Annotated in this window: 53 protein-coding genes and 1 riboswitch (1 of these 54 cut by a window edge); of the genes, 33 read left to right on the top strand and 20 right to left on the bottom strand. The window is 60.0% G+C overall.

All coding sequences use genetic code 11. From position 1 onward, the window contains the following. From ABJH13_RS07880 to ABJH13_RS07865, 4 genes are all read left to right on the top strand, one after another. A protein-coding gene (locus tag ABJH13_RS07880) for a DUF2065 domain-containing protein (protein WP_348405670.1) crosses the window boundary here: on the top strand, positions 1-170 show its 3' portion. The gene continues 34 nt to the left of window position 1, outside the view; the window shows 170 of its 204 coding nt (coding positions 35-204); its start codon lies off the left edge, out of view; its stop codon occupies positions 168-170. 186 nt (positions 171-356) lie between these two features. Then, positions 357-1,838 carry a Do family serine endopeptidase gene (locus ABJH13_RS07875; RefSeq protein ID WP_348405669.1) on the top strand — a complete coding sequence of 494 codons (1,482 nt, stop codon included), beginning with the start codon at positions 357-359 and terminating at the stop codon, positions 1,836-1,838. Between the two features lie 208 nt (positions 1,839-2,046). Continuing rightward, a complete protein-coding gene (locus ABJH13_RS07870; protein ID WP_348405682.1) occupies positions 2,047-2,370 on the top strand; it encodes a 2Fe-2S iron-sulfur cluster-binding protein in 324 nt (107 codons plus the stop codon). Between the two features lie 35 nt (positions 2,371-2,405). Further along, positions 2,406-3,116: a VCBS repeat-containing protein gene (locus ABJH13_RS07865; RefSeq protein WP_348405668.1), complete on the top strand. Its 711-nt coding sequence runs from the start codon at positions 2,406-2,408 to the stop codon at positions 3,114-3,116. A 3-nt stretch (positions 3,117-3,119) separates the two neighbouring features. Here the strand turns inward: ABJH13_RS07865 and purD are convergent, their stop codons facing one another. Next, positions 3,120-4,391: a phosphoribosylamine--glycine ligase gene (gene purD / locus ABJH13_RS07860; RefSeq protein WP_348405667.1), complete on the bottom strand. Its 1,272-nt coding sequence runs from the start codon at positions 4,389-4,391 to the stop codon at positions 3,120-3,122. An 81-nt stretch (positions 4,392-4,472) separates the two neighbouring features. On the opposite strand from purD, the gene xseA reads away from it, so the two are divergent. Next, positions 4,473-6,014 (top strand): exodeoxyribonuclease VII large subunit, encoded by a 1,542-nt coding sequence (gene xseA / locus ABJH13_RS07855; RefSeq protein ID WP_348405666.1) that lies wholly within the window; start codon positions 4,473-4,475, stop codon positions 6,012-6,014. Positions 6,015-6,029: 15 nt separating this feature from the next. On the opposite strand, the gene ABJH13_RS07850 is transcribed toward xseA, so the two are convergent. Beyond that, on the bottom strand, positions 6,030-6,362 hold the full coding sequence (locus ABJH13_RS07850; RefSeq protein WP_348405681.1) for a hypothetical protein: 333 nt from the start codon (positions 6,360-6,362) through the stop codon (positions 6,030-6,032). Positions 6,363-6,456: 94 nt separating this feature from the next. Next, positions 6,457-7,545, bottom strand: coding sequence for an alkane 1-monooxygenase (locus ABJH13_RS07845; RefSeq protein WP_348405665.1), 1,089 nt, complete (start codon positions 7,543-7,545; stop codon positions 6,457-6,459). A 208-nt stretch (positions 7,546-7,753) separates the two neighbouring features. Here ABJH13_RS07845 and ABJH13_RS07840 point away from each other — a divergent pair, with 208 nt between their 5' ends. The 4 genes from ABJH13_RS07840 (at position 7,754) to ABJH13_RS07825 (ending at position 12,331) form a co-directional block, all read left to right on the top strand. Continuing rightward, positions 7,754-9,454 (top strand): NAD(P)H-dependent oxidoreductase subunit E, encoded by a 1,701-nt coding sequence (locus ABJH13_RS07840; RefSeq protein WP_348405664.1) that lies wholly within the window; start codon positions 7,754-7,756, stop codon positions 9,452-9,454. Positions 9,455-9,531: 77 nt separating this feature from the next. Further along, entirely contained in the window at positions 9,532-10,755 is a 1,224-nt protein-coding gene (ftsY, locus tag ABJH13_RS07835) for a signal recognition particle-docking protein FtsY (RefSeq protein ID WP_348405663.1), read from the top strand. A 46-nt stretch (positions 10,756-10,801) separates the two neighbouring features. Continuing rightward, the gene (locus ABJH13_RS07830; RefSeq protein WP_348405662.1) at positions 10,802-11,704 is read left to right on the top strand and encodes an EamA family transporter; all 903 of its coding nucleotides are present in this window, start codon (positions 10,802-10,804) and stop codon (positions 11,702-11,704) included. Positions 11,705-11,713: 9 nt separating this feature from the next. Beyond that, positions 11,714-12,331, top strand: a complete 618-nt coding sequence (locus ABJH13_RS07825; RefSeq protein ID WP_348405661.1) for an inner membrane-spanning protein YciB — start codon at positions 11,714-11,716, stop codon at positions 12,329-12,331. Here the strand turns inward: ABJH13_RS07825 and ABJH13_RS07820 are convergent. Both ABJH13_RS07820 and ABJH13_RS07815 read right to left on the bottom strand, forming a co-directional pair. After that, on the bottom strand, positions 12,324-13,049 hold the full coding sequence (locus tag ABJH13_RS07820) for a cyclic nucleotide-binding domain-containing protein (RefSeq protein WP_348405660.1): 726 nt from the start codon (positions 13,047-13,049) through the stop codon (positions 12,324-12,326). The two genes, ABJH13_RS07825 and ABJH13_RS07820, sit on opposite strands and share 8 nt — an antisense overlap. A 64-nt stretch (positions 13,050-13,113) precedes the next feature. Further along, positions 13,114-14,160: an alpha/beta hydrolase gene (locus tag ABJH13_RS07815; protein ID WP_348405659.1), complete on the bottom strand. Its 1,047-nt coding sequence runs from the start codon at positions 14,158-14,160 to the stop codon at positions 13,114-13,116. 116 nt (positions 14,161-14,276) lie between these two features. Continuing rightward, positions 14,277-14,353: riboswitch (SAM riboswitch) on the top strand. A gap of 61 nt (positions 14,354-14,414) precedes the next feature. Here ABJH13_RS07815 and metZ point away from each other — a divergent pair. The 5 genes from metZ (at position 14,415) to ABJH13_RS07790 (ending at position 20,405) form a co-directional block, all read left to right on the top strand. Further along, a complete protein-coding gene (gene metZ / locus ABJH13_RS07810; protein WP_348405658.1) occupies positions 14,415-15,596 on the top strand; it encodes an O-succinylhomoserine sulfhydrylase in 1,182 nt (393 codons plus the stop codon). 157 nt (positions 15,597-15,753) lie between these two features. Then, on the top strand, positions 15,754-16,854 hold the full coding sequence (folE2, locus tag ABJH13_RS07805) for a GTP cyclohydrolase FolE2 (protein ID WP_348405657.1): 1,101 nt from the start codon (positions 15,754-15,756) through the stop codon (positions 16,852-16,854). Between the two features lie 167 nt (positions 16,855-17,021). Beyond that, complete coding sequence (locus ABJH13_RS07800) at positions 17,022-17,261, top strand: hypothetical protein (RefSeq protein ID WP_348405656.1); 240 nt, start codon at positions 17,022-17,024, stop codon at positions 17,259-17,261. A gap of 60 nt (positions 17,262-17,321) precedes the next feature. Beyond that, positions 17,322-18,770 carry a TrkH family potassium uptake protein gene (locus tag ABJH13_RS07795; RefSeq protein ID WP_348405680.1) on the top strand — a complete coding sequence of 483 codons (1,449 nt, stop codon included), beginning with the start codon at positions 17,322-17,324 and terminating at the stop codon, positions 18,768-18,770. 3 nt (positions 18,771-18,773) lie between these two features. After that, on the top strand, positions 18,774-20,405 hold the full coding sequence (locus tag ABJH13_RS07790) for a thiamine pyrophosphate-binding protein (protein WP_348405655.1): 1,632 nt from the start codon (positions 18,774-18,776) through the stop codon (positions 20,403-20,405). On the opposite strand, the gene ABJH13_RS07785 is transcribed toward ABJH13_RS07790, so the two are convergent. Together ABJH13_RS07785 and ABJH13_RS07780 are read right to left on the bottom strand one after the other, a co-directional pair. Then, the gene (locus ABJH13_RS07785; protein ID WP_348405654.1) at positions 20,399-20,686 is read right to left on the bottom strand and encodes a hypothetical protein; all 288 of its coding nucleotides are present in this window, start codon (positions 20,684-20,686) and stop codon (positions 20,399-20,401) included. The genes ABJH13_RS07790 and ABJH13_RS07785 overlap by 7 nt on opposite strands. A gap of 136 nt (positions 20,687-20,822) precedes the next feature. Next, entirely contained in the window at positions 20,823-22,634 is a 1,812-nt protein-coding gene (locus ABJH13_RS07780) for a trypsin-like peptidase domain-containing protein (RefSeq protein ID WP_348405653.1), read from the bottom strand. A gap of 163 nt (positions 22,635-22,797) precedes the next feature. Here ABJH13_RS07780 and ABJH13_RS07775 point away from each other — a divergent pair, with 163 nt between their 5' ends. From ABJH13_RS07775 to ABJH13_RS07735, 9 genes are all read left to right on the top strand, one after another. Beyond that, positions 22,798-23,739 carry a glycine--tRNA ligase subunit alpha gene (locus ABJH13_RS07775; RefSeq protein ID WP_348405652.1) on the top strand — a complete coding sequence of 314 codons (942 nt, stop codon included), beginning with the start codon at positions 22,798-22,800 and terminating at the stop codon, positions 23,737-23,739. Then, positions 23,736-24,257, top strand: a complete 522-nt coding sequence (locus ABJH13_RS07770; RefSeq protein ID WP_348405651.1) for a DUF6446 family protein — start codon at positions 23,736-23,738, stop codon at positions 24,255-24,257. Before ABJH13_RS07775 ends, ABJH13_RS07770 begins: the two co-directional genes overlap by 4 nt. Beyond that, on the top strand, positions 24,257-26,359 hold the full coding sequence (gene glyS / locus ABJH13_RS07765; protein ID WP_348405650.1) for a glycine--tRNA ligase subunit beta: 2,103 nt from the start codon (positions 24,257-24,259) through the stop codon (positions 26,357-26,359). The genes ABJH13_RS07770 and glyS overlap by 1 nt, the downstream gene beginning before the upstream one ends. A 42-nt stretch (positions 26,360-26,401) precedes the next feature. Continuing rightward, positions 26,402-28,969 (top strand): putative PEP-binding protein, encoded by a 2,568-nt coding sequence (locus ABJH13_RS07760; protein ID WP_348405649.1) that lies wholly within the window; start codon positions 26,402-26,404, stop codon positions 28,967-28,969. A 153-nt stretch (positions 28,970-29,122) separates the two neighbouring features. Next, positions 29,123-29,761, top strand: a complete 639-nt coding sequence (locus ABJH13_RS07755) for a cell wall hydrolase (RefSeq protein ID WP_348405648.1) — start codon at positions 29,123-29,125, stop codon at positions 29,759-29,761. Between the two features lie 89 nt (positions 29,762-29,850). Continuing rightward, positions 29,851-30,771 (top strand): dihydroneopterin aldolase, encoded by a 921-nt coding sequence (locus ABJH13_RS07750; RefSeq protein WP_348405647.1) that lies wholly within the window; start codon positions 29,851-29,853, stop codon positions 30,769-30,771. A 3-nt stretch (positions 30,772-30,774) separates the two neighbouring features. Further along, positions 30,775-31,788 carry a dihydropteroate synthase gene (gene folP, locus ABJH13_RS07745; RefSeq protein ID WP_348405646.1) on the top strand — a complete coding sequence of 338 codons (1,014 nt, stop codon included), beginning with the start codon at positions 30,775-30,777 and terminating at the stop codon, positions 31,786-31,788. Beyond that, entirely contained in the window at positions 31,781-33,127 is a 1,347-nt protein-coding gene (gene glmM / locus ABJH13_RS07740) for a phosphoglucosamine mutase (protein WP_348405645.1), read from the top strand. The genes folP and glmM overlap by 8 nt, the downstream gene beginning before the upstream one ends. A 186-nt stretch (positions 33,128-33,313) precedes the next feature. Beyond that, complete coding sequence (locus ABJH13_RS07735; RefSeq protein WP_348405644.1) at positions 33,314-33,607, top strand: Dabb family protein; 294 nt, start codon at positions 33,314-33,316, stop codon at positions 33,605-33,607. Between the two features lie 96 nt (positions 33,608-33,703). Here ABJH13_RS07735 and ilvC read toward each other — a convergent pair whose 3' ends face one another. Next, a complete protein-coding gene (gene ilvC, locus ABJH13_RS07730) occupies positions 33,704-34,726 on the bottom strand; it encodes a ketol-acid reductoisomerase (protein ID WP_348405643.1) in 1,023 nt (340 codons plus the stop codon). Positions 34,727-34,862: 136 nt separating this feature from the next. Here ilvC and ABJH13_RS07725 point away from each other — a divergent pair, with 136 nt between their 5' ends. The 3 genes from ABJH13_RS07725 to ABJH13_RS07715 all read left to right on the top strand — a co-directional run bounded on the left by ABJH13_RS07725 (position 34,863) and on the right by ABJH13_RS07715 (position 37,026). After that, positions 34,863-35,318 (top strand): Lrp/AsnC family transcriptional regulator, encoded by a 456-nt coding sequence (locus tag ABJH13_RS07725; RefSeq protein WP_348405642.1) that lies wholly within the window; start codon positions 34,863-34,865, stop codon positions 35,316-35,318. Beyond that, on the top strand, positions 35,315-35,773 hold the full coding sequence (locus ABJH13_RS07720) for an Lrp/AsnC family transcriptional regulator (protein WP_348405641.1): 459 nt from the start codon (positions 35,315-35,317) through the stop codon (positions 35,771-35,773). The genes ABJH13_RS07725 and ABJH13_RS07720 overlap by 4 nt, the downstream gene beginning before the upstream one ends. A 125-nt stretch (positions 35,774-35,898) precedes the next feature. Beyond that, a complete protein-coding gene (locus ABJH13_RS07715) occupies positions 35,899-37,026 on the top strand; it encodes an aminotransferase class V-fold PLP-dependent enzyme (RefSeq protein WP_348405640.1) in 1,128 nt (375 codons plus the stop codon). Here ABJH13_RS07715 and ABJH13_RS07710 read toward each other — a convergent pair. The 3 genes from ABJH13_RS07710 to ABJH13_RS07700 form a co-directional block, all read right to left on the bottom strand. Continuing rightward, positions 37,014-38,234 (bottom strand): UbiH/UbiF family hydroxylase, encoded by a 1,221-nt coding sequence (locus ABJH13_RS07710; protein WP_348405639.1) that lies wholly within the window; start codon positions 38,232-38,234, stop codon positions 37,014-37,016. The genes ABJH13_RS07715 and ABJH13_RS07710 overlap by 13 nt on opposite strands. A 60-nt stretch (positions 38,235-38,294) precedes the next feature. Next, positions 38,295-38,543: a hypothetical protein gene (locus ABJH13_RS07705; RefSeq protein ID WP_348405638.1), complete on the bottom strand. Its 249-nt coding sequence runs from the start codon at positions 38,541-38,543 to the stop codon at positions 38,295-38,297. A gap of 80 nt (positions 38,544-38,623) precedes the next feature. Beyond that, a complete protein-coding gene (locus tag ABJH13_RS07700) occupies positions 38,624-39,268 on the bottom strand; it encodes a pyrimidine 5'-nucleotidase (RefSeq protein ID WP_348405637.1) in 645 nt (214 codons plus the stop codon). 107 nt (positions 39,269-39,375) lie between these two features. Here ABJH13_RS07700 and ABJH13_RS07695 point away from each other — a divergent pair, with 107 nt between their 5' ends. Beyond that, positions 39,376-40,029, top strand: a complete 654-nt coding sequence (locus tag ABJH13_RS07695; protein WP_348405679.1) for a GntR family transcriptional regulator — start codon at positions 39,376-39,378, stop codon at positions 40,027-40,029. Here the strand turns inward: ABJH13_RS07695 and ABJH13_RS07690 are convergent. Then, entirely contained in the window at positions 40,026-41,921 is a 1,896-nt protein-coding gene (locus ABJH13_RS07690; RefSeq protein WP_348405636.1) for a glycosyltransferase family 2 protein, read from the bottom strand. The two genes, ABJH13_RS07695 and ABJH13_RS07690, sit on opposite strands and share 4 nt — an antisense overlap. A 99-nt stretch (positions 41,922-42,020) precedes the next feature. Further along, the gene (carA, locus tag ABJH13_RS07685; protein ID WP_348405635.1) at positions 42,021-43,181 is read right to left on the bottom strand and encodes a glutamine-hydrolyzing carbamoyl-phosphate synthase small subunit; all 1,161 of its coding nucleotides are present in this window, start codon (positions 43,179-43,181) and stop codon (positions 42,021-42,023) included. 220 nt (positions 43,182-43,401) lie between these two features. On the opposite strand from carA, the gene ABJH13_RS07680 reads away from it, so the two are divergent. Then, entirely contained in the window at positions 43,402-43,860 is a 459-nt protein-coding gene (locus ABJH13_RS07680) for a GatB/YqeY domain-containing protein (protein WP_348405634.1), read from the top strand. Here ABJH13_RS07680 and ABJH13_RS07675 read toward each other — a convergent pair. Beyond that, positions 43,841-44,005, bottom strand: coding sequence for a hypothetical protein (locus tag ABJH13_RS07675; protein ID WP_348405633.1), 165 nt, complete (start codon positions 44,003-44,005; stop codon positions 43,841-43,843). The genes ABJH13_RS07680 and ABJH13_RS07675 overlap by 20 nt on opposite strands. A 100-nt stretch (positions 44,006-44,105) precedes the next feature. On the opposite strand from ABJH13_RS07675, the gene ABJH13_RS07670 reads away from it, so the two are divergent. Then, positions 44,106-44,801: a YafY family protein gene (locus tag ABJH13_RS07670; protein WP_348405632.1), complete on the top strand. Its 696-nt coding sequence runs from the start codon at positions 44,106-44,108 to the stop codon at positions 44,799-44,801. Here ABJH13_RS07670 and ABJH13_RS07665 read toward each other — a convergent pair. Both ABJH13_RS07665 and ctaD read right to left on the bottom strand, forming a co-directional pair. Further along, positions 44,798-45,280, bottom strand: coding sequence for a DUF2244 domain-containing protein (locus ABJH13_RS07665; RefSeq protein WP_348405631.1), 483 nt, complete (start codon positions 45,278-45,280; stop codon positions 44,798-44,800). The genes ABJH13_RS07670 and ABJH13_RS07665 overlap by 4 nt on opposite strands. Positions 45,281-45,473: 193 nt before the next feature. After that, complete coding sequence (ctaD, locus tag ABJH13_RS07660; RefSeq protein WP_348405630.1) at positions 45,474-47,144, bottom strand: cytochrome c oxidase subunit I; 1,671 nt, start codon at positions 47,142-47,144, stop codon at positions 45,474-45,476. A 296-nt stretch (positions 47,145-47,440) separates the two neighbouring features. Between ctaD and ABJH13_RS07655 the strand changes: the two genes are divergently transcribed. Both ABJH13_RS07655 and ABJH13_RS07650 read left to right on the top strand, forming a co-directional pair. Further along, positions 47,441-48,691, top strand: a complete 1,251-nt coding sequence (locus ABJH13_RS07655) for a PAS domain-containing sensor histidine kinase (protein WP_348405629.1) — start codon at positions 47,441-47,443, stop codon at positions 48,689-48,691. Further along, positions 48,688-49,128 carry a response regulator gene (locus tag ABJH13_RS07650; RefSeq protein WP_348405628.1) on the top strand — a complete coding sequence of 147 codons (441 nt, stop codon included), beginning with the start codon at positions 48,688-48,690 and terminating at the stop codon, positions 49,126-49,128. The genes ABJH13_RS07655 and ABJH13_RS07650 overlap by 4 nt, the downstream gene beginning before the upstream one ends. On the opposite strand, the gene lipB is transcribed toward ABJH13_RS07650, so the two are convergent. Next, positions 49,125-49,811 carry a lipoyl(octanoyl) transferase LipB gene (gene lipB, locus ABJH13_RS07645; protein WP_348405627.1) on the bottom strand — a complete coding sequence of 229 codons (687 nt, stop codon included), beginning with the start codon at positions 49,809-49,811 and terminating at the stop codon, positions 49,125-49,127. The two genes, ABJH13_RS07650 and lipB, sit on opposite strands and share 4 nt — an antisense overlap. 163 nt (positions 49,812-49,974) lie before the next feature. Between lipB and ABJH13_RS07640 the strand changes: the two genes are divergently transcribed. Continuing rightward, positions 49,975-53,151 (top strand): 4Fe-4S double cluster binding domain-containing protein, encoded by a 3,177-nt coding sequence (locus tag ABJH13_RS07640; RefSeq protein WP_348405626.1) that lies wholly within the window; start codon positions 49,975-49,977, stop codon positions 53,149-53,151. A 38-nt stretch (positions 53,152-53,189) separates the two neighbouring features. On the opposite strand, the gene ABJH13_RS07635 is transcribed toward ABJH13_RS07640, so the two are convergent. Both ABJH13_RS07635 and ABJH13_RS07630 read right to left on the bottom strand, forming a co-directional pair. Beyond that, the gene (locus ABJH13_RS07635) at positions 53,190-53,702 is read right to left on the bottom strand and encodes a copper chaperone PCu(A)C (protein ID WP_348405625.1); all 513 of its coding nucleotides are present in this window, start codon (positions 53,700-53,702) and stop codon (positions 53,190-53,192) included. Between the two features lie 65 nt (positions 53,703-53,767). Then, positions 53,768-54,172 carry a hypothetical protein gene (locus ABJH13_RS07630; protein ID WP_348405624.1) on the bottom strand — a complete coding sequence of 135 codons (405 nt, stop codon included), beginning with the start codon at positions 54,170-54,172 and terminating at the stop codon, positions 53,768-53,770. An 86-nt stretch (positions 54,173-54,258) separates the two neighbouring features. Here ABJH13_RS07630 and ABJH13_RS07625 point away from each other — a divergent pair, with 86 nt between their 5' ends. Then, positions 54,259-55,713 (top strand): aldehyde dehydrogenase family protein, encoded by a 1,455-nt coding sequence (locus tag ABJH13_RS07625; RefSeq protein WP_348405623.1) that lies wholly within the window; start codon positions 54,259-54,261, stop codon positions 55,711-55,713. 7 nt (positions 55,714-55,720) lie between these two features. On the opposite strand, the gene ABJH13_RS07620 is transcribed toward ABJH13_RS07625, so the two are convergent. Continuing rightward, positions 55,721-56,656, bottom strand: a complete 936-nt coding sequence (locus ABJH13_RS07620; RefSeq protein ID WP_348405678.1) for an AEC family transporter — start codon at positions 56,654-56,656, stop codon at positions 55,721-55,723. Between the last annotated feature and the right edge of the window lie 18 nt (positions 56,657-56,674).

The following is a 56,674-nucleotide window of genomic DNA, read 5'->3' as shown; positions in this document are numbered from 1 at the left end:
TGATTATCGAGGGGCTGGCCTATGCGCTGGCCCCTTCGCTTATTGAACGTATGCTAGAAGCCCTGCGCGCATTGCCGCAAACTGCGGTGCGTCAATTGGGGTTGCTGATCGTGGTCAGCGGGTTGATTCTGGTCTGGTTGGCGTGGCAATTAGGTGCCCGTATCGGTTGAATTGTAAAAAACGTCGAAAATTGTACCCGGTCTTCACGGTTTGCTCACATAGTATTGAAACTGTGATAATGTGATACATCTTTGAAGTTGCGTGGCAGGCGCCCTAAATGCAGTCTGTGTAGACGCACACCCTCAGAGCACACCAAGGGCCACAGGGCCCAACATTAAGATTTCAGGAGACGACGCATGCAGCCCAAGGCCGTATTCATGTCCACCATCACTCAGACCCCGCTTCAGATGCGCTTGTTGCTATTGGCCGTTCTGACACTGGCGTTCACGCTGGTTCAGCCGCTCGGTGCTTTTGCACAGCAACAAAGCCTTGCGCCATTGGCCGAGAGGATCAGCCCGTCTGTCGTTAACATCACGACCACGACAGTTGTGGCGGGGCGCACCGGGCCACAGGGGATCGTGCCTGAAGGATCACCCTTCGAAGACTTCTTCCGCGAATTCCAGGACCGCAATGAAGGTCAGGGCGAGCGCCCGCGCCGGTCTTCCGCGCTGGGGTCTGGGTTTGTGATTTCCGAAGACGGGTATGTGGTGACGAACAATCACGTGATCGACGGCGCCGATGAAATCATGATCGAATTTTACCCCGGTGGTGGCGAATTGCTAAAGGCCGAAGTGATCGGAACCGACCCCAACACCGATATAGCACTGCTCAAGGTCGAGGCCGACGGCCCGCTGCCGTTTGTATCCTTTGGGGACAGCGATATCGCGCGTGTGGGCGACTGGGTGGTCGCAATGGGCAACCCACTTGGCCAAGGGTTTTCCGTCAGTGCGGGGATCGTTTCTGCACGCAACCGCGCATTGAGCGGCACGTATGATGATTATCTTCAGACCGACGCGGCGATCAACCGCGGCAACTCTGGCGGCCCGCTGTTCAATATGGACGGGGAAGTTGTCGGCGTGAACACGGCGATTTTGTCGCCCAACGGCGGATCAATCGGTATCGGGTTTTCGATGGCCTCGAATGTGGTCACTCGCGTGGTGGACCAGCTGAAAGAATTCGGCGAGACGCGCCGGGGCTGGTTGGGTGTGCGCATTCAGGACCTGACAGATGATCTGGCCGAATCGATGGACCTAGAGCTGACATCCGGCGCATTGGTTACCGACGTCCCTGAAGGGCCCGCGCGCGACGCAGGTATGGAAGCGGGCGATGTGATCATCAGTTTTGCGGGCAACCCTGTCGCTGATACGCGCGGGCTGGTGCGCGAAGTGGGCAACAGCCCCGTGGGTGAAACCGTACGCGTAACCGTGATGCGCGCTGGGGCCACCCAGACCTTGCGCGTGACATTGGGCCGCCGCGAAGAGGCCGAAGGTGCCGTGCCTGCCGTGGCCGCAGGGCCCGATGAAAGCGTAGGCCCGATCACCAAAGATGTTCTGGGCCTAAGCTTGACCACGATGACCGATGAGGTGCGGACCGAACTGGGCTTGGATGGTCAAATTCAGGGGTTGGCGGTGACCGCCGTCGCTGAGACCTCTGAGGCCTTTGAGAAAGGGTTGCGGGCCGGTGACATCATCACCGAAGCCGGACAACAAAGCGTTGTAAGCATCTCTGATCTCGAAGACCGTGTGACCGCCGCCAAAGACGCAGGGCGCAAGTCCCTGTTGTTGTTGGTCCGCCGCGCAGGCGATCCACGGTTTGTGGCACTGACCCTGTCAGAGTAACAGCCCCCACCCTAGATTTGCAGAAGGGCGCCATGTTTGAGCGCCCTTTTGTTTTGGGCGTAAGCGGCAGCGTGCCGCGCAGAATATCACATTTTGTGGCCTTTTTGGGGGTGAAAGCGGTTTGGCAACGCGCGGTCCTCGCAAAAGATGCTGGCGCACCTTATATGGCCTCGGTAGATAGGCACAAAGCATGAAGGGAACGACGGACGTGGCAAAGATCACCTACATTGAGCATGGCGGCAAAGAACACATTGTAGAGGTCGCCAATGGCCTGACGGTCATGGAGGGCGCGCGGGACAATAATATTCCCGGTATTGAAGCAGATTGCGGCGGGGCCTGCGCCTGTTCCACGTGCCATGTCTATGTGGATCCAACTTGGGCGGAAAAGCTGCCCGCTATGGACGACATGGAAGAAGATATGCTGGACTTCGCGTATCAACCTGACCCCGCGCGGTCGCGTTTGACCTGCCAGATCAAGGTGACAGATGATCTGGAAGGCCTTGTGGTGCAGATGCCCGAAAAACAGATTTAATGCGATCAAGGGCGCGGCGTCAGCCGGTGTGCTGGATGCACCGTGCCATTCGCCGCGCACTGCTGGCGGTGTGCGTGTTGCCGGCGGCGGTTGCGGCCGCGCCGCAGATTGTCGCCGCCCAGTATGAAGGACCGACGCTGCGCTATGCGCATGGTGTGTTGGGCGATACAATCGAGCATACCACATTGATGGTATCTTTGGACGATGGCGCGCAGGTGCGATTTACCCTGGAGGATGCATTGGTGTTTGAGGACACAGAACCGCGCGTATTAGACTTAGATCTGGACGGGCGGCCTGAGATTGTTGTGGTGGAAAGCAGCCAGACCAAAGGGGCGCGGCTGGCAGTTTATAACACCGATGGCCGGATTGCAGCGACGCCCTTCATTGGCGTGCGGTTTCGGTGGTTGGCGCCGGTGGGTGCTGGGGATCTGGACGGGGATGGCGCCGTAGAGATCGCGTATATCGACCGCCCTCATTTGGCCAAAACCCTTCGGATTGTGCGGTTTATCGACGGTGATCTTGTACCCGTGGCCAATATGGATGGCCTGACCAACCACCGCATTGGGGAACGCGATATCGCCGGTGGCCTGCGGATGTGCGCAGCTGTGCCCGAGATGATTTTGGCCAATGCGGATTGGTCAGCGCTGGTGGCTGTTGAATTCGGCGCAGATGGGGTGCTGGCACGCACCATCGGGCAAGACACCAGCCGGCGCGCATTTGAGCGGGCGCTGGAATGCGCCGACTAGCCTTTAGGTATCTGACAGAGCGCGCCAGCCGATATCGCGGCGGCAGAACCCTTCGGGCCATGTGATCTCATCGACCATACCGTAGGCTTTGTCGCGTGCGGCGCTCAGGCTATCTGCACGCGCAGTGACGGCCAAAACCCGGCCGCCGGTTGCTATGATGTGGCCCGCATCTTGCCCGGTGCCTGCGTGGAACACCATATGGTGGCTGTCTTCGGTTAGGTGATCTAATCCCCCGATAACGGATCCTTTTTCATAGGCCCCGGGATACCCCTTTGCGGCCAAAACGACCGTCATGGCATGGTCATCGGCCCAGTTGACACGGGCTTGCGCCAGCTGTCCTTGGGCGCAGGATTGCAATAGGTCCAACACTTGCGCGCCCAATCGCATCATCAACGCCTGACATTCAGGGTCGCCAAAGCGGACGTTATATTCCACCAAACGGGGCTGGCCGTTTTCGATCATCAGGCCGACAAACAACACACCTTGGTAGGGTGTGCCTTGACGCACCATTTCCGCCATGGTGGGGCGCACGATCTGGTCCAGCGTGGCCTGCATCACCGCGTCTGTCATCACGGGGGCGGGGGAATAGGCGCCCATGCCGCCGGTGTTGGGGCCGGTGTCGCCTTCGCCCACGCGCTTGTGGTCTTGGGCGGTGCCGATGGGCAAAACCGTTTCGCCATCGCATAGCACAAAGAACGAGGCTTCCTCGCCGGTCATGAATTCCTCAATCACGACCTCGGCGCCCGCAGACCCGAATGCGCCCGAAAACATATCATCCACGGCGGCCAAGGCTTGGTCTTGGGTTTCCGCGATGATCACGCCCTTGCCGGCGGCCAATCCATCGGCCTTGATCACAATCGGCGCGCCGTGATCGCGCACATAGGCGCGGGCGGCGGCGGCGTCAGTGAAATGACCGTAAGCGGCCGTTGGCGCACCTGCCGCATCGCATATCTTTTTGGTAAAGGCCTTTGAGGCCTCCAACTGTGCGGCGGCGGCGCTGGGGCCAAACACCAACACCCCGGCAGCGCGCAACCTGTCGGACACGCCCGCAGCCAGCGGTGATTCGGGCCCGATGATGACAAAATCAATGGCCATTTCTTCGGCAAACCGTACCACTGCGGCGCCATCGTTGATATCAAGGGCCGCGCATTCGGCGATCGCCGCGATGCCTGCGTTGCCCGGTGCCACAATCAACCGGTCGCATTTTGGGTTTTGTTTCACGGCCCATGCAAGGCTGTGTTCACGCCCGCCGCTGCCAAGGATAAGAATGTTCATTGCGGGTGCTCCTGATGTGCTTGGCCTTCGGTCTTGCGCGTTCTAAGCTGGGGCGAACCGCGATACAACACCAGAGGACGCATGGATCTGATTGATGCCCCCGAAGACGGGTTAAACAGCCCCGAATTCACCGTGACCGAGCTTTCAGGCGCGATAAAACGCGTGATCGAGGGCGAATTTGCCCATGTGCGGATCAAGGGCGAGGTGGGCCGCGTGTCGCGCCCGCGGTCGGGGCATATCTATCTGGATCTCAAAGACGACCGCGCGGTGATTTCCGGCGTGATCTGGAAGGGCGTGTCGGCGCGTCTGCAAACCCAACCCGAAGAGGGGATGGAGGTTGTCGCCACCGGGCGGATCACCACGTTTGGCGGGCAGTCCAAATATCAGATCGTGATCGAAGATATCAAACCGGCGGGCATGGGCGCGTTAATGGCGCTGCTGGAAAAACGCAAAAAGATGCTGGACAGCGAAGGGTTGTTTGACCCTGCGCGCAAACGTCCGTTGCCATATTTGCCCGAAGTGATCGGGGTGGTGACATCGCCGTCGGGGGCGGTGATCCGCGATATTTTGCACCGGCTGCGCGATCGCTTCCCGCGCAAGGTGTTGATGTGGCCGGTGGCCGTGCAGGGCGAAAAATGCGCCCCCGAAGTGACCCGCGCCATCGAAGGCTTCAACGCGATGACGCCGGGTGGCGCGTTGCCCCGCCCCGATTTGTTGATTGTGGCGCGCGGTGGCGGGTCGGTCGAAGACCTGTGGGGGTTCAACGAAGAAAGCGTGGCCCGTGCGGCGGCGGCGTCTGATATTCCGTTGATCTCGGCGGTGGGCCATGAAACCGACACGACATTGATCGACTATGTCTCGGACAAACGCGCGCCTACGCCAACGGCGGCGGCGGAATTGGCTGTGCCCGTGCGTCACGAGTTGATCGCGTGGCTCGAGGGCCAGGATGCCCGGATGCGTCAGGCTCTGAGCCAAGGACTGACCCGCCGTGATCAGCGGTTGCGCGATATGGCGCGTGCGTTGCCAAGGGCCGAAAGCCTGTTGGACACGCCGCGCCAACGGCTTGATATGCTGTCGGCGCGGTTGGGGCCTGCGTTGATTGCGGGTGTGCAGCGACGCAAAGTGCGTTTGGCAGACATCGGTGGCGTGCTGCGCCCGGCGGCGTTGCAACGCAGTGTCAACCTAGAACGGCGCAGGTTGCAGGAAACGGGCGCGCGGCTGGATCCGGCGTTGCAGCGCCGTTTGGATGTGGCGCGCGATCAGCTAACCAGCAAAACTCAACGCTTTCGCCCGGCGGTTCTGGTGCAAGATCACGCGCGCCAATCGCGGGCCTTTGCCAGCCTGATTTCGCGTCTTTCGGGGGCAGGGCAACGCAACATTGCCACGTGGCGTGGGCGGATCACAGCGGCAGAACGGTTGCGCAAAACCTTGGGCTACGAGGCGACGCTAGAGCGTGGGTTTGCCGTGGTACGCAGTGGCGGCACGTTGGTGACCGATACCAAAACGGCCAAAGCCGCCAGCACGTTGGACATCCAGTTTGCAGACGGGCGCGTCACGGTGGGGGGCAAAGCGCCTGCGCGCAAGACGGCCAGCAAACCGCCCGACCAGGGATCGTTGTTTTAACGCGATCCGGCCAGTTCAGACGCCCACATCGGGGCCCAGACACACCATGTCTTGGTCAACGTTTCCGGCCTCGTAAAGCTCGGTGGCGCCCGGTGCGTTTTCAAACAGTGCCGTCAACCGGCCGTTGTCGACGAAAAATGTCCAACATTGCGGGTTTGGGTTATCTTCGTAGATAAAACAGATCTGGTCGGCCTGTTCGTACCATTCGCCATATTTGCACTGACCATCCAAAAACGACCAAATAACGCGGCGATTTTCGAGGTATTCTTCGACGCCGTAGGACTGGCCCTCTTCGCCGTAAAACAGCGTTTTGCCGCGGGTGTAGTCGTCAAATTCCTGCGCTGACATTGGCGTTTGGGCCAACGCGGGCAGGACGGTGAGGGTGGTGAGGCAAAGCGCAGCAAGGGCGCGCAAGGCAGGGTGTGGCTGTGTCATCATGAGGTTACTCTGACAGAACAGCCGGATGGGAGCCAGTGGCGGCGGCCTGATTTGGCACGGTTTTGCCAGAATAGAGGGGCCGCGCGACGTGCACCGCTTGCACGCGCGGGTCCATTATGCGCCGCCACAGCGGCGGCAGTAGCGCAATGGCGCCCATCACCGGCACCGACCGGGGCAGGGTGGGCATGGTGGCGGCGTCATACCGCAGATTGGCAAAGGTGCGCGCGGGGTTCTGGTGGTGGTCCGAGTGCAACGGCGCGTTTAGCATCAGGGCGGATGACACGCTGGGCGGGGCGTTCCAACTGTGGTGCGAGCCCATGGGTTCGGTGCGGCCTTGCGCGTCGGTGCGGCGGCGCAATCCGTAGTGTTGCAGGTAGTCTGACAACATTAGCTGCAGGTGTGCGTGGGCCGCGAGGGCCACGACCACGGCGATGCCTGCCCAGCCCCCTAACCCGTAGGCCGCAAGACACGTTAACACATTGATCAGGCCGTAAATGGCATAGGGGTGTCGCCAGATCGCACCCCGACTGCGCCGGTTTTCGGCCCGCAACCCTGCGGTGAATTCACCGACAAACACCTGCACAAAAAACCGCCAAAAGCCGCGCCCTAAGGGGGCAGAATTGGGGTCGCGCGCGGTGCCTGCATGCACGTGATGTACCAACAAATGCGCCGACACATGTTGCCCGTTGAGGAGGGAACAATAGATAACGGCGCCCAGCCTGCGCAGGGGGCGGTTGCTGCGGTGGATCAGCTCGTGGGCGCAGGCGTTGCTGACCTGCCCGACGTAGAGACCGACCCCCAACATCAGCGCCAGCGCTTGCGCCGTGGACAGGTTTGTGCCCCCAGACACCGCCCAAATGCAGGCCGCCAGAAGTACGAAATGCAGCGCGCTGATGGCCACGGGCAACCAAATATCCTGCCGGGTGCTGGGGCTGCCCGCCAGCCGGGTCATGTCCAAGATCGCGACCGTTAGGGTGATGCTGAACAGCCCCACATAGGCCCACCCCCCGCCGACCAACGCACCGACCAGCAGGCAGGTCGCGGGGCCGAGGCTCGCCAGAGCAAAGCAAATGGAGGTCATGCGCGTGTTCATAATGAGCGCCATGTGTACCGCGCCGCCGGTCCGGCGCCAAGCGTCTTGGGGGCGGCGGTTCACGGCAGAAGTTTCTGATCAGACACAGAATGTCGTTTCTGGTCGAATACCGGCGCGGTTTTGGCGCTACCCTGTGCAAGTGCGGGCAGATATGTTCCGGCCAAGACATCAGCACCCGGCACCAAACGGGGAACGGAGACACGACTTCATGGCATTGGACAATGGCGATAAAGCCCCGCGCAAGGGCGTCTGGAAATCGGGCAAAGGCAAGGGGCGCCACCACACCAAGGGGCGTCAATTGCACGATGATGCTTGGGATGAGGTGCGCGCGGTTTTGGGTGATGCCCCCCGCCGCGCGGATCTGTTGATCGAACATCTGCACAAGATCCAGGACCAGTACGGCCATTTGTCAGCCGCCCATTTGCGGGCCCTGGCCGAAGAGGTGCGCATGTCGATGGCCGAGATCTACGAGGTTGCGACGTTTTATGCGCATTTTGATGTGGTCAAAGAGGAGGACACACCGCCGCCCGCGCTGACCATCAGGGTGTGCGATTCGCTCTCGTGCGAACTGGCGGGCGCGCAGGCGCTGAAAACGGCGCTGCAAGACGGGCTCGACCCGACAGAGGTGCGCGTGTTGCGTGCGCCTTGCATGGGGCGGTGCGATACCGCGCCGGTGTTGGAGCTGGGGCACGCGCATATTGACCACGCCACCCCCGAAAAGGTGCAGGCGGCCATCGCCGCAGGTGAGATCCACGCGCATATCCCGGCCTATCAAAACTACGCAGATTACACGGCTGACGGCGGCTATGCGCGGTTGCAGGATCTGCGCGCCAATGGCGATTGGGAAGCCGTGCAAGACACCGTGTTGGCGTCTGGTTTGCGGGGCCTTGGGGGGGCTGGGTTTCCGTCGGGCAAGAAATGGGGTTTTGTGCGGGCCAATCCGGGGCCGCGTTATCTGGCGGTGAATGGCGACGAGGGCGAGCCTGGCACCTTTAAGGACCGCCATTACCTTGAACGCACGCCGCATCTGTTTTTCGAAGGTATGTTGATCGCCGCTTGGGCGGTCGAGGCCGAGACCTGCTATATATACATGCGCGACGAATACCCCGCCGTCTTGCAGATTTTGCGCCGCGAGATCACCGCACTCGAAGACGCGGGCATTGTGGCACCGGGGTATATTGACCTGCGGCGCGGTGCGGGCGCCTATATTTGCGGCGAAGAAAGCGCGATGATCGAAAGCATCGAGGGCAAGCGCGGTATGCCCCGTCACCGTCCGCCCTTTGTGGCGCAGGTGGGTATTTTTGGCCGTCCAACGTTGGTGCATAACGTCGAAACATTGCATTGGGTGGCGCGCATTTGCCGCGAAGGGCCACAGGTGCAATCTGGCATCGAAAAGAACGGTCGTACTGGGGTGCGCAGCTATTCGGTGTCGGGGCGGGTGGCGCAGCCGGGTGTGTATGCGCTGCCTGCGGGCTCGACGATTGTGGATATCATTGAGGCCGCGGGGGGCATGGCGGCGGGCCATGTGTTTAAGGCGTACCAACCGGGCGGGCCGTCTTCGGGGCTGTTGCCTGCGCGGATCAACGATGTGCCGCTGGATTTCGACACGTTGCAACCGCTTGGGTCGTTCATCGGATCGGCGGCGGTGGTTGTGTTGTCGGAACACGATTCGGCCAAGGCCGCCGCGTTGAATATGCTGCGGTTTTTCGAAGACGAAAGCTGTGGGCAATGCACGCCCTGCCGTGTGGGCTGTGAAAAGGCCGTCAAGCTGATGCAGCAAGACACGTGGGATCAAAACCTACTGGAGGAATTGAGCACCGCCATGGTCGATGCATCGATCTGCGGGTTGGGGCAGGCCGCGCCCAACCCCATCCGTCTGGTGATCAAGCATTTCGCGGATGAAATCTGACAATCTGCGCGCCCCTTTCCCTTCGGGGCAATTGCCCTTAGACGGGACTGTGACAGATCACGGGGGCGCGCAGGGCGATGGCGTTTTTCAAGAAACTTAAAAACCGGTTGTTCAATTCGTCGTCAAAGATTGACGAAGGTCTTGAGGCGATTGTTGACGAGGGCGGAGCCGAAGAGGTCACCGCACCGCAGGGCGACCCCGCACCGGTGGCGGACTATGCCAGTACTGGTGTTGAAACTCCCCTTGATACGGACGACGCGGATGTCGCAGACACCCCGGTTGATCCGGCGCCTGCTGCCGAATTTGTTCAACCCGAACCCGAACCCGAACCCGAACCCACGGTTTTGCCGCGCAACCCTGCGCCTGTTGCCGCAGCGCTAACCGAAACAGCATCGCAGGCTACGCCTGAGAAATCGGGCATATTGGGGCGTCTGTTAGGGCGGTCCGACGGGCAAACGGTTGTGCGCCGCACTCTTGATGACGCGATGCTCGAACAGCTCGAAGAGCTATTGATCGCCGCCGATATGGGGGTTGATACGGCCCTGCGTGTGGTCGCCAACATGGCCGAAGGTAACATGGGGCGCAAACTGTCGGTGCAGGAAATCAAAACCCTGATGGCCAAGGAAATCGCACGTATCATGGACCCGGTGGCCAAACCGCTGCCGCTTTATCCGCGCACGCCGCAGGTGGTGTTGGTGGTGGGGGTCAATGGGTCGGGCAAAACCACGACCATCGGCAAATTGGCCAGCCAATTCCGGGCGGCTGGCAAAAAGGTGGTGATTGCGGCGGGCGATACGTTCCGTGCGGCGGCGGTCGAACAATTGCAGGTCTGGGGCGACCGCGCGGGCGTACCCGTGTTGACGGCCCCCGAAGGGTCCGACCCGGCCAGCCTTGCGTATGACGCTATGTCGCAGGCGCAGGCCGACGGCGCAGATCTGTTGTTGATCGACACCGCAGGGCGCTTGCAGAACCGCAGCGACCTGATGGAAGAGCTGGCCAAAATCGTACGTGTGATCCGCAAGAAAGACGACAGCGCACCGCACAATACGCTGTTGGTGCTGGATGCGACCACCGGACAAAACGCGCTGAACCAGGTCAAAGTGTTCCGCGATATTTCGGATGTGTCGGGCCTTGTGATGACCAAACTGGACGGCACCGCCAAGGGGGGCGTGCTGGTGGCTCTGGCGGATAAATTCGGCCTGCCGATCCATGCCATCGGGGTCGGTGAACAGATCGACGACCTTGATGCCTTTGACCCCGAAGAGTTCGCGGATGCCTTGATGGGTCTTGAACGGGAATGACCGCACCCGCCGCATGCGGCCCTAAGGGGGCGCCCGCCGCCGCGCCATGACCCAGTGGTTGATCTCTATCGAGGGCACCGACGCGGGCCACCACATGGCGCTGATTTTGGCGCTGACGGCGGCGGTTTTGCACGCGGTGTTCGGCGCATTGCAAAAGGGGCGGCATGACCCGTGGCTCACACGTGGGGCGATCGATTTTTGCTATTTTGTCATGGCCATTCCGTTTGTCGTCTTGGTGGTGCCCGCCCCCGAACCGCATATGTGGCCGATTTTCGCGGTCGTTTGGGTCATCCATGTGGGCTACAAACTGCTGCAGGCTTGGGCCTACACCAAGGGCGCCTATACGGTTGTCTACCCGGTGGTGCGTGGCACCGGACCGCTGTTTACGGTCATCGGGGCGTACCTGATTTTCGGCGAAACGTTTACGGGCACGCAGTGGGTCGGCATTGCGGTGCTGCTGGCGGGGATCTTTGGGCTGGCACTGTATAATATGGTGTTTTTGGTGTCAGAACGCGATACACTGCACGCGGCCCTTGGGTTGGCGGCGCTGACGGGGCTGTTTGTGGCGTTGTACACCACCTATGACGCGTATGGCATCCGCGCGACGGCCAATCCGTTTACGTTTTTGGCGTGGTTTTTCATGATCGACGGGGTGTTTATGCCCATCGTGGCCATCATCAAATGGCGGCGCATGGAGAACCGCCCCACGTTGGGCCCGCTTATGGCGCGCGGCATGGTGGGCGGGGTCGTTGCACCGTTTAGTTTTGGCGCCGTCATGTTAGCCACGCGCCTTGATAAGGTCGGCGAGGCGGCGGTACTGCGGGAAACATCCACCGTATTTGCCGCGATCATTGGGTGGGTGTTTCTGAAAGAAACGGTTGGCCCGCGCCGGATTGCCCTTATGGCATTGATTGCGCTTGGGGCTGTGATAGTTGAGATGGGTGGCTAGGAAGAGAACATGTCAGACGTAAAACCGATCAACCCGATTTTGAAACAGGTGCTCGAACTGGGCCCTACCGTATTGTTTTTCTTGATCTACCTGAAGATCAAGGAAGAGACCTATGTGATTGGCGGCACCGAATACACGGGCTTTATCGTGTCGGCGCTGGTGTTCGTGCCGATCTTGCTGGTGGCGATGGGCCTCTTGTGGCGCCTCACCGGACAGCTCAGCCGGATGCAGGTGTTTACGGCCTTTATGGTCATCTTTTTCGGTGGGCTGACGGCATGGTTCAACGACGAGCGGTTTTTCAAGATGAAAACCAGCATCGTTTACGGCCTGTTTTCGGTGTTGTTAGGCATTGGCCTGATGCGCGGGCAGTCATATCTGGCTTATGTCATGAACGAAATGATGCCCATGCGTGACGAAGGCTGGATGATCCTGACGCGCCGGTTGTGCGTGGTGTTTGCAGTGCTGGCCGTCGCAAACGAGATCATTTGGCGCACCATGTCGACGGACGCTTGGGTCAAAATCGAAACCTTCGGGTTTCCGGTGGCTTTGATGGCGTTCCTGATGTGGCAGATCACGGCGCTACAGCAATATTTGATCACCGACGACGACGAGACAGACCCTAGCTGACCAAGGCAGGGGCGCGGTTTTGCCCCGGTTCGGGCCGCCGTGCGGGGATGGTGTTGGGCCCAATGGCGCGGGCGACTTTATTGGCCAGATCCACGGAAATCGCCGCCTCCAACGCCAGTTTAAACCGGGTGCTGCGGGTGCATTTGTGTTTCAGATCGTCAAACCGCCATTCCAATACCTCGGCGCCGGGCGCCAACCATGTGGTGGCCGAACTGGGTTGATCGATCAAAAAAGCGACTTCGCCCAGAAAATAATTGGGCGGGATGATAAATTCATGATCGCCTTTTTGGAGCCGCGTCGCCCCAGAGATCACGAAAAACAGGCGCGTGCCTGGGTCGCCTTCTTGGGTGACCTTGCATTCGTCCTCTACTGTGTAGCGCCGGGCGAGTTTCATCAAGGCGCGAAAGTCGCCGGGGGGCAACGGCGGAAAATCTGCATAAAGATCAGCATGCGCGCGCGGGATAGCCCACCGTGATTTGCGCGCCAACAGGCTGGTCAGACCGATGACATTCGCGGTGCCTATCAAAACGCTGACATAAATTGCCTCCCACAGGGGGGTCGCGGCGACAGTGGCGTAGTAAAGGGTATAGACCCCGGTGCCCGACAACAGCAGCACCCGCAGGACGATCTGGTTGATCGTGATCAACCCCGCGATATAAAACGCGCCCGCCAGATACACCAAGATGCCGGGTGAATATATGTAGTCGGTTATCGTCATGGGCCGCGATTCTCGATGTGCATAGGTAAAGTCTGCGCGATACCGGCGGCGTTATGCAAAGATATTATGAGGGGGATGTGGTTTTGCCCGTCCAAGGACGACTGGGGTGCGAGCATGTTAATGTGGGGGCTTGGGGGGTGTCGGGCCGCTGTGCCGCCCACAAACGATAGGTTTTGGCGCAAAGATGGCGCGCGGCGGTGGCCCAGTTTGCCGCCATCGGAGGCCGGGTTTGGAGGTCTGGTAAGAACGTGCGCAACTGCGACCACCGAGGTTGGGCATGGCGTGGGAGCATGGCCGTCAACCTGCCCAACCGCAGATCTGACGGGCCGTGCAACAGCCGCGAATACAGCGCCATAACGCCGGGCCTCGTATAGCTGGACCAATGGCAAATACGACGTGCGGAGTGCGCAATGGGCAGATCAAGGTGGGCTAACGCATCCAGCGTTGCGGGGCAGTCGAGCTGCAGATTGACAACATTTGCCCCCACCAGCCCTTGCCCGATGGCACGGTCGCGTATGCGCGGGGCGGGGATAAGTGTCTCGAACATCAGATCAAACAGATCGTTTTCGCGGCTTGTGATGTTGAAAACCTCAGTCGTGCGCCCTGCCGCCGTCGCGATCATATCCTGCGCGCGGGTGGTGAAACTGGCGCCGGTCAGCAACACCATCCGTTGCACCGCGTAGGCGGGCAGGTATGCCAGTGCTGACAGCGCGATTTCGGAGCCCAAGGAATGCGCCATGATATGAACGGGGCGGTGCGGTGCCGCCTCGCGCAGCGTTTGCACCAGAATGGCCAGCGCGCGCCCCAAGGCGGCAGCGCGGCGATGTGTGTGTACCAATGCACCGCGCGCAGGCCAGCCAAATGCGACAATCAACCGGTCCTTGCCCGTGCCGTCGCGTTGCACCCCGTTTGGCCAGCCGTCGGGCCCATCGTTGAAGATTTTGTGGTGTGGGCAATGGCTTGGGTGTCCGGGTTCATATTTATACCCATGCACCAAAATGACCGCCGCCGACCCTTGCGCCATCATGTCTTGGGGGATCGCTGCAAGAGGTACCGCACTGCCGTGTTGCTGTAGCCCGTCGTCTGTTGCGTTGATCCTGAGCCGTGGCATGGCGCGTCCCTTATACAATATATTGTGGGTCAGCTATTCCATACGCATACGCGGGGCGGGTGAAATTAGTATTACACCACCGTGACGGTGTTGACGCGCAGCACGCTGTGTTTTAACGAACTGTTCGTGGCGATTTGTTACCGGATTGCGGGCCACTTAAAATATTCCGCTAAAAGGTCACCGATGAGGAACCCCCGTCGCGTTGGCCGCGTCTGGGGTTTTTTTGTGCCCGAAGGGGTTGGAGATAGTATAAAATGACACGTGATCTGAAACCACGCACCACCGCCGTTCACACCGGCACCCGCCGCAGCCAATACGGAGAGGTCTCCGAGGCGATTTTCCTCACGCAGGGGTTTGTCTACGACACCGCCGAAGCCGCCGAGGCGCGCTTTATTGAGGCGGGTCCGGACGAGTTCATCTACGCGCGGTATGGCAACCCAACGGTGGCCATGTTCGAAGAACGTATCGCAGCCCTCGAAGGGGCCGAAGACGCATTTGCCACCGCATCGGGGATGGCGGCCGTATCTGGCGCGCTGACGTCGATGTTGAAGACGGGCGATCACGTGGTATCGGCCAAGGCGCTGTTTGGGTCGTGTTTATATGTGCTCGAAGAGGTGCTAACGCGCTTTGGCGTTGAGGTCACATTCGTTGATGGCGCCGACCTGAGCGCATGGAAATCGGCTATTCGCGATGACACCGCAGCGGTGTTTTTCGAATCGATCTCTAACCCGACGCTGCAAGTCGTGGATATCGAAGGCGTTGCCGCATTGGCCCATGCAAAAGGCGCCAAAGTGGTCGTGGATAACGTGTTTGCCACACCTGTGTGGTCCAAAGCGTTGGATCAGGGCGCCGATGTGGTGATCTATTCGGCCACCAAACACATCGATGGGCAGGGGCGCGCGTTGGGTGGGGTGATCATGGGCACACGTGATTACATTCGCAAAACCGTCGAACCCTACATGAAACACACCGGCGGCTCCATGAGCCCGTTCACCGCGTGGATCATGCTAAAGGGGCTGGAAACCATGGACCTGCGCGTGCGGGCCCAAACGGCCAGCGCCACCGCTATTGCCGAAGCGCTACAGGGCCACGACGCCTTGGCGCAGGTGATCTATCCGGGGCACGCAACCCACCCGCAGGTTGCCGTGGTGAAACGCCAGATGGGGCAGGGGGGCACGGTGTTGTCCATTGACCTCAAGGGCGGAAAAGACGCGGCGTTCAAGTTTCTGAATGCGGCCCAGATCGCGGTGATTTCCAACAACTTGGGCGATGCCAAAACCATCCTGACCCATCCTGCGACCACCACCCACCAGCGTCTTCCCCAAGACCAAAAGGACGCGTTGGGCATCACTGACGGGTTGGTGCGTATCAGTATTGGCCTTGAAGACGTCGATGATCTGATCGCGGATATCATGGGCGCATTGGAGCAAGCCTAACATTTTTGACCTGCGTGCGCGCTCTTTCCCCCTTGTCAGGTGTTTTGGATAAAGATTGATCTCTTTACGGCGGTCTAACGTATCTGTGATGAACGTTGGTTGGAGCGCGCAAGTGCTCTATCTATAAATGACAGATACCGTCATGAGGGACATAGCGATGAACATCCACACACCCGTACTTGATGCCACACCAAACCGCGACGAGGCCGAAACCGCGCTCGCGACTTTGCGCAACTGGGCAAATGGCGCAACGCCGACCGAAATACTAGAGCTGGACCCATCGGTGGCCCGGCTTATTCCGGGGGCCGGGGGCGCGTACCCTGCATTTTCGCGCGACTATCCGCAGGATTTCGCCACCGACGCGGGCTATAAAGCCACGCTGCCCGACCTGCAAAACGGGCCATCCAGTCTGATCCGCGGTGCCAAACAAAACATTCAGCACGTGGGGATTTCGAATTTTCGCCTGCCGTTGCAGTTTCAAACCCGCGACAGCGGCGCGCTGACGCTGGAAACATCGGTGACCGGGTCGGTGAGCCTAGAGGCGGATAAGAAGGGCATCAACATGTCCCGGATCATGCGTTCTTTTTACAAACACGCCGAGGAAACGTTTAGTTTTGGCGTGATTGAGGCCGCGTTGGATGACTACATCACCGACCTAGAGAGCTTTGACGCCCGCATTCAGATGCGGTTCAGCTTTCCGATGAAAGTGGACAGTTTGCGGTCGGGCCTGTCGGGGTATCAATATTACGATATTGCGCTGGAACTGGTGCATCAGGCCGGCCAGCGCACAAAGATCATGCATCTGGATTACGTCTATTCATCGACCTGCCCGTGTTCGCTGGAACTGTCTGAACACGCACGCGCCACGCGGGGGCAATTGGCCACGCCGCATTCGCAGCGCTCTGTTGCGCGCATTTCGGTCGAGCTCGACGATGACGCCCAGTGCCTGTGGTTCGAAGATTTGATCGACGCGTGCCGCCGGGCTGTGCCCACCGAAACGCAGGTGATGGTCAAACGCGAAGACGAACAGGCCTTTGCAGAACTGAACGCGGCCAACCCGATTTTCGTAGAAGACGCGGCCCGGCTGTTTTGTGAGCAATTGCAGGCGGATGTGCGAATCGGTGATTTCAGAATTATCGCCAGCCACCAAGAAAGCCTGCACAGCCATGACGCGGTCAGTGTCTTGGTCGAAGGCGATACCTTTGCCGCGCAAAGCATGGACCCACGCCTGTTCAGCACGCTGTTTCACGTCGGTTGACCGGCACATCATAGCACCCTGACCAAGGGGCGTGGCGGTGTGCTGCGCCCCTTTTGCCTGCCCACTAACCCCATAGCGGGCATGCAGTATTTGCAATTCTCATTTAGGACAGGATGCCTTACATATAAAAGCGTGGGAGGGGATTGATAACGATTAAAGGATCTCCGATGGCTTATAATACAACAGAATTCGACAGTGGCTTTGGCCGCGTTACATTGAACATCTTGGGTTCGATCCGTGGTTTCTTTGCTGCAATTGGTTCGGCCCTCGTGCAATCCAGCGCCTACACAGGCCGTGTACGCCAAGTCGAAGCCCTACAGGCCAAAACAGACGAAGAACTGGCCGCGATGAAAATCAAACGCGAAGACATCGTACAGCACGTCTTTCATGATCTGTTCTACATCTGATCCACGTTCCGACGCGGCATCCGCTTGACACCGGCCAAGCGCGCAGCCAACCCTGCGCGCATGTTGGATCTACGCCCCGTTGGATATGTGATTGGCCTTTTGGTCTCTGTGTTGGGGGTTGCTATGTTGCTGCCCCTGCTTGTGGATGTCGCGGAAGGGCGGGGCCATTGGCCTATCTTTTTGCAGTCCTCTCTGATCACGGTTTTGACGGGCGGTCTGATCGCGTTGGCCTGCGCCAATGGGGTCAAACAAGGCCTCACCATCCAGCAGACGTTTTTGTTAACCACAGGCGTTTGGGTTGCGTTGCCGCTGTTTGGGGCGCTGCCGTTTATATTTGGCGCGACCGAGGCACGGGCCGTTGATGCCGTATTTGAGGCCATGTCAGGCCTGACCACCACCGGGTCAACGGTCTTTTCCGGATTGCAAGATTTGCCCAAAGGGCTGCTGCTGTGGCGCGGTATTCTGCAATGGCTGGGGGGCATTGGTATCATCGTGGTCGCGATGGTGTTTTTGCCGGAACTTCGCGTTGGCGGGATGCAGATCTTCAAATCCGAAGCCTTTGATACCATGGGTAAAATCTTGCCGCGCGCGGGTCAAATCGCCAGCCAGATTTCCAGCATATATTTGGGCCTGACGATGATGTGTGCCTTCACCTATCTGGTGTTGGGGATGGATGCGTTTGACGCCACGGTGCACGCGTTGACGACGGTTTCGACCGGCGGATTTTCCAACTATGATGCGTCATTCGGGATGTTTTCGGGCGTTATGGAATATGCCGCGGCGGTTTTCATGATCCTCGCGGCGCTGCCGTTTGTGCGCTACGTGCAGCTGATCAATGGGCAGGCAGAACCCTTGTGGCGCGACAGCCAAGTGCGTGTGTTTTTGTTGATTATCGCTATTTTGGTGGGGGTTATGACCGTCGTATTGACGCAGATCTTCCCGCACCATTGGGAAAAATCCATGCGCGAGGCGCTGTTTAACGTGGCCTCGATCATATCGGGGACAGGCTACGCATCGGTCGACTATATGATGTGGGGCCCGTTTTTGATTTCGCTGTTTTTCTTTATCGGTTTGATCGGCGGCTGTGCGGGCTCTACCGCCTGTTCCATCAAAATATTCCGCTATCAACTGCTGTTCGCGTCGATCAAAATGCAACTTCGGCGGATCAGATCGCCCAATGGTGTCTTTGTGGTCCGCTATGACCGCCGCCCTGTGAACGACGATGTGCTGAGCTCGGTCATTTCGTTTTTCATGTTTTTCGTGGTGACCTTGGGCCTGTTGGCCGTGGCACTAAGCCTGACGGGGCTTGATTTTATCACCGCGCTGTCGGGCGCTGCGACGGCGTTGTCGAATGTGGGCCCGGGGTTGGGGCCTGAAATCGGGCCTGCGGGTAATTTCGGCGGGTTGAATGACACCGCAAAATGGTTGCTAGTGGGGGGCATGTTGTTGGGCCGGCTAGAGCTGCTGGCTGTTTACGCAATGTTCACCGTTCATTTCTGGAGAGACTAAAATATGCCACGCGCGTTGGGTGTCGAGATTTCACATATGCTAAAAGATCGCGGGGTAGATGTGATCTTTGGCATTCCCGGTGTTCACAATCAGGAACTCTATCGCGGGATCGAAGAGGCAGGCATCACCCATGTGCTGGCGCGCCACGAACAGGGTGCGGGGTTCATGGCCGATGGCTATGCGCGCGCGACGGGAAAACCGGGGGTGGCCTATGTGATCACCGGGCCGGGGCTGTGCAACATAATGACGCCGATGGGGCAGGCCTATTCGGATTCGGTGCCCATGCTGGTGATCTCCAGTTGTCTGGATGAAACGGCGGCCACGCAGGGCCAATTGCACCAGATGAAAGACCAACGCGCGGCGGCTGAAACCGTCTGTGATTGGTCACATGAGGCGCGCACAGCGCAGGCGGCGTTTGCGTTGATTGACCGCGCCTTGGTCGAATTTCAAACAGAACGGAAGCGCCCCAAACATATTCAGGTGCCGATTGCGGCCTTGCAAGCGACAGCGCCCGTTGAATTCGAACCGCATCAAGCTGCGCGTGCGAAGGCCACGGCCCCCACAGGGTTAGATGCCCTCGACGATGTCGCGTTGCGATTGCTGCAATCCGAACGTCCCATGTTTGTTTTCGGCGGCGGCAGCGCGGCGCATGGTATCGAGCGCGATATCATCCCAACCGTGTTGCGGCAAACCAATGCAGCCACGTTCACGACCTACGCGGGGCGCGGCGTCGTGCCCGCCGATTGGCCGCTGTCGTTGGGGGCAAGTCTGGCGCGCCCGGACAGCGCCGCTTTGTTGGACACGGCGGATCTGGTTGTGTTTGTCGGCACCGATCTGGCCGAGGTCGATCTGTGGCGCCCAGAGGCTGGCCACCAGCGAGGCCGCGCCGTTCACATCAATATTGATCCGCAGGTGCTCGCACGCGCCCACCCCAAAGACGTGACGTTGCAATATGATGCGGTGACGGCGCTGGTGCACCTTGGGGCGGCGCTGGAAAAACACGGGGGCATCGTGAACCCGGCCACATCGGGCTGGACCCCTGACATTATCGCAACCCACCGCGACCGTTGGCGCGCCGAGGTCGATGCAGAACGACCCGGCATCGTGCCCATCTGTGACGCGCTGCGCGACGTGGTGCCCGCCGACACGATGATTTATTCTGACATGACGCAATTTGCCTATGTCGCCCAAGAGACATGGGACATGCCGCGACCGGGCCATTGGCACCATCCTTATGGGTTTGGCACGCTGGGCTATGCCACACCTGCGGCCATTGGCGGGGCCGTGGCACGGCGCGGGGCGCCGACGATGGCGATCATCGGGGATTATGGGTTTCACTATACGATGCAGGAACTTGGCGTCGCGGTCGAACTGGGCCTGTCGTTGCCGATTATCCTATGGGACAATGGCAAGCTCAAAGAAATCGAAGACAGCATGGTGCGCGCACAGATTGCACCCAATGCGGTGATCGCGCGGAACCCTGATTTTTGTAAGTTGGCAGAAGCATTTGGCGCCCGTGCGGCGGCTCCCAAAAGCTTGGATGCTCTTCGGAACGCCGTCACAGAAGCATTTGCGGCTGATGGACCGACGTTGATTTATATCACGCCTGATCTAACGGCAACGGACAGTTACTGATAGTCGGAATAGGCACGTTGGATCAGGCGCAATGCGCAGCCTTCGTGTGCCGTATTCACAATCAGATACCAAACCGTCTCGCCGGGGCGACCCGCGCGTGAATACTGACAGTTATCGGACGATGTCCACCATTGCCCGCGATATGTCGCAGGTGGCAGCATCGTCGATGTATAGTCCACCAACGTGGCTTTTGTTGTGCTGGTTGTCTGCGTCTGCGCTGTTGCAGCAACCGGCAGTGTAAACGCCACGCCTAGGGCCATTGCGATCAAGTGTCTTAACATTCCACACACTCCGTCTTTGTACCAAAGTACAATGTGCCCCCACACAGACAGATCATGGACGTAGCAAGTTAAGGCAATGCAAACAGCAGCGGTGTGCAGGGCCGATCTTTAGCGTCGATTTGAGACAGTTTTATCTTTACTCCCAGCAGCTCACCAAAACGGTCATATCAACCGCGCGGGCGGTGATGTCTTCTGGGGCTTGGCGTTGGGGTGCAACGGCCTGCGTTGGCGCCACGTCGGCCTGTGCCAACACATCCATGATGGCCGCCCCGGCTAAGGCAAAGGTCACATCTTTTGGCATTTGCCGCTGCCCGCCGTCGCGCGGCAGTACCATGCCCAAAAGGCCGCCCGCTGGGTCAAACACTGGCCCGCCGCTATCCCCGGGCAGGGATGTCAGATTGAGCCGGTTCAGCGTGCTCTCGCCGTTCAACCCACGCAGATCTGCCAAGGTGCCGAAGGTCATGCTGGCGGCATCCAACACGCCTTCGTAAGAATACCCCGCCACTGCGACGTCAGATTGCAGGCGCGGCGGCGTCGTGCTGAACTGCGCCACAGACGGCGGAGCGAGGGGCTGCGCCGGGGTCAGAACGGCGATGCCAAGATCCGCATCTACGACGCGCGCAGTTGCGTCTGTTTCGTCGTCAAGCGTGATGCGGCTACAGCTTTGCACCACATCGGATGTGGTCACCACGGTGCCGCGCGCATCGACGTAAAAGCCCGACCGCGACAGCCGTGGTTTGCGGATTTGCAGCCCCGCCACCAGATCAATCTGTTGGTCCGCAGCCGCGCCCGCCGCGGGGTCAAGCACGCCGGGCAGCCGGTTGAAACTGGCCTGCATCTGGCCGATCAACCGCGCGCGGCGATCTTCGTCGCCCGCGGGCCAAACAACGGTGAACCCTTTGATCTGGCCACCAGATAGTTGCACGCGGGTCTCGCTGATGATCTGGGCGTTGCGCCCAACCAGCTCAAACCCGTCGCGTCTTAGGGTGCGGGGGCCGTCCAGCGGAACGATCTCGAGGGTTTGCATCACCTCATAGAGCCCCGCCAGCGTGCCCGCGTCACCCGCCTGACTGATCAGCAGCACTTGCGGGCCGTCAGGGGCGGTGGCGGTAAATTGTGCAAACGGGGGATCGTAGCGATCAAACTGAACAACGGCGGTGGGCAGCGTGAGTTCGATACCGGTTTCGGTGTCCGAGACGCGGCGCAGGCCCAACCCTTCGAGCAGGGCGTTGTATTGTTGCAGCAAGGTCGCGCGTTGGCGGGTGGTCAACACGCCGGTGGGCGTCAAGCCATTGGCCGTCTGCCACGCGGCCATCGACGTGCGGGTACCCCGGCCAAAGGCGCCATCGATGGTGGATGTGTAAAAGCCCGCCCATTGCAGCGCAGTTTGCAGCGCGCGGCGGTCTTGCGGGGTTAGGGCGCGCTCGCTTTGGCGGGCTTGGGTGGTGGTTTCTTCTGGGCCTACGGGCGATGCCGCGACGGTTTGGGGCGTGTCGTCAAGGATCACCGGGGCGACCCTAGGCGCGACATCTTGCACCACGGGCACTGGTGGCTGTGGCACCACGGGCAAGGGCTGCGGGACAGGGACTGGGGCTGGGGCGGCGGGTTGCACAGCCGTTTGCGGCGGGAAGAACCGCTGCTGAAGCGCTGAACCAGCGACGATATAGCTGTCGCGGGGGATCGACCCGTTTGACCGGTATTGGCGCAAAACCTGTTCGGCTTGCTGAGGGTCGTAGGGGCCCAATAGCACAGCATACCAGCCACCGCCAAGCGCGAACCCGTTGATGTCGTCAAGGTCGCGCGCATAGGTCTGCGCCCGGCGTAGGCCGTTTTCCAGGTTCGGTTGTGCCTCGATTTGCACCCAGCTGGACGCCGCATCTGATTGGGCACGCGCACCCGGACCAACGATGGCCAATGTTGCCACACACACCATTAAAAACCGGATCATCTGATTGCTCACTTTTGGTCCCAAAATATCGCGCATACATAATCAGGAAACGCGGGGATTGGCCATAAGACAAAGACCTGACAAATATCACCCGTGGCGCGATTGACGCACCTCGCACACCCACGTAGGTAAGGCGCGCAAGATCACCCGAGGCCGTTCCCCCATGTCCAAAACTACAGACGCACCGAAATCGTTTCAGGAGATCATCCTGAGGTTGCAAAACTACTGGGCGGCCAAGGGCTGCGCGGTGCTGCAACCCTACGACATGGAGGTCGGCGCAGGCACATTTCACCCGGCCACAACGCTGCGGTCGCTGGGCACGCAACCCTGGGCCGCCGCCTACGTGCAACCCTCGCGCCGCCCGACCGATGGGCGCTATGGTGAAAACCCCAACCGGTTGCAGCACTACTACCAATATCAGGTGCTGATCAAACCCAGCCCACCGGACCTGCAAGACCTGTATCTGGGGTCGCTGCGGGCCATCGGGATCGATATGGACCTGCACGACATCCGCTTTGTCGAAGACGACTGGGAAAGCCCGACATTGGGCGCGTGGGGTCTGGGCTGGGAAGTGTGGTGCGACGGTATGGAAGTCAGCCAATTCACCTATTTCCAACAGGTCGGCGGTCATGATTGCCACCCCGTTTCGGGCGAATTGACCTATGGTTTAGAACGGCTGGCGATGTACGTCTTGGGCATCGACCACGTGATGGACATGCCGTTCAACGACCCACAGACCCCTATCGCGCTGAGCTACGGCGACATCTTCAAACAGACCGAAGAAGAATTCGCGCGTTGGAATTTCGACACCGCTGACACCGATGTGTTGCTGCGCCATTTTGACGAGGCCGAAACCCATTGCCGTGAAATTCTTGAGGCCCCGTATGACGACCCCAAAACCGGCAAGCGCATCGTGATGGTGCACCCGGCCTATGACCAATGCATCAAGGCCAGCCATCTGTTTAACCTGCTGGACGCGCGCGGCGTGATTTCGGTGACCGAACGGCAGGCCTATATCGGGCGGGTTCGGACGCTGTCCAAGCTATGTGCGGATGCCTTTGTGCAAACCCGCGCGGGCGGCTGGACACCGGACACCGCAACATGAATGGCAAGATCGTGAGCAGCGCTATTTTGATATCGTCGGTGGCGGCGGGTGCGGCGCTTTATTACCTTCAAATTTACGGGTTCTATGATGAGGTGTCCGCGCAGCTCGACGAGGTGCAGCTTGTGTCGGTCGTGTCGGACCAGCCCGAACCGATCCGCACGGGCGCCATTGAGGCGATCGACGCCGACAGCTCGCCCATCCGGTTTCGCGCCTGTTTTGAGACACCCGCCAGCCTGCCCATGTTGACCGAAACCTACGTGGGGCTGGACAGTGTAACACCGCGCAATGCCCCGCCGTGGTTTGAGTGTTTCGATGCCGCAAAGATTGCCGCCGAACTGGCCGCAGGTACGGCGCTGCCGTTTTTGGGGCAGAAAAACGTGGCCTTTGGCGTGGACCGGATTGTGGTGATCACCGACGACGGGCGCGGCTATATCTGGCACGAGTTGAACGATTGTGGCGACAAAGCCTATGACGGAACGATTGTGGGCGAGGAATGCCCAAGACTGGATGACACCTGATGCCTGACCTGCTGATTGAACTCTTCTCTGAAGAAATCCCTGCGCGGATGCAGCGCCGTGCGGCTGATGACCTGAAAAAACTGGTCACCGATGGTATGGTCGAGGCCGGGTTGACCTATGCCTCAGCGGCTGCGTTTTCCACGCCGCGCCGCCTGACGTTGTCCGTGTCGGATGTGCTGGCCGCCAGCCCCGCCACGGTCGAAGAACGCAAAGGCCCCAAAGCAGGCGCGCCCGACAAAGCCATCGAGGGCTTTTTGCGCGGTGCGGGCCTGACCCGCGACCAGCTGGAAGAACGCGACACGCCCAAGGGGCCTGTGTTGTTCGCGCGCATCGAAAAGCCGGGCCGCCCGGCGGCTGATATCATTGCTGAGACGCTCGAAAAAACGATCCGTGGGTTTCCGTGGCCCAAATCCATGCGGTGGGGCGCTGGCACGTTGCGCTGGGTGCGGCCCTTGCAGTCGATCTTGTGTATTCTGACCGATGAGGCGGGCGCCGAAGTGGTGCCGTTTGAGGTTGGCGGTATTTCGTCGGGCGATCGCACGGCAGGGCACCGGTTTATGGCAGAGGATGCATTTTCTGTAAGGTCCTTTGAGGATTACAGCGCAAAGCTAAAGCGCGCCTTTGTGGTGCTGGACCCGGCCGAACGGGCCGATGCGATCTGGCACGACGCCACCAACATGGCCTTTGCCAACGGACTTGAGGTTGTCGAAGATGCAGGCCTTTTGGCCGAAGTGTCGGGGCTGGTGGAATGGCCTGTGGTGTTGATGGGCAAGATCGCGGATGATTTTCTGGGCCTGCCCGCAGAGGTGTTGCAGACCTCGATGAAAGAACACCAAAAGTTCTTTTCCGTGCGCCACCCCAAGACGGGCCGGATTGAGCGGTTCATCACAGTGGCCAACCGCGACACGGCGGACAATGGCGCGACCATTCTGGCGGGCAACGAAAAGGTGCTGTCTGCACGGTTGGCGGATGCGAAATTCTTCTGGGAAAACGATCTGCGCGTGGCCAAAGCGGGGATGGACCCTTGGCTGGAGCAGCTGAAAAACGTGACCTTCCATGCCAAACTGGGCACTCAAGCGGAACGGATCGACCGCATCGCAGCATTGGCGCGCAAATTGGCGCCGGTGGTGGGTGCCGATGCCGACCAAGCCGAACGTGCGGCCCGTTTGGCCAAGGCTGATTTATCGTCAGAAATGGTCTATGAGTTCCCCGAATTACAAGGGCTTATGGGACGATATTACATCGATGCGTTGGGCCAAGACGCGGCCGTAGCCGCCGCCGCCCAAGAGCATTACTCCCCCCTTGGCCCATCAGATGACGTGCCCACCGCGCCGGTGTCTGTGGCCGTGGCGTTGGCCGACAAAATCGACACGTTGGCCGGGTTCTGGGCGATTGACGAAAAACCGACCGGCAGCAAGGACCCCTTTGCATTGCGGCGGGCGGCGTTGGGGGTGATCCGGCTTGTGCTTGAAAATAATCTGTCGGCCAATTTCCTGACGTATCTGCACGCGGGCCTTGCCCTGAACGGTGCCGACTACGGCGATGAGGCGGATCATGCCTCCGGCCCTGAGCTGGACATGAACCTTCTGTCGTTCTTGCACGACCGTCTCAAAGTGTACCTGCGCGATCAAGGCATCCGCCATGACATCATCGATGCGTGCATCGCGATGGACGGCAATGATGACCTGACGTTGCTTGTCAAACGGGCGCGGGCCTTGTCGGACGTGTTGAAAACCGACGATGGGGAAAACCTCATTCAAGTGTTCAAACGCGCCAACAACATCCTGACCCAAGCGCAAGAGGCCGATGGGGTGGAATATTCCTACGGGGCCGATGTGAAATTCGCCGAAACCGATGAAGAACGCGCATTGTTCACCGCGCTTGATGCGGCAGACGCGCAGATCACACCGGCGATGATAAGCCAAGATTTCGCTGTTGCAATGACGGCGATGGCCGGGTTGCGCGCGCCGATTGATGCGTTTTTCGAGGCGGTGCAGGTCAACGCAGACAATGGCACCGTGCGGCGCAATCGCCTGAACCTGCTCAGCCGGATTACGACACTGTGTACGTCGGTGGCAGATTTGACGCGCATCGAGGGCTGATGCGGCCCCGCAGCAAGGGTTGTTAGTTATGGTTAACAGCCTATGCTGCACCTGAACTATAGGAATGCTGCAGTGCAGAATAACCCGCATACGACCCTCGTGACCGCCACGGCCCCCATCGCAAATACCACGCATGGTGGGCGGGCGAAATGCCTACAACGGCTGGTGCGGCTCGAGCTGCCTGTGCCGCGCACGGTGGCGTTGTCGTTTGATGCGGTACAGCGGATCGCCAAGGGCGAACTGCCTGATATCGCTGCGATTGTGTCGCAGTTTTCCAAAGGCGCGCTGCTGTGTGTGCGCCCGTCTTCTGAGGACCCCGATTGGGGTGGCCCGGGCGCGGTGTTGAACATTGGTATGAACGCCACGCGGTTCGAAGGCTTGGCTGCGCGGTTGGGGCATGACGCGGCACAGGCGATATATACGCGGTTTGTGCAGACCTATGCGGTGGATGTGGCGCGGTTGGATCCGGACATGTTTGAGGACGTGACGGGCGGGGGGGCAGACGCGCTTCAGGCGTCGCTGCGCGCCTATGAGGCAGAACTGGACGAGCCGTTTCCGGCCAGCCGGGCAGAGCAACTGGCCGCTGTTTTGAAATCTATGGCGCGGGCATGGGATGGTACGACGGCACGGCTTTTGCGGCAAGCCAAGGGCGCGCCTGCTGATGCGGGGTTGGGCCTTGTGGTGCAGGAAATGGCGCTGGGGCTGGGCACGGGGGAATGCGGATCAGGCGTGTTGCAACTGGTCGACAGCGACACCGGGCTGCCGCAGATCACCGGGCGATACCTAAGCCAAAGCCAAGGCCGCGATGCCCTCGAAGGGGATGCCGCAGCCCTGTACCTAAGCCGCGATCCGCGTGGCCCGTCGCTGGAAGATCTGGCCCCCGACGCGTTTGACGCGCTTAAGGCGCACGCGGCGTTGATGCGGGTCAAACTGCGCGAAGAAATGCAGGTCGAATTTGTCATCGAGGACGGTGCGCTGTTTATCTTGGATGGGGTGCGCGTGGTGCGCTCCAGTCAGGCGGCGGTGCGTATTGCGGTGCATTTGGCCGAGGATGGGGTCATTTCGCAGGCCGAGGCGCTGATGCGTGTGCCGCCACGGACCCTGTCAGAATTGCTGCACCGGCAGGTCAGCCACACCGCCAAACGCGACATCATCGGGCGCGGCATTGCGGCCAGTCCCGGTGCTGCGACGGGTCAGATTGTGTTCACCGCCGCCGAAGCGCAGGCCAGTGCCGCGCGGGCTGAGCCGTGCATATTGGTGCGACGCGAAACCTCGCCTGAGGACATTCGCGGCATGCATGCGGCTCAAGGCGTGCTGACCGAGCGGGGGGGTATTACCAGCCACGCCGCCGTAATCGGGCGCGGTATCGGGTTGCCCTGCGTGGTGGGCGCGTCGAACATGCGGTTCAATCGCAGCAAGACCCAACTGATCGCGCAAGACGGTCGTGTGTTCACCGCCGGCGAAACGATTACGGTGGATGGATCCACGGGGCAGGTACTGGCAGGCGCCCCGCAGATGCGCGAAGCGGCATTGGACGAGAGTTTCCAAAAGCTGATGGATTGGGCCACCGATTTTTGCGATATCGGCATTCGTGCGAACGCAGATACGCCCGCAGATGCCCAGACCGCGCGCAATTTCAACGCGCAGGGCATTGGGCTGTGCCGCACCGAACATATGTTCTTTGATCCCGGCCGCCTGACCGTGATGCGCGAGATGATCTTTGCCGAAACGTCCAAAGACCGCCGCGCCGTGTTGGAGCGCTTGTTGCCGATGCAACGCGACGATTTCACCCAGCTGTTTCGGATCATGGATGGGCAACCGGTGTGTATTCGTCTGTTTGACCCGCCCTTGCACGAATTTTTACCACGGGATGGCACCGGCCAACGGGAATTGGCCGACGCGCTGGATCTGCCGCTGTCTGACGTGACACTGCGGATCGAGGCGATGTCTGAATATAACCCCATGTTGGGGCTGCGCGGGGTGCGGTTGGGCGTCACTGTGCCGGAAATATACGAGATGCAGGCCCGTGCGATCTTTGAGGCCGCGGTGGCGGCCAGCGTTGATGGCCCGGCCGTGGTGCCCGAGATCATGATCCCGTTGGTGTCTGCGCGCCGCGAGGTCGAGTTGGTCAAGACCTCTATCGATGCGGTGGCCGCGGCTGTGCGCACGGAACAAGAACAGGACTTTGATTACCGGTTGGGTGTCATGGTCGAGACCCCCCGCGCCGCATTGCGCACCGCCGAGATCGCACCTTATTGTGCATTCCTCAGCTTTGGCACCAATGATCTGACACAGATGGCTTACGGGTTATCGCGCGATGATGCGGGCCGGTTTATGTCGCAGTATGTGCAGCAAGGCGTGTTTCCCGAAGACCCGTTTCATGTGCTCGATACCGATGGCGTCGGCGAGCTGCTGAAACTGGGCGCAGACCGGGGGCGGGACGCGCAACCGGGGGTCACATTGTCGATCTGCGGCGAACATGGGGGCAACCCCGAATCGATTTCTTTCTGTCGGGATGCGGGTTTTGACTATGTGTCCTGTTCACCCTTCCGGGTCCCCGTGGCGCGACTAGCTGCCGCACAACTGGCGATCGGAGACAATATAGGGTAGGAATGGTGTGGTGCGACACAACATGTTGTGGTCGCAATAGGTTCAAATTAAGCACACCCGCCCCGGCATTAACCATGTTGAAGTGCGTAAACTTTACGTCAACCTTTATGTTCGGTAGAGCAGCGTCATTGATGTGACGTTGGGGGACGTATTATGCGGACTTTTTTCAAGGCAACTTTTTCGTTATGTGTGGGGCTCGCTGTAGGCTCTATTTTTGGGGATATCGCGGTGGCACGGCAGGCGGATGCGCCTCGCACAGAGGCCAGTGTTGATCTACGTGCGATCACCACACGCCGGATGGTAGAGACCAAGCTGCAGGTCACGCCGCCGGTTGAGGTCGAGTTTTCCAGACAGTGGATCGACGAACAGCCCGCGCCGCAGGGCGGTGACGAATGGCAATGTTTGGCTGAAGCTATTTACTTCGAAGCCCGTGGCGAGACCGTAAAAGGGCAGTTCGCTGTCGCCGAAGTCATCATGAACCGCGTCGCGTCTGAACGGTTTCCATCGTCTGCCTGTGGTGTAATCCACCAAGGCACCGGTAAGAAATACCAATGCCAGTTCACCTATACCTGCGATGGGCACAAAGAGATCATCGCAGAAGAGCGCGCATTTGAGCGGGTGTCGAAAGTGGCACGTGTGGCTCTTGACGGCGCCGCGCCAGAGCTAACTAAGGGCGCCACCCATTACCACACTACGGCCGTGAACCCACGTTGGAGCCGCGTCTACACCAAGACAGCCGCCATCGGGGTGCACATCTTTTACCGTCACACATGGCGCACCGCCAGCAAGTGACGCATTGAGGTCTTGGCGGGTCGGTCTGAAGACTGTTAAAGGGCGGGCGTTGTCTATTGTGACGCTTGTTCTTGCTGAAAGGCCCGCCCATGAGTTCCGAGATCAAACTTGCCTTTGCGCATCCGTCTGAACGTGCCGAAGCCACCGCAGATGGTGATCCGTTTGACCGTATTTCGGTGCGCGACCACACCGTCGATATAGAGATCGGCGCGTTTCAGGCCGAACGGGGCGTCACCCAACGCATTTGTTTCAACATTGTCGTCGAGGTGCGGCCCCTGACCGGGCCCATTGACGACGATGTCGACCGTATTCTGAGCTATGATAAGGTCACAGAGGCGATCGCGTTTGAGCTGGCGGATGAACGGCTCAACCTGCTTGAAACTCTGGCCGAACGGGTGGCCGAACGGATATTGCTGGAACCCCAAGCCATGCGGACCTTCGTGCGCATTGAAAAACTGGATCGTGGGCCCGGTGCCTTGGGGGTCGAGATCATGCGCGCGCGCCAACACAGCGCACCTTTGCGCGCCGAGGAAGAGCCCGCGCCGCAGCCCGAACTGGTGTATCTGAGCAACGCTGCAATCGCGTCGCCGCATCTGACCGGCTGGATCGACCAGCTGGAAGCCAGCGGCAAACCGGTGATTTTCTGCGTAGGCCCGTCCGAGGCACCGGCGCCGCAGGTCCCGCATAAAATGGCCCAACGGCGGATAGATCTGCTGACGATTGAACAAAACGCTTGGGTGCTGGCGGCCAAAGACGCGCGATGTGTGGTGGTCGACACCCGCACCGAATTGGATTGGGCGATGCGCAATGGCCAGACCTGTGTGTGGGCGCCGTCCAAGATCGTATTGGACGCCGTTGATGGGCCGGTGGATCCGCGCGATGCCGTCGCCTTGGCCGCGTGGTTTGCCGATACATTTGATGCCCCCGAGATGATCGTCATTGGCGACACCGCACCGCACGATACGCCAGTGCGGTTGCGCTGTTTGTCCGCAGATCAAACAACGCTCTGACGGATGGGCAAGTATGTACGCCCGATAGTGCAGGTTGACGCGGCGCGCCCGGATGATGCGGTGCAACTGGCCGGGGGATGGGGGTGGTTCACCCACGTCGAGATCTTGTCGCGGGACGCGCCCCCCCAGATCAGGCCCGTCTGTGATGTCGCGCCTGACGCGCTTGCCCCGCTGACCGCCCCGCGGGCCGCGGTGGCCGGGCTGACGATGGCGCGCCCGCGCACTATGGGCATCTTGAACGTGACCCCAGATAGCTTTTCTGATGGCGGGCGGCACATGTCCGTTGCGGCGGCGCGCGCGGCGGCGCAGGCGATGCAGCACGCGGATATCATCGATGTGGGCGGCGAATCCACCCGCCCCGGCGCCGCCCGCGTACCCGATGACATCGAAATAGACCGCACAGCCCCGGTGATCCGCGCCTTGAAAGCGGCGGGTATCGGCCAGATGATCTCTATTGATACGCGCAAATCAGCCGTCGCGGCGCAGGCGTTGGCGGCGGGGGCCACGTTGGTCAACGACGTGTCGGGGTTTACCTTTGATCCGGCGTTGGCACCGGTATGCGCCGCGCAATCCGCACCTGTCTGTGTGATGCATGCGCTGGGTGACCCCGCAACCATGCAAAACGACCCCACCTACGACAATGTCTTGCTGGATGTGTATGACTTTTTGCGCGGCCGGATCGCGGCATTGGTGGCGGCGGGCATCGACCGCACGCAGATCATCGCGGACCCGGGGATAGGCTTTGGCAAAACGTTGGATCACAATCTGGCCCTGCTGGCGCGGGTATCATTGTTTCACAGTCTGGGCGTGCCGATCCTGCTGGGCGCATCGCGCAAACGGTTCATCGGAACCCTCGGCGGGGCGGAGACGGCCGATCAACGCATGCCGGGGTCTGTGGCGGTGGCGCTCGCGGCGTTGAAACATGGGACACAAATCGTGCGCGTACATGACGTGCCAGAAACCGCGCAGGCCATTGCACTTTGGCGCGCCAGCATGGCAGGTAACGCAGATGGATAAGCTTTTTGGTACCGATGGCGTGCGTGGCATGGCCAATATTCACCCGATGACAGCGGAGATGGCGTTGCGCATTGGCGCGGCTGTGGGCCGTTATTTTAGCCGCGATGGATCCAGCGTGCACCGCGTTGTGATTGGCAAAGACACGCGGCTGTCTGGGTATATGTTCGAAAACGCCCTGACGGCGGGGCTGACGTCGACGGGTATGAACGTACTGCTTCTGGGGCCGGTGCCGACGCCTGCGGTTGGATTGCTGACCCGGTCGATGCGCGCGGATCTTGGCGTGATGATTTCGGCCAGCCACAACCCGGCTGCGGACAATGGCATCAAGTTTTTCGGGCCTGATGGGTTTAAACTATCCGACCAGGTCGAGGCCGAGATCGAGGCGCTGATATCGGGCGGTGTGTCGCCTGTGGATGCCACCGAAATCGGGCGGGCCAAACGCATCGATGATGGGCGTTTTCGGTATATCGAACGGGTGAAATCATCCTTCCCGCGGCAACAATCGCTGGACGGGCTCAAGGTGGTGGTGGATTGCGCCAATGGTGCCGGCCACCGTGTCGCCCCCGAAGCGTTGTGGGAATTGGGCGCGACGGTGATCCCCGTAGGCGTGGACCCCAACGGCCATAACATCAACGACGGCTGCGGGTCGACGCATCCCCAATTGGCCGCAGAAACGGTGATTGCCCATGGGGCCGATGTGGGCATCTGTCTGGATGGCGATGCGGACCGTGTGATTTTGCTGGATGAAACCGGCAAAATCGGCGACGGCGATCAATTTATGGCGCTGATGGCGGCCCGTTGGGCGGCCGAAGGGCGGTTGGCAAACAACGCGTTGGTGGCGACAGTGATGTCGAACCTTGGGTTGGAACATTTCCTAAATAACAAAGGCTTACACCTTGAGCGTACCGCAGTGGGCGACCGCTATGTGGTGGAGCGCATGCGCGCGGGTGGGTTTAACTTGGGCGGTGAACAATCGGGCCATATCGTGATGTCTGACTATGCCACCACGGGCGATGGCCTTATGGCGGGGTTGCAGTTTTTGGCCGAAATGATCCGGTCGGGGCAGGCGGCCAGCACCCTGTTGAACAATTTCGAGCCGGTGCCGCAGTTGCTGAAAAACGTCCGCTTTTCTGCAGGCCAAACACCGCTGGACAGCGCCTCCGTCAAGGCCGCCATTGCCCAGGCCGAAACCGATTTGGCCGGGCGTGGGCGGTTGTTGATCCGCAAATCGGGCACCGAACCTTTGGTGCGCGTGATGGCCGAACACGAAGACGCGGCCCTCATGGAGCGCGCCGTCGATCGTGTGGTTGACGCGGTCGCGGACGCGGTCGCTGGCTAAATTTGGCGCGCGTGCGGCCATCGAAGATGTCGGTTAAAACCGCGCCGATTTCGCTCACACTCCCCACCCAAAATGGTGAACGCCGCGTGAGGCGCTTATGTCTGATTTGTTCTGGTGCTGCTGCTGCGTTGTCGGTAGGTGTGCCGCTGTTCGCTGGCCCACGCACCCATCACAGAAAGGTTTTTGATGTCGGGACGCCCCAATATTCGACATGTCGTCTTTTTCAGCGCGAAAAATCAGGCGGATGTGCCCCGTGTCCTCGAGGGCTTGTCGCTGTTGGCGGATATCCCGCATTCGGACTTTTTTGAGGTGCGCGAGAACACGCGCGATGACGCGCTTTCAGGCGAGGTGGACATCATCGTTTACGCCGAATTCGCCAGTCACGACGCGCTGACCGCGTATAAATCCCACCCGCTGTATCAGGAATCGATCCGGGTTGTGCGGCCCCTGCGTGATCTGCGCATCGCCGCTGATTTCTAGCGCGCGCCTTGGCGGGGCGTCTGCATCAACAAAACATCTCTAACGCAAACGGGGCGGATGTGACCGCCCCGTTTTTGTGTAATTACTGATAAATAATCAGTTTTTCGCTTTGTCGACCATTTTCCCTGCGGAAATCCAAGGCATCATGCCGCGCAGGGTTTCGCCGGTTGCTTCGATCTGGTGCTCGTCGTTGGCGCGACGCGACGCTTTGATCGTCGGTTGGCCCACGGCGTTTTCCAGCATGAAGTCACGCACGAATTTACCCTGTTGGATGTCTTCCAGAACGGCCTTCATACGCGCTTTGGTTTCGTCGTATTTCAGGATCCGTGGCCCGGTGACGTACTGGCCGTATTCAGCGGTGTTCGAGATCGAATAGTCCATGTTGGCGATGCCGCCTTCATAGATCAGATCGACGATCAGTTTCACTTCGTGCAGGCATTCGAAATAGGCCATTTCGGGGGCATAGCCCGCCTCAACCAATGTTTCAAAACCACACCGGATCAGCTCAACCAAGCCACCGCACAGAACCGCCTGCTCACCGAACAAATCGGTTTCGCATTCCTCGCGGAAGTTGGTTTCGATGATACCTGACCGGCCGCCACCAATGGCAGAGCAATACGACAGGCCGATTTCCAGCGCTTTGCCGGATGCGTCTTCGTTTACGGCCACAAGGCAAGGCACGCCGCCGCCTTTGGTGTATTCGCCGCGCACCGTGTGGCCGGGGCCTTTGGGTGCCATCATGATAACATCAACGCCCGCTTTGGGTTCGATCAGACCAAAGTGGATGTTCAACCCGTGGGCAAAAGCAATTGCAGCGCCTTCGCGGATGTTGTCATGCACGTATTTCTTGTAGGTTTCGGCCTGCAGTTCGTCGGGCATGGTGAACATGATCAGGTCGGCCCAGGCCGCGGCGTCTGCGATGCCCATAACCTTGAGACCTTCGCCTTCGGCTTTGGCGGTCGATGGTGACCCGTCGCGCAGGGCGACAACCACGTTTTTCGCGCCGCTGTCGCGCAGGTTCAGCGCATGGGCGTGGCCCTGGCTGCCGTAGCCCAGAATGGCCACTTTCATGTCTTTGATCAGATTTACATCGCAATCGCGATCATAATAAACGCGCATATCGCCGCTCCCATTTGGTCATATGTTCTGGCACGCAATCTACTGGCGGTTTGGCGGAAATACAGCTATCTATATTGAACAAATCTACGCCATTATGATTATATCATGCGTCATATTGTATTAATTGAGGTAAATCATGCTTGATGATCTGGATCGGCGGTTGTTGCGCCGGTGGCAAGCCGAACCAAGCCTGAGCCCCGCCGATTTGGCCGAAGACCTTGGCGTGTCGGTGGGCAAAATATCGCGCCGGGTGACCCGCATGCAAGAGACTGGCGTGATCGAAGGTGTCAGCGCGGTGATCGATTGGGCCGCGTTGGGCTATGCGGTCGAGGTGTCGTTGCGGGTGACCTTGGACAAAACGCAATCGCGCGCCTTTGACGATTTTATCGAAGCGGCGCGGCAGGTGGCTGAGGTCACCGAAATTCAGACGTTTTTGGGCCGTGTGGACGTGCGGTTGAACATCGTCGCGCGGGATATGCCGCATTATCAGGCGATCTACCGGCAACAAATTTTGACCTTACCGCATATCGCCGATATCGAGGCCTTGATGCAGATCGCGCGCATCAAAGGCAACGAGGCGCTGCCCATATGATCGACATCGACGACATAGATCGCAAGTTGCTGCAGGCGTTGGCGCGCGACGCCACGCAAAGTGCGGGCGCATTGGGGCGCAGGTTGGGGCTGTCGCAGCCGGCGACGTGGCGGCGCATGCGTAAACTGGAAACCGCAGGCATATTGCGCGGGCGGCAACTGCGGCTGAATGCTGAAAAGCTGGGGTTCGGTGTCACGGTGTTTTTGGGCGTCAAGCTGGCCACCAAAGGCCGTGTGAGCCTCGAAGATTTTGAACGCGCGGTCAGTGCCATCCCCGAGGTACAGCGGGTGGAACATGTGCTGGGTCTCTATGATTACCGGTTGCGGGTTGTGGCGCGTGACCTGCCCGATTTCGAGCGCGTGTTGCGGCGGCGGATCATGACATTGCCCGGCGCAGGCGAGGTCGAAGCCAACGTGCTGCTTAGCGAAGAACGTCGTGCCGGCCCAATTGGCTAGTGTCGGCGGCGCAGGTTTCCGATGCGGCACAAACGGCGGGCGAGGGCGCGTGCATATCGCAAACTAGGCTTTGCCAAGCGGTGACCGACGCACTAGGTCTACCCTTAACCAAGGGAGATCTTAACATGCCTGCATTGCTCGACACCGTTGACCCGACCGGGTTGGAAGAATTTTCGGTTGTGTTCACCGACCGGTCGCTGAATTCCATGAGCGCCGCATTTCAGGGCGTCATGACGGACCTGTCCGCGATGCTCAAAGACGTGTACGCGGCCGACGCTGTGGCGATTATCCCCGGTGGCGGCACCTACGGCATGGAGGCCGTCGCGCGGCAATTTGCACGCAACACGGATGCGTTGGTGGTGCGCAACGGGTGGTTTTCCTACCGATGGAGCCAGATCATCGAAACCGGCGGTTTGACGGCAAACACCACAGTGCTAAAGGCACGCCAGACGGGCAACGCCACGGCGTCGCCTTTTGCGCCCACTCCCATCGAAGAAGTCACCGCCGCCATTGCAGACCAAAAACCCGATGTTGTCTTTGCTCCGCATGTGGAAACCAGCGCGGGCGTGATCTTGCCCGATGACTACATCAAGGCGATGGCCGATGCGGCCCATAAGGTCGGCGCATTGATGGTGCTCGATTGCATCGCGTCGGGCTGCATTTGGGTCGATATGTGGGCGCTGGGGGTCGATGTGTTGATTTCGGCGCCGCAAAAGGGGTGGTCCGCATCGCCCTGCGCCGGGTTGGTGATGATGTCTGACCGCGCCGTGACCCGTTTGGGCGAAACGCAATCCGACAGCTTTGCGATTGATTTGGGCAAGTGGCACAGCATCATGCAGGCCTATGAAAACGGCGGGCATGCCTATCACGCGACGATGCCCACCGATGCCCTGCGCGCCTTTCGCGACACGATGATCGAGACCCGCAACCATGGGTTTGAGACGTTAAAACAAGCGCAATGGCAGCTGGGCACTGGCGTGCGTGCGATGTTGGCAGCCAAAGGCGTGACATCTGTTGCGGCCGACGGGTTCGGCGCGCCGGGCGTGGTGGTCAGCTATACCACCGATGCCGATGTGCAAAACGGTAAGAAATTCGCGGCCCAAGGCATGCAAATCGCCGCTGGTGTGCCGTTGCAATGTGACGAACCCGCAGATTTTCGCACCTTCCGGTTGGGTCTGTTCGGGCTTGATAAACTATACGACGTGGATGGCACGTTGGGCCGGTTGCAGCGGGTGATTGATCAGGTGCTCTGAGCGCCTGATCCGCTGACCCCCAGCCCCATTTGCATCAACATTCTGCGCACTGGCCCCATCGCATAAAGTGCATTCAGCGCCGTGGCCCGTGCGTCTCGCAACATAGGTGCGCGCACCTGACTGGCGCGATTGAGCATGTTAATGCCCTGAACGCGCAGGGAAATGTCATTGTGCCGTGCCTTGTGATACGCATCCAGCATGGTTTGATCGCCCAAGGTTTCGGGGTGTTTCTGCGCCAGATCCAGTAGTGTCGCAGTGTCGGCGAGGCTCATGTTCAGGCCCTGTGCACCGATGGGGGGCACCACATGCGCGGCCTCGGCGATCAGGGCCAGACGTTCGGCTGAGAGACGGTCCGCCTGTTGGCTGATGATCGGCCAAATGCTGCGCTGCGAGGCTAGGGTCAGCGGGCCAAACAACCCGCAACTGCGGTCCGATATTTCGGCCTCGAAGGCGGGCACATCCAGCGCAAACCGCGCCTGCGATAGCGGCCCGTCATCCATCCAGACAATCGCCGAACAGGGCTGGCCCTCGCGGTCGGGCAGGGGCACCAAGGTGAAGGGCCCGCCGGTGCGGTGCACTTCGGTCGATACGTTTTCATGCGCGACGGGGTGGGTCACCGCAAAGGCCAGCGCCTTTTGCCCATAGCGGGTGGTGCGCACGCTGATCCCCGCGGCCTGCCGCATTGCAGAGGCCCGCCCATCGGCGGCCACAACCAACCGCGCCCGGATACGGGTGCCATCGTTCAGGCCAACGCGCGCTTCGGTTTGGCGGGTGAACAGGCTGGTGGCTTTGGTGCCGGGGCGGAAATCAACGTTGGGCAGATCGTTCAGCCGCGCGACCATTTCGCGGCGCAGCAACCAGTTGGGCAGGTTCCACCCAAAGGGCATGTCCGACACGTCGGAGGCATTGAAATCTCGTACCAAACGGGCCTCGGGTTCGGGGCCGCCTGCATCGACGATCCGCATGACCTGTAGAGGCGATGCGTGGTCGGCCAACCGGTCCCAAAGGCCCGCAGTTTCAAGAACCTTGCGCGCGGGCTGCAACATCGCGGTGGTGCGCATGTCGGCGCCTTGGGCGTCGCGTTCGGTGATGGGGGGCGCGGGATCAACACAGACCACATCGAATCCGGCAGTGCCAAAAGCGGCAGCAGCCGTGAGCCCTGCGATGCCTCCGCCAGAGATGAAGATGTCACAATATGTACCGGCCATGCATGCACCCCTATCCCGTGTCTAACCTACGGCCTTGCAGCCGCAATGGCCAGCGCCGCGTTAGCCTTTGGTGATCAACAAAAGCACCAGGAAAACAACAGGCACCAAGGCCACGGCGGGCAGGTAAAGGCCAGGCAGGCCAAAGGTCAGTGCGGCGCTCATCCACAGGCTGAAGAACGCGATCAGTGCGAACCAGACGTTGTTTTTATCGCCAAAGAGCAGATCTTTGGCGACCCAGCCCACCACGGGAACTTTGAAAAACAGCCGTTGCCACAGCGGAATTGATGGACTGTTCGCGGCGTGTGTCATGGCAAGCTCCTTAAGGTTTACGATGTTTGAAATAAGCGTGTTTGCCCCGTTTGAAAGAGGCCCGATTGTCGCAGGTCCAGTCAGAGCAATTTTGCAAGGAAATCGCCCAGATCATCCGTATGGAAATGGATATGTTGGCCTGCGCCACGGGTTTCTGCCACGTGCACGGTGCGCATACCCATCGCATGGGGGACCTTAAGATTTCGTGCATCATCCTCGAACATGGCCGCGGTTTGGGGGGCCAAGCCATCTTTGCGAAACACGGTGTCAAAGGCTGCATGGTCTGGTTTTGGCAGGAAATCCGCGTCTTCCACTCCGTAGATCGCATCAAACACCCCGCCAAGGGCGCGCGCGGCCAGAACCCGTTCGGCGTAGGGGGCGCAGCCGTTGGTGTACACAATCTTGCGGCCCGGCAGGGCGCGGATTTGCGCGGCCAATTGCGGCGCGGGGTCCAGGCTGTCCATGGGGATATCATGCACTTCGGTCAAATAGCGGGCCGGGTCCACATCATGTTCGCGCATCAACCCCGCCAGCGTCGTGCCATGGGTGGCCCAATAATGTTTGCGCAGGTGGTCTGCGGTGGCGCGGTCGACGCCTAAGGCCTGCATGACATAGGCCGTCATACGCACCTCGATCAGATCGAACAGGCGGGCGGATGGCGGATACAGCGTGTGGTCCAGATCAAAGACCCACGTGTCCACCGAAAGAAAAGCATCCTTTGGCATGGGGTTGGCATAGAACGCGGCGGCCTGGGGTGCAAGCCGCAGTGGGGTTGCACGTGCCGGGGGCGCATCGTTAAGGTGGCCCAACAGTATTGATGAAAGCGAGTTTTATGGGCCTGCAAAAATCGCAGCCGACGGACGCATATTCCTTGATCCTTGATGCGATTGATTTGGGCGTATACCGCCCCGGCGACCGGTTGGTGGAAAGCGAATTGGCCGAACGGTTTGGCGTGTCACGCACACCCATCCGCGAGGCGTTGCAACGGCTGGAAACACAATCGTTGTTGGCACGGGACGGGCGCAGCCTGATCGTGGCGTCGTTGGACCACAACCAGATGGCCGAGCTGTATGTGGTGCGGCGCGAGCTGGAAGGTTTGGCCGCGCGGTTGGCGGCACAACATGCCACCCCCGAAGAGGTGCGCGTGTTACGGGACATGGTCGAGGCCGACAACGCGCTGACGGAAAACCCAGCCGCCTTGGCGCGGGCCAATCGCCGGTTTCACAAACAAGTGCATCTGGCCTCGCACAACCGGTATTTGGTGCAACAACTTGATCTGGTGCACCGCACGATGGCGCTAATGGCGACGACGTCATTGGCGGCGGATGGGCGTGGCAAAATCGCGCAATCGGAGCATGACGCCATTGTGCACGCGATCGAAACCCAAAACGCCGAAGCCGCAGACGAGGCATTGCGGGCGCATATTTCGGTGGCCTTTATGACCCGGCTCAAACAGGATGCAGCGCGGCGCGAAGAGGAAAACTAGCGCGCGTCTGTTTGATGTGACACGCCGTGTTGGGTTTTGTCCCAAAAGAACGGCGCGCGGATCAGCTCCCACAGGGCTTTGTAACTGGCCGCAGCACCCAGTGTGAAATACAACATCATCGTCGGCACATAGGCGATAAGGTGGCGGTGGGCTTTGCCAGAAACGGCGTAAATGCCCATGCAAAGGGTCAGACATTCGGCCACGATGAAAATGCCCGCACAGGTCCACACCGCCTGCGCGCCCAACGTCAGTTCCACCGGGTGAGTGACCCCAAAGAGCGTGATCCAAAACGACCACAACACCGGGGCCGCCGCGAATTGCGATACCGATGCCAAGAAAATCGTTTGCAGCCCGAGAAACCGTTTGAACCCAAGGTCGCGGTACAGTTGGGCGGGGTCGCGCATATGCACGAAATACGTGATCATGAACCCTTTGAGCCACCGAGACCGTTGACGCACCCACGGCCAGACGCGACTGGTGGCCTCTTCATGGGTGACGGTGGGCAGCAGTTCTGTCACGTACCCATGGCGCGCCAGCCGCACACCCAAATCGGCGTCTTCGGTCACGTTATGCGCGTCCCAGCCGCCCAATTGTTCCAACGCGTCACGTTTGAAAAATAACGTGGTGCCCCCCAACGGCAGCACCAGCCCCAGTTTTGCGATGCCCGGTAGGATCACCCGCCACCAGGTGGCGTATTCAATCGTGAAACAGCGCGACAACCAGTTGGTGCGCGCGTTGTAATAATCTAGAACCCCTTGTATGCAAACGACATCTTTGGGGGCTTCGTTAAAGCGGGTGACGACCCGTTCGATCTGGTCGGCTTCGGGCCAGTCTTCGGCATCCCAGACGCCAACGATGCTGCCGCGGCAAAAATCGAGCGCGTAATTCAGCGCGCGTGGTTTGGTGGTGAGCCCACCCGCACCGGGCACTTCGATCACGCTCATCCAATCGGGCAGGTCGGTCGCGGCGATGGTATCACGGGTGGTTGTGTCGCCCTCTTCCAGCACCAAAACCACGTTTAGCAGTGATTTGGGGTATGTCAGGCAACTAAGCCGTGCAATCAACTGCCCTGCGATCTCTTTTTCCTTGAGCAAAGGCACAAGAACCGACACCCGTGGCATCCTGAATTTGGTCGTGTTCAGATCGTAATTCACCCGGCGCGGTGGTGGCGTATGGGCCAACTGCGCGGCAAAAGCTGCGGCTTTCATAACAGTGGTCATCACCAAGGTTAAAACCGCCCAAAACACCGCAACCGTGAAGGTCCAAGCTGGGGCCACGACGCAGGCCAACATCAACGCGCCACAGGCGCCCGCGGCCCACTGCATCCGGTGTTGCCCGCCGGCCGCCCACGTACGGCAACTTTCTTCCTCGGGCACCCGCACAACGGCTTTTTCGGCCAGTTCAGCGCCATAAAGCCGGTTGATATGGGCCTGAATTTGCACCTCGTCTACGATCACCGGAAACAGGGACAACCCGCGTCGCCGCATGGTTTGGCATAGGGCGGCGAAATCGGCAGGGCTGCTGGTGGCTACAACAATGCGCAGCCCGTCGCGTTTCCAGGGCACGACACCGTGACGCAAACAGACCTCGGCGGGCAGGCAAGCGGCCATCTTGGCAGCGGGTGGTTCAAGATCCAAATCCGCGCCGAGCGCGCGACATTGATCTGCCAACGCGTCAATTAGGTCGGGCTTGCGCAACAGTCCTTCGGATACCATGATCTCGCCCAAGGGGGCATCGACATGCCCTTGGATTTTCAGTGCATGCGCAAGGTCGGTCGCGGCAATATTGCCCCGGTCCAACAGCATCTGACCAATCGGTTCATACGAGATCGCCGGCGCTAACAGTTCCGGATCCGGTTCGGGATCCGGTAGCACCAGCCGCAGGTTGTTCATTACGACTTGCCTTGAATGTACTCAACGACGGCAAGCTGTCAGAACAGGGTTAACACTATGTTAAATTAACACTTTTCAACCCTAGCGGGTTTCATGTGATCATGCGGCGCGGTCCGCCATGGCCTGCGCAAAACGTTCAAACAGGTAATAACTGTCTTGCGGTCCGGGGCTGGCTTCGGGGTGGTGCTGCACCGACCAAACAGGCCGATCCGCCAACCGAATGCCGCAATTTGACCCATCAAACAACGACGTATGGGTTTCGATCACACCATCGGGCAGGGACTGTGCATCAACGGCAAACCCGTGGTTCATAGATGTAATTTCAACCTTGCCGGTATCATGGTCCTTGACCGGGTGGTTGGCGCCGTGGTGGCCGTGGTTCATCTTGATGGTCTGCGCGCCCAAGGCCAAAGCCAACATCTGGTGACCCAGACAAATCCCAAACACCGGCAGTGCCGTGTCTGACAACACCTGTTGGATCATCGGCACCGCGTATTGCCCCGTCGCGGCGGGATCACCCGGACCGTTCGACAAAAACACCCCGTCGGGGGATTGCGCCATGATATCGTCAAATGTTGCACTGGCTGGTAGGACGGTCACATCGCAACCCGCACTGGCCAGACACCGCAAAATATTGCGCTTGGCGCCGTAATCAATGGCGACGACCTTGTGCTTGGGCGCGGTTTGCGCGGCATAGCCATCGGGCCAGGCCCACCGCATTTCGTTCCACCGATAAGATTGCGCACAGGTCACGTTTTTGGCCAGGTCGCGCCCTTCGAGCCCATCAAACCCGCGGGCCGCAGCCAGCAGGGCCTCGACGTCAAAGTTACCGTCCGGGTCGTGGGCCAGCGCCACATGCGGGGCCCCCGATTTGCGCACCGCACGCGTCAGGCGGCGGGTATCGACGCCGCCCATGGCGATCCGCCCGCGTGAGGCGAGCCATGCGCTCAGATCTTGTGCGGCCCGCCAGCTGGACGGGTCGGTGGGCATCCATTTCACGATCATGCCTTCGGCCACCGGGTCGGCGGTTTCGTCATCTTCGGGGGTGACGCCAACATTGCCGATATGGGGGAAGGTAAACGTGACGATCTGCCCGGCATAGGACGGGTCCGTCATGATCTCCTGATAGCCGGTCATGGCTGTGTTGAAACACAGTTCCGCCACCGTTTGGCCGGTAGCGCCAAAGCCTGTCCCGTAAAAGAGGGTACCATCGGCAAGCGCGAGGCAAGCGGTTGGGCGGTCGGATGCAGAGGGCTGCATGGGCGATCCTTTCGGGCCTTGGAGGTCAATGAAATCTGCCGGAAACTAGACGCGGCGTCGGGGCGGGTCAAGGCCTGTTCAGGGGGGAATGGCGTTTGCATAAATCCGCCGTGACGCGCCATGTTGCGGCGCGCCGACAGTTTAGATATGGTCCAAGGCCTGACCATATACTGTGGCTGTCTTTTACGGGGTGGCGCGGTTTTAAAAGGATAAATAACCCATGGAACTGCGCGCAAAAATTTCGGCGGCATTAAAGCAGGCGATGAAAGACAAGGCCGCAGATCGGCTGTCGACGCTTCGGTTGATCAATGCTGCGATCAAAGACAAGGATATTGCCGCGCGGGCCGAAGGAAACGACGATGGTGTGGGCGCGGCCGAGGTGCTGGCGATTCTGGGCAAAATGGCCAAACAACGTCTGGAAAGCGCGCGCGCCTACGAAGAAGGCGGCCGGTTGGATCTGGCCGAGGGCGAGCGCCGCGAGATCCAGGTGATCGAAGAATTTCTACCGCAGCAGCTGACCGAAGATGAGGCAGACAAAGCCGTGGACGCCGCCGTGGCCGAAGTGGGCGCGGACAGCATTCGCGACATGGGCAAGGTCATGGCGATCTTGAAAGGGAAATACACCGGCCAGATGGATTTTGGAACGGTCGGTCCAAAGGTCAAGGCGCGATTGAGCTGAAGACCCGGCGTATCCGCGCCACGACCCCACGTGCCCTTGCGCGGCTTTTGCGCCGGGGGATGCCGGGGTTGGGCGCAGGGTGGGGGTCGTCGCCCCACCGCCCCAGCCGCAATTGCATCATCGTGTGGTGATCATAAACTGACATCGCGCCCTCTTGGTTTTTTACCTGTATCGCGCACCCCTACTGACAGGGGGCTGTCAGGGGCGTGTGTTAACCTGTCAGTAGGCAGGAAAAGGATGCACGCATGCCAAGGTCAGATCGATTGTTCGAGGTAATTCAGGTGTTGCGTGCGGCCAAGGCGCCGATGACAGCCGATGATCTGGCGCGGCGGCTAGAAGTCAGTGTGCGCACGATTTACCGCGATATCGCGACATTGCAGGCCCGCCAAACGCCTATCGAAGGGGCGCCCGGTATTGGGTATGTCATGCGGTCGGGGTATGATTTGCCGCCGCTGAATTTCGATGCAGATGAAAGAGACGCGCTGCGGGTTGGTTTGGCGATGTTGGCGCGCACGGGGGATGGTGGGCTGCAATCGGCGGCGCTGCGCATTCACCGCAAGATCGACGCCCTGCACGGGTCTGCCGATTGGATGCAGGTCGCCCCGTGGGGGGCGCCGCCCGATGACACCGGTGCCGTTTGCGGTGCCGGGGTGCGCGATGCTATTCGCAGCGCGGCGAAACTAGAGTTGACGTACCGCGATGAAAGCGGCGCGCAGACCCAGCGCGTGGTGCGCCCGTTGGCGTTGGTGTATCATCTGGACTGTGTCATGCTGGCCGGGTTTTGCGAATTGCGCGGCGATTTCCGGCATTTTCGGACCGACCGGATAGAGCAGAGCACGCCGCTTGAGGCGCGATTTACCAGTCAGGTGGAAACCCTGCGTGCCCTGTGGTGGGATAAAAACAAGTGGGATGGGCCGACCCTATCGGGGGCTGCCCCCTAACGTCGCCAGGCGATCTGAAGCTCGTCATACAGAGAGACGCGTTCTTGTTCGCTCAGAAACGCGCCGATTTCCACCTCGCGGCCCATGCCTTTGAGTGTGATGTAGTGAGGCACCGGGCCGTCGGTCTCATATTTGGTGATGGTCGTCCAATAACGGTTGCAATCCCATTCGCGCACAGCGCCCGATGGGTCGCGCCGGGTGAGATGGGCGGCGGTGTCATCGAGTGTCAGAACTTCGGTGATCTGGCGGGCGCGGTAATTGCGTTGCAGCGCAAAGAACATCCCCCACACCGCCGCGACCAGAAAGGGCAACATCCCCCAGAGAATCGGTGTCCCCAATAACGGTAAAGTGGGGATGCAGATCAGCACAAACGTCGCCATCACAAAGACCGCCATGCCCCGCGCAGGCAGCGAATTATGTGGCCACAACCGGAGCGTTTGAGGGCTGGCGCCGGGGGGGGATGTCCATTGGTAAGGCATGGGGCGATGATATCGGGCTGCCCGATGCAGGGCAATGCGACAGGTGGTCAAGCTGCTGTGACATCTGGTGCGCGCTATAAGTCTGCGCGTTGCGTGGCACGGCGGGTTGGTGCTGCCGAAGGCGCCGAATTATGGTGGGGCCTACGAAAAAGGCCCCGGAAGATCCGAGGCCTTTGGTCGTGTTTACTGTGCCTTAGTGGCTGGGCTGTTTGTCCCAGTCTTCCTGCTTTGGCAGCTGCTCGAACGTGTGCTCGGGCGGCGGGCTGGGTAGGGTCCATTCCAGCGTGTCGGCGTATTCATTCCAAGGGTTGGCTTCCTTGCATTCTTTACCCTTCATTAGCGACCAGATGATGATGCCGAAGAAGAACAAGAAGGATGCAAAGCTCAGGAACGCGCCCCAGCTGGACCATTGGTTCCAGTAGGCGAAGGCCTCTGGATAGTCGATGTAGCGACGTGGCATACCCTGACGGCCCAAGAAGTGCTGTGGGAAGAAGGTCAGGTTTGCGCCGATAAACATCATCCAAAAGTGCAGTTTGCCCGCCCATTCAGGATACATCTTGCCGGTCATCTTGGGGAAGTAGAAGTAGATCCCCGCAAAGATGGTGAAGACCGCGCCGAGCGACATCACGTAGTGGAAGTGCGCAACCACATAGTAGGTGTCGTGGTAGTACCGGTCGACCGCAGCCTGCGACAGCACGATGCCCGTCACACCGCCAACGGTGAACAGGAACAGAAAGCCAAACGCCCAGAGCATGGGTGTTTTGAATTCCACCGAACCGCCCCACATGGTGGCGATCCAGCTGAACACCTTGACGCCGGTTGGCACCGCGATGACCATCGTGGCCAGCATAAAGTAAGCCTGTTGGTTGAGGCTCATACCGACGGTGTACATGTGGTGTGCCCAGACGACAAAACCCAACGCACCGATCGCAATGATCGCCCAAACCATCGGCAGGTAGCCAAACACAGGTTTGCGCGCAAAGGTCGCGATCACGTGGGAGATAATGCCAAAGCCCGGCAGGATGATGATGTACACTTCGGGGTGACCAAAGAACCACAAGATGTGCTGGTACAAGACCGGATCACCGCCGCCTGACGGATCAAAGAAGGTGAACCCAAAGTTCCGGTCCATCAACAGCATGGTGATTGCGCCCGCCAGAACCGGCAGGGACAGCAAGATCAGCCAGCTGGTCACAAAGATCGACCACGCAAACAGCGGCACCTTGAACAGGGTCATGCCAGGGGCACGCATGTTCAGGAAGGTGGTGATCATGTTGATCGCGCCCAGGATCGACGACGCACCAGAGACGTGCACCGCAAAGATCGCCAGATCCATCGAATAGCCGCCCTCATTGGTGGACAGCGGCGGGTACAAAACCCAGCCCACGCCCGACCCAAGTTGGTCGTTGCCACCGGGTGCCAGCACCGAACAGATCGCCAGCGAGGTGCCCGCGACATACAACCAAAAGCTAAGGTTGTTCATGCGCGGGAAGGCCATATCGGGCGCGCCGATTTGCAAGGGCATGAAATAGTTGCCAAAACCGCCGAATAGGGCGGGGATAACCACAAAGAACATCATCAAGATGCCGTGGCCGGTGATCAGAACATTCCACAGGTGCCCGTTAGGGGTACAGGTCGCAGCAGAGGCGAAAAAGCGCGCGCCCTCCTGACACATGTACTGGACGCCCGGATCCATAAGTTCGAGGCGCATGTACACGGTGAATGCCACCGATACAAAGCCAACGAGGGCTGAGACGATCAGGTATAGAATACCGATGTCTTTGTGGTTTGTGGACATGAACCAGCGTTGAAAAAACGTGGGTCCATCATGGTGTTCGTCGCCATGGATGGCTGCGTCTGCCATGCTTGTGCCTCCTCAGTTGTCAGTTAACCAATGCCGCACGGTTCCCGTGTGTCGCATTGGAGTCCTTGGTCTTCTAGTGCGAGATGGCCATCGGAGCAATGATCGTAATTGCCGCAGCCCGAGAAAAGTCCCAGTTTGTTGGGCCGGGGCGTGCTGCCCGCGTTGCCGTTGAAAAGATTAGCGCAAATTTAACGTATCTCGATTTCGTTTACGCGGACTTAAGCTTCCTGCGACATAGTGAAATTGGGTGTGTGGTACAGTTGCTTATGGCTGGAATTGTGGGAGACGATAACATTATGCGGGCGATATTTCCCCAATGCATTGGTATGCCGCCGGTTCCTGCCGGCGCGCTTGGCCTTGCGTTTTGGGAAAAACTGGCAAACCTCTTGCCGGGTGTTATCTATATTTTTAACCAACAGACCATGACCAACGAGTATTCAAACCGGTCGATTTTGGATCTTTTGGGGTATTCGCCTAAAGAAATCGCGGAACACGGCGCGACTCTCGGAGAATCAGTCGTGCTGATCGAAGACCAGCCCGCGCTGCATGCGTATCTTGATACATTGGCGTCGCTGCACGACGATGAAGAGGCGCGCCACGAATACCGCGTGCGCACGCGGTCGGGCGAGGTGCGGTGGCTGCGCAGCGTCGATGCGGTGTTTGAACGGGCGGCAGATGGGACGATCCTGCGCCACATTGGTCTCGCACTGGACATCACCGAAGAGAAAACCGCCCAAGTCGGATTGCGCACGATCCACGATGAGCTGGAAGCGCGCATCGCTGCGCGGACGCAAGAATTGCAGGCACTGAATACCGAGCTTGCGCAACGCATGGCGCAGCGGACGGCCGAATTGGACGATCTGAACCGCGATCTCAAGGATCTGACCTATGTCGCGACCCACGACCTAAAGGTGCCAGTCAACAACATCAGCAGCCTGATCCATATGTTGAGCGAAGCCGAACCGTTGTTGCCGCCTGAACACGTCGAGACCCTTGGCTGGCTGCGCGATGTGTCGGATCAAGCTGGCGAAAAGCTGGACGCGTTGATCTGTGTGGCACAGGCCCATTCGGGTTCACTGGATAAATTTGAAAAAGTCAGCTTGGCCGATGTCACCGAACGGGCATTAGTGAGCCTGCATTATCAAACCACCAGAACCCGCGCGGTGATCAAGACTGACTTTGCACAATCTGAGGTGTGGTTTCTTCCGCGTGAGATGGAAAATGTTTTGCAGGCGATCATCGGGAATGCGATGAAATACCATCATCCGGGGCGGCGGCCGCGGGTTCACATTAGCTCTCGGGCTGGGCCTGACTATGTGGATATTGCGATCCGTGACAATGGCACCGGATTGGACCTGCCGCGAGATCTCGAAAAGGTCTTTGGCCTGTTTAAACGCGCACATACCACGCCGGAAGGGGCGGGCGTGTCTCTTTATTCGATCCGCCGGGTGTTGGACCGTGTGGGTGGCGCGATCATGGTCACCAGCACCTTGGGCAAGGGCAGCTGTTTTTCGATCCGTCTGTTAAACAACCAGGTGCCGGTATGACACCGTGTGAAACCCCCATTGATAAAATCCTGTTGGTTGATGACGATACGGTGACCAATCTGATGCATGGACGCATGATCAAACGCAGCGGGTTGATCCGGCAGGTTGACGTGGTCACCGACGGGCTGGCGGCGCTGGAGTATCTGCAAGACCTCGCCGCGGCGGGCGACCCATGGCCGCAACTGGTGTTGCTGGATATCAACATGCCGCGGATGGACGGGTTTGAGTTTCTCGAAGGGTTCGCGGCATTGCCCGAAGAAACGCGTGACCAAGACACCTTGATCATCATGCTGTCGACCTCTGCGTTACGCGCCGATCATGACCGCGCCGAGGCGGATCCGAACGTCCATACCTATATGGCCAAACCCATTAATATCGACGATATATCCAGGTTCGTTACGGCCTGTCATAGCGACCAACGGCGCCCTCACAGTTAGGGGGCTAAGCCAGGCGATGGGCGCGGTTGCGGGGTGTCGCCAAAGATGTCGGTAAACGCAGCGCGCAAAGCCAGATCCACATCCGACATCTCAACGGGCAGCCCCAGATCCACCAGGCTGGTGACGCCGTGGGCCTGTATGCCACAGGGCACGATACCATCAAAGTGCCGCAAATCGGGCTCCACATTCAACGATATACCGTGAAAACTGATCCATTTGCGCAACCGGATACCGATCGCTGCGATCTTATCTTCTGCGGGTGTGCCATCGGCTTGGGCTGGTTTTTCAGGCCGTTCGACCCAAACACCCACGCGCCCATCACGAATAACACCGGTGACATTGAAGGCATCTAACGTCGCGATCACCCAGGCCTCTAACTGTTGCACAAACAGGCGGACATCATGCCCGCGCTGGCCCACATTTAGCACAACATAGGCGACCCGTTGGCCCGGCCCATGATAGGTATATTGGCCACCCCGCCGGGTCTCATAAACCGGAAAACGGTCCGGGTCCGTCAGGTCTTCGATGCGGGCGCTGGTGCCTGCCGAATACAGGGGGGGATGTTCCACCAACCACACGCATTCCTCCGCGTGGCCTGCAAAAACCGCGTCGGCGCGCGCCTCCATCCAGGCCTCGGCCGTGCGGTAATCTGTCAGCCCGTCTGATATGATCCATTCCACCATATCCGTGGTCTAACGCAGACAGGCGCGGCCGAAAAGACCCCACGCGTACCGCAACTGCTGCAGATTTGCGGCAACATACGTAGGCGAATGTTCGGGGCATCATTGATTTTGACGGTCTGTGCTGCGACAGGTTGCGGCATGGGACGGCCGAAGGGAGCACCCGTTGACTGCCAAGATTTTCTCGACCCGCAACAGGCCGTTTCATCAGGGGCCTTTCCCATTGGGACGTTTGGTGCGCCACGAGGGCCCGCCTGATCTGTCGCGGGTCCCACCGATGCAGCCGGTGTCGTTTGATCGTGGTGATCAACCGGCGTCTCTTGTGAACGCGATGGATGAATATCAGGCGATGTTGGATGTGATCTGCGACGGGCTGATCAACACGGTTGTGTCCGGCTGCCCCGATGACCGGGATGAACGGGCACGCCACATCAAGTCGTTTGGCTATTTTCAAGACGCCCCTATGGTGGGGATCGGGCGGTTGGATGCCAGCCAGATGTTGGCGCAGCCCATACGCAACCCCGGCATTGACCGGTTGGCCGAAGAACTGCGGACCCGCCAGACCCAGACCTTGGCGGTGGGGATCGATGCGATCATGACCGACCTGCGCGACAGCATGACCGCGCCGCCGCGCACCATCGACGGCCACACCCACACGGTTGTGTTTTTGTATGACCACGGTCGCGACCCCACACCAGATGAACCGGGCTATGAGTGGATCGCGGGCGCGCACCCGCAACGGGCGGCGTTGCGGGGCACCGAAACGGCGGTGATCATCGCCAGTTATCTGCGCGTTTTGGGGTATGACGCCAAGGCGCACACGGCGACGTCTTCCGATGTTGATCTGAACAAACTGGCCGTTGGGGCAGGGCTGGCCACCGTCGAGGACGGTGCGTTGGTCAACCCGTTCGCGGGCACGCGGTTTCAACTGGCGGCGGTGACCACCAATTTCGCGATGACGGTGGATGCGCCGCTGGCCCCGTTGGCGCAGCAGCCAAAATCGGCGCGCGGGCCCAGGCACCCCTTTGCCAAACGGCGCTATGCGGATGGGGCGCACCCCTTCGAGACGCTCAAACGCGTGGATACCCCCACCACCTATATCGACGAGGCGCGGGTGGCGCGGGTGCCCAAACGCACTGATATGTTCGCCCGCGCGCAATTTGGTGACATGGGTAAGGCCAATCAGGACAACACAAAAAACGGGTATTTCGCACAGAAATCCCCGATCAGCGCGGCGATTCGGCGCCCATCGGGGGCGCTGTTGTTGTTGCAGCAGGGCGCGCCTGCCGCGCAGGTCTTTGAGGGTGCGCGTGATGCGGCGCGCAACGCCGAAGGCATCAAGGCGGCGGCGTATTTCATGGGCGCTGATGCGGTTGGCATTTCGCGATGCCCCGATTGGGCGTGGTATTCCCATGATGCGGTGGGCGCGCCGATCACACCCACGCACCCCAACGCCATTAGCCTGATCATCGATCAGGGGTTTGACACCACCGAAGGGTCTTCGGGGGATGATTGGATCGCGGTGGCGCAATCGATGCGGGCCTATCTGCGGTTTTCCCTGCTGGGTGGGGTGATCGGCAAACAGATCCGCAATTTGGGCTATGAGGCGCGGGTGCACACCAACCTTGACAGTGAGGTTCTGCAACCGCCGTTGTTGTTGCTGTCGGGTTTGGGTGAGGTCAGCCGCATCGGCGAGGTGATCGTGAACCCGTTTCTAGGGCCGCGCCTGAAATCGGGGTGCATCACCACGACCATGCCGCTCAGACATGACAAACCCATCGATTTTGGCATGCAGGCGTTTTGCGAATCTTGCAACAAATGCGCGCGCGAATGCCCATCGGGGGCGATCACGGCGGGCCCGAAACTGATGTTCAACGGCTACGAAATCTGGAAATCCGACAGCCAGAAATGCATCACCTACCGGCTGACCCAACAGGGTGGTTCCATGTGCGGGCGATGCATGAAAACCTGCCCGTGGAACATGGAAGGGCTACAGCACGAAAAACCCCTGCGCTGGATCGCGATGAACGTGCCTGCCATGGCGGGCGTATTGGCGCGGGCCGATGATCTGGTGGGCAACGGGCGGATCAATCCGCAAAAACGGTGGTGGTGGGATCTGAAGGTCAACGCCGCTGGCGGGTATGACCCGGTCGCAGAGCCCACAAATTACCGCGACCTGCAACCCGACCTAAAGCTCGACTACGCCGATCAAACCTTGGCGGTGTACCCCGCGTCTTTGGCACCACCACCGCATCCCTTTCCCTATCCGATGGACCGCGAAAAGGGGATCGAGGCGTATCAGGCGTTGATCACCGCGCAAGAATATCAGGCCCGGTTGGCCGCAGGGCAAACGGACGGGCTGGCGCATACCTATCTGGGGCAGGGCGACGCACCGGTGGTGCGTGTGCAGGTGTCACAGGTCACCGATCTGACGACCAAGATCCGCAAATACGAACTGCGCGCGCTGGATGACCAACCCTTGCCCGCGTGGCAGGCGGGCGCGCATTTGGATGTGGTCGTGGCGCCGCAGTTTTTCCGCCAGTTTTCGCTCTGCGGTGATCCGGCCGACAGGACGCGGTACGAATTGGCCGTGCTGCGCGAAGACGCAGGCCGCGGTGGGTCTGCCTTGATGCATCAGTTGTTCACCCAAGGGCGCAAGATTTTCGTCTCCAAGCCGATCAACCATTTCCCACTGGCGCCGGACGCCACGCGGCACATGTTGATGGGTGGTGGTATCGGGATCACGCCGATGATCGCCTTTGCCCATGAGTGTCACCATCAGGGCGCGGATTTTGCGCTGCATTATTCGGTGTCGTCCGATACCCAAGACGGGTTTGCCGATCAATTGCGCGCGATGCCCTGGGCTGACAAAGTGACCGTGCACAATTCTGCCACAGGCACCCGTGCCGATCTTGATCAGGTGTTGGCGGGATATCGGCCCGGCTGGCATGTCTACGCTTGTGGTCCGCAGGCCTATATGACGGCCGTCACCACCGCTGCCACACGGCAAGGCGTGCCGGAAGACGCGCAACATATCGAATATTTCACCGTGCCCGACGTGCCCGTGTCTGAAAACCACGGGTTTACCCTGCGATTGGCACGATCGGGGCGCGAATTGCATGTGCCCGCAGACCGGGCTGCCACGGATATTTTGACAGAAAACGGCGTGGCCATTGATGTGAAATGTTCAGATGGCCTGTGTGGTGTGTGCAAATGCGGCCTGATTGGGGGGGCGGTCGATCACCGTGATTTCGTCTTGTCCAAACGGCAACGCGAAACGTCTGTTATCTTGTGCCAAAGCCGGGCTGCGACACCGGGGGGCGTGATCGAGGTCGATTTATAAGGGGGCCCGCAGAACGCAGGCCCCCAATGGCACCGATGTTATTTTTTGTGCTCGGAATGCTCCGAATGGTCGGAGTGACCTGAATGATCCGAATGGTCGTCTTTGGCGGTACCGCGTTCTTCGATGCTAAACGACACATCCAGTTCGCCTGCGGTTTCAAAGATCAACGTGGCTGGGATTTTCGCGCCGACTTCGAAACCGTTCCCGTCTAGCCCCATGAACATCACGTGAAAACCACCGGGCTCTAGCGCGACGGTTTCGCCTGCGGGCACCACAATGGCATCAACATGGGACATCCGTGCGATGCCGTCTTTTTCTGTGGTGGTGTGCAGCATCACGCGGGGGAAATCTGCGCGCACGCCGATCAACGTGTCATCGGTGTCGCCGGTGTTGGTGACGGTCAGGTACCCGCCGCCAGATTTCGCGGTGGGTGCGGTGTTAAACGCCATCGGGTGGTCTACCACCAGATCGCCGATTTTGTATTCATGGGCGGATGCCAGCGTGGTGAGAGCAAAAAATGCGGCTGTTGCCGCCAATGTCAGGGTTTTCATCGTCTGAACCTTTTTGGATGCGCCGTATTGGGCGCGAATATTATGTAGGGGAATTACGTTTGGGGTCAGACGGCAGGCGGCGCGCGGCTGGGGGGCGACACGGGCGGGTGCGGCGCGTGCATGGCCTGTGCGATCGGGCGCACCCAGACAGAGACGCGACCGTTTTGCGGGCGGTGCAGGGGGCGCGCGCCCATCGGAGCCAGCGCGTTGGCCATGATCCGGCAGGCGTCACAGGCGCTGGTCAAATGCGAGGGGCCGGTGTCACCGCATAGGTCTTCTAGCGTGCCGCCTATATCGAGATACGCCAGCAGGTCGGGCGATGGGGCCGGGTCTGCGACACGGTGCGCAAAGGCCGCCGCCGACATTGCGAGGCTCGCAATCAACAGCAACACGCAGCCACAATTGGCAAAGGCACGGCGGATCATCATACTGACCCGTTTAGGCTTTTGCCGCACAGGGGTCCAGAGCATATCAGGCCTCGCGGTAACAAGCGGCTTGACCGCAGGGGGGCTGCGTGTCCTGATCGCGCCAACGCACCATTCAAGGAGAAACGCGCATGACACTTCGGCCGCTGGGGATCGACCTATCGATGTGTTTTATTGCAGGGCGTTGGCAGGCCCCGTCATCGGGTGACACGCTGGCGTTGACGGACCCATCCACCGGCGATGCGTTGTGCCAGATCGCGCGGGGGCAGGAGCCTGATATAGATCGCGCCGTGGCCGCAGCACAGGCGGCATTGGATGGCGATTGGGGGCGCGCCACTGCCGTGGAACGGGGCCGAGTGTTGGCGCGTTTGGGGCAATTGGTGCTGGAACAGATCGATGTGTTGGCCGACCTAGAGGCCCGCGATGTGGGCAAACCCCTGACACAGGCGCGCGCCGATGTTGTGGCCCTTGCGCGCTACATGGAATTTTACGCCGGCGCGGCAGATAAAATCCACGGCAGTACGATCCCCTATATGGATGGCTACACCGTTTATACCCTGCGCGAACCGCATGGGGTGACGGGGCATATCGTACCGTGGAATTACCCGATGCAGATCATCGGCCGGTCGGTGGGGGCTGCGCTGGCGATGGGTAATGCCTGTGTTCTGAAACCCGCCGAAGAGGCCTGTTTGACGGCGCTGGCCTTTGCCGAACTGGCGGCGCGGGCAGGGCTGCCTGCGGGGGCGCTGAATGTGGTGCCGGGGCTGGGCGCCGAAGCCGGTGCGGCCCTAAGCCGCCACCCGGATGTGCGGCATGTGTCGTTTACCGGATCCGTTGGCACGGGGCGGTTGGTGCAACAGGCGGCGGGCGAAAACGTCGTGCCCGTGACGCTGGAACTGGGCGGCAAATCCCCGCAGCTGGTGTTTGACGATGCTGACATCGATGCCGCCCTGCCGTTTTTGGTCAACGCGGGTATTCAAAATGCAGGCCAAACCTGTTCGGCGTCATCGCGTATTTTGGTGCAGCGCGGGGTCTATGACCGCGTGGTGGCTGCGATGGCCGCCCGCTATAGCGCCCTGCGTGTGGGGCCTGCGTTGGCGGATCTGGATGTGGGGCCGCAGATTTCGCTACGGCAAAAAGAGATCGTGCATGGGTTCTTGGCGCAGGCCACGGATCTGGAGATCGCAGCGGTGGCGGATCTGTCCGGTGATCTGCCGCAGGGCGGGGCCTATGTGGCGCCCACGTTATTTACCGGGGTCGCGCCGTCGCACCGTTTGGCGCAGGACGAAATATTTGGCCCGGTGCAGGTGATCATCCCGTTTGACGACGAAGCCGAAGCTTTGGCCATCGCCAATGGCACGCCTTATGGGTTGGTCGCGTCCATCTGGACGCGGGATGGCGCACGGCAGATGCGGTTGGCGCGGGCGTTGCGTGCGGGTCAGGTGTTTTTGAACAACTACGGTGCAGGCGGCGGGGTTGAATTGCCGTTTGGCGGCAGTGGCCTATCCGGACATGGGCGCGAAAAAGGGTTTGAGGCGCTTTATGGGTTTTCATCGCTGAAAACGGTCGCCGCGCGCCACGGATAGCGCGCCTTTAGGTGCCGCCCAATGCGATCAGCCACAGCCAAACGGTGATCACCGACACGCCTGTGGCGATCAGCACCGATGACGCAGCGACCCGTTTGGCCCGGCCGTACATATTGGCAAATATGTACGAGTTCACCCCCGGCGCCATGGCCGATGTAAGTACCCCAGACCGGAACCCATCGGTGGGCAGGTGCTGCGCGCTGCCAAAAAGCCAGACCAGCGCGGGATGCAACACCAATGCGATCACGCAGACCATCGCAATAGTGCGCCCGTCGCCTTCGGGCCGGTATTGCACCAGCACGCCCCCCAGCGCAAACAGCGCCGCAGGCAAAGCCGCGCGCGCGATCAACGACAGCGCGTCGTCTATCACGGTCGGCATGGGTAGCCCCGTCAGATTCACGAAAAACCCCAGCGCAATGGCCACAACCAGCGCATTGCGGAACATCGACCGCGCGACCCCGCGCGCCATCACCAGCACCGATTGCCCGCGGTTGCGCACGATTTCCATCGCGGTGATGCCCAGCCCATAGCAAAACGGCGAATGCATCGCGACGATGGCGAAATTGCCGGTCAGCGCGTCGGGGCCATAGGCGCGTTCGGTGATGGGCAGGCCCAATAACACCGAGTTCGAGAACAGGCAGCAAAACCCAATCGCCACGCAGTCTTCCCAGTCGCGTTTGAACACCACCCGTGCGCCCACCAGCCCGGCGGCGAAACAAATCGCGGCCCCTGCGTAAAAACTGCTAAGCAAGACAGGATCAAACGAATGACCCAAATCGATCTTGGCGATGGCTTGGAACAACAAGCACGGGATCGCAAAGCTTTGGGTGAATTTCATCAACCCGTCGATGCCCGACGTCGTGAAAAATCCGCGCCAGACGGCCACATAGCCAAAACCGATGACCACAAAGACCGGGATAATAACGTCGAGCAGGGTTTGCATAGGGCGGGCCTTTGCGCT

The sequence above is a fragment of the Roseobacter sp. genome, from assembly GCF_039970775.1.
In the GTDB taxonomy this organism is placed as follows: domain Bacteria; phylum Pseudomonadota; class Alphaproteobacteria; order Rhodobacterales; family Rhodobacteraceae; genus Roseobacter.
This window is presented reverse-complemented; position numbering and strand designations above follow the sequence as displayed.

Bases quoted from the DNA above. Each gene is read 5' to 3' on its own strand.
- ABJH13_RS07760 (WP_348405649.1), top strand. From the start codon at position 26,402: ATGCTGCACCTGAACTATAGGAATGCTGCAGTGCAGAATAACCCGCAT.
- ABJH13_RS07795 (WP_348405680.1), top strand. From the start codon at position 17,322: ATGTTGGATCTACGCCCCGTTGGATATGTGATTGGCCTTTTGGTCTCT.
- ABJH13_RS07820 (WP_348405660.1), bottom strand. From the start codon at position 13,049: ATGACGATAACCGACTACATATATTCACCCGGCATCTTGGTGTATCTG.
- ilvC (WP_348405643.1), bottom strand. From the start codon at position 34,726: ATGCGCGTTTATTATGATCGCGATTGCGATGTAAATCTGATCAAAGAC.
- ABJH13_RS07825 (WP_348405661.1), top strand. From the start codon at position 11,714: ATGTCAGACGTAAAACCGATCAACCCGATTTTGAAACAGGTGCTCGAA.
- ABJH13_RS07780 (WP_348405653.1), bottom strand. From the start codon at position 22,634: ATGATCCGGTTTTTAATGGTGTGTGTGGCAACATTGGCCATCGTTGGT.
- ABJH13_RS07710 (WP_348405639.1), bottom strand. From the start codon at position 38,234: ATGGCCGGTACATATTGTGACATCTTCATCTCTGGCGGAGGCATCGCA.
- ABJH13_RS07770 (WP_348405651.1), top strand. From the start codon at position 23,736: ATGAATGGCAAGATCGTGAGCAGCGCTATTTTGATATCGTCGGTGGCG.
- ftsY (WP_348405663.1), top strand. From the start codon at position 9,532: ATGGCGTTTTTCAAGAAACTTAAAAACCGGTTGTTCAATTCGTCGTCA.
- lipB (WP_348405627.1), bottom strand. From the start codon at position 49,811: ATGGTGGAATGGATCATATCAGACGGGCTGACAGATTACCGCACGGCC.
- ABJH13_RS07620 (WP_348405678.1), bottom strand. From the start codon at position 56,656: ATGCAAACCCTGCTCGACGTTATTATCCCGGTCTTTGTGGTCATCGGT.
- ABJH13_RS07650 (WP_348405628.1), top strand. From the start codon at position 48,688: ATGACACCGTGTGAAACCCCCATTGATAAAATCCTGTTGGTTGATGAC.
- folE2 (WP_348405657.1), top strand. From the start codon at position 15,754: ATGAACATCCACACACCCGTACTTGATGCCACACCAAACCGCGACGAG.
- ABJH13_RS07705 (WP_348405638.1), bottom strand. From the start codon at position 38,543: ATGACACACGCCGCGAACAGTCCATCAATTCCGCTGTGGCAACGGCTG.
- ABJH13_RS07775 (WP_348405652.1), top strand. From the start codon at position 22,798: ATGTCCAAAACTACAGACGCACCGAAATCGTTTCAGGAGATCATCCTG.
- purD (WP_348405667.1), bottom strand. From the start codon at position 4,391: ATGAACATTCTTATCCTTGGCAGCGGCGGGCGTGAACACAGCCTTGCA.
- ABJH13_RS07785 (WP_348405654.1), bottom strand. From the start codon at position 20,686: ATGTTAAGACACTTGATCGCAATGGCCCTAGGCGTGGCGTTTACACTG.
- ABJH13_RS07750 (WP_348405647.1), top strand. From the start codon at position 29,851: ATGAGTTCCGAGATCAAACTTGCCTTTGCGCATCCGTCTGAACGTGCC.
- ABJH13_RS07675 (WP_348405633.1), bottom strand. From the start codon at position 44,005: ATGTCAGTTTATGATCACCACACGATGATGCAATTGCGGCTGGGGCGG.
- glmM (WP_348405645.1), top strand. From the start codon at position 31,781: ATGGATAAGCTTTTTGGTACCGATGGCGTGCGTGGCATGGCCAATATT.
- ABJH13_RS07700 (WP_348405637.1), bottom strand. From the start codon at position 39,268: ATGCCAAAGGATGCTTTTCTTTCGGTGGACACGTGGGTCTTTGATCTG.
- ABJH13_RS07715 (WP_348405640.1), top strand. From the start codon at position 35,899: ATGCCTGCATTGCTCGACACCGTTGACCCGACCGGGTTGGAAGAATTT.
- metZ (WP_348405658.1), top strand. From the start codon at position 14,415: ATGACACGTGATCTGAAACCACGCACCACCGCCGTTCACACCGGCACC.
- ABJH13_RS07815 (WP_348405659.1), bottom strand. From the start codon at position 14,160: ATGCCACGGCTCAGGATCAACGCAACAGACGACGGGCTACAGCAACAC.
- ABJH13_RS07800 (WP_348405656.1), top strand. From the start codon at position 17,022: ATGGCTTATAATACAACAGAATTCGACAGTGGCTTTGGCCGCGTTACA.
- ABJH13_RS07665 (WP_348405631.1), bottom strand. From the start codon at position 45,280: ATGCCTTACCAATGGACATCCCCCCCCGGCGCCAGCCCTCAAACGCTC.
- carA (WP_348405635.1), bottom strand. From the start codon at position 43,181: ATGCAGCCCTCTGCATCCGACCGCCCAACCGCTTGCCTCGCGCTTGCC.
- ABJH13_RS07875 (WP_348405669.1), top strand. From the start codon at position 357: ATGCAGCCCAAGGCCGTATTCATGTCCACCATCACTCAGACCCCGCTT.
- ABJH13_RS07625 (WP_348405623.1), top strand. From the start codon at position 54,259: ATGACACTTCGGCCGCTGGGGATCGACCTATCGATGTGTTTTATTGCA.
- ABJH13_RS07720 (WP_348405641.1), top strand. From the start codon at position 35,315: ATGATCGACATCGACGACATAGATCGCAAGTTGCTGCAGGCGTTGGCG.
- ABJH13_RS07735 (WP_348405644.1), top strand. From the start codon at position 33,314: ATGTCGGGACGCCCCAATATTCGACATGTCGTCTTTTTCAGCGCGAAA.
- ABJH13_RS07845 (WP_348405665.1), bottom strand. From the start codon at position 7,545: ATGAACACGCGCATGACCTCCATTTGCTTTGCTCTGGCGAGCCTCGGC.
- glyS (WP_348405650.1), top strand. From the start codon at position 24,257: ATGCCTGACCTGCTGATTGAACTCTTCTCTGAAGAAATCCCTGCGCGG.
- ABJH13_RS07790 (WP_348405655.1), top strand. From the start codon at position 18,774: ATGCCACGCGCGTTGGGTGTCGAGATTTCACATATGCTAAAAGATCGC.
- ABJH13_RS07755 (WP_348405648.1), top strand. From the start codon at position 29,123: ATGCGGACTTTTTTCAAGGCAACTTTTTCGTTATGTGTGGGGCTCGCT.
- ABJH13_RS07670 (WP_348405632.1), top strand. From the start codon at position 44,106: ATGCCAAGGTCAGATCGATTGTTCGAGGTAATTCAGGTGTTGCGTGCG.
- ABJH13_RS07680 (WP_348405634.1), top strand. From the start codon at position 43,402: ATGGAACTGCGCGCAAAAATTTCGGCGGCATTAAAGCAGGCGATGAAA.
- ABJH13_RS07690 (WP_348405636.1), bottom strand. From the start codon at position 41,921: ATGAACAACCTGCGGCTGGTGCTACCGGATCCCGAACCGGATCCGGAA.
- ABJH13_RS07725 (WP_348405642.1), top strand. From the start codon at position 34,863: ATGCTTGATGATCTGGATCGGCGGTTGTTGCGCCGGTGGCAAGCCGAA.
- xseA (WP_348405666.1), top strand. From the start codon at position 4,473: ATGGATCTGATTGATGCCCCCGAAGACGGGTTAAACAGCCCCGAATTC.
- ABJH13_RS07630 (WP_348405624.1), bottom strand. From the start codon at position 54,172: ATGCTCTGGACCCCTGTGCGGCAAAAGCCTAAACGGGTCAGTATGATG.
- ABJH13_RS07635 (WP_348405625.1), bottom strand. From the start codon at position 53,702: ATGAAAACCCTGACATTGGCGGCAACAGCCGCATTTTTTGCTCTCACC.
- ctaD (WP_348405630.1), bottom strand. From the start codon at position 47,144: ATGGCAGACGCAGCCATCCATGGCGACGAACACCATGATGGACCCACG.
- ABJH13_RS07830 (WP_348405662.1), top strand. From the start codon at position 10,802: ATGACCCAGTGGTTGATCTCTATCGAGGGCACCGACGCGGGCCACCAC.
- ABJH13_RS07655 (WP_348405629.1), top strand. From the start codon at position 47,441: ATGCGGGCGATATTTCCCCAATGCATTGGTATGCCGCCGGTTCCTGCC.
- ABJH13_RS07865 (WP_348405668.1), top strand. From the start codon at position 2,406: ATGCACCGTGCCATTCGCCGCGCACTGCTGGCGGTGTGCGTGTTGCCG.
- folP (WP_348405646.1), top strand. From the start codon at position 30,775: ATGGGCAAGTATGTACGCCCGATAGTGCAGGTTGACGCGGCGCGCCCG.
- ABJH13_RS07840 (WP_348405664.1), top strand. From the start codon at position 7,754: ATGGCATTGGACAATGGCGATAAAGCCCCGCGCAAGGGCGTCTGGAAA.
- ABJH13_RS07695 (WP_348405679.1), top strand. From the start codon at position 39,376: ATGGGCCTGCAAAAATCGCAGCCGACGGACGCATATTCCTTGATCCTT.
- ABJH13_RS07850 (WP_348405681.1), bottom strand. From the start codon at position 6,362: ATGTCAGCGCAGGAATTTGACGACTACACCCGCGGCAAAACGCTGTTT.